Source organism: Photorhabdus hainanensis (genome assembly GCF_018448965.1).
GTDB classification, from domain to species: domain Bacteria; phylum Pseudomonadota; class Gammaproteobacteria; order Enterobacterales; family Enterobacteriaceae; genus Photorhabdus; species Photorhabdus akhurstii.
In genome coordinates this window covers 115,344-171,054 of record NZ_RCWD01000007.1, presented here as the reverse complement: position 1 = coordinate 171,054, position 55,711 = coordinate 115,344, and the positions used below count along the sequence as shown (strand labels likewise).

General features: G+C 42.2%; 51 protein-coding genes and 1 pseudogene (1 of these 52 running past the window's edge). 30 read left to right on the top strand and 22 right to left on the bottom strand.

The genetic code is table 11. The features are described from left to right. The first annotated feature begins 340 nt into the window (after positions 1-340). Entirely contained in the window at positions 341-1,294 is a 954-nt protein-coding gene (locus EAE92_RS06690; protein ID WP_214067512.1) for a methyltransferase, read from the top strand. Positions 1,295-1,951: 657 nt separating this feature from the next. Continuing rightward, a complete protein-coding gene (locus EAE92_RS06685) occupies positions 1,952-2,908 on the top strand; it encodes a methyltransferase (protein ID WP_214067511.1) in 957 nt (318 codons plus the stop codon). 252 nt (positions 2,909-3,160) lie between these two features. Here the strand turns inward: EAE92_RS06685 and fdoI are convergent, their stop codons facing one another. From fdoI to fdnG, 3 genes are read right to left on the bottom strand one after another with little or no spacing between them, the layout of a single operon-like run. Further along, positions 3,161-3,802 carry a formate dehydrogenase cytochrome b556 subunit gene (fdoI, locus tag EAE92_RS06680; RefSeq protein WP_214067510.1) on the bottom strand — a complete coding sequence of 214 codons (642 nt, stop codon included), beginning with the start codon at positions 3,800-3,802 and terminating at the stop codon, positions 3,161-3,163. Next, entirely contained in the window at positions 3,799-4,728 is a 930-nt protein-coding gene (gene fdxH / locus EAE92_RS06675) for a formate dehydrogenase subunit beta (protein WP_214067509.1), read from the bottom strand. Before fdxH ends, fdoI begins: the two co-directional genes overlap by 4 nt. Before the next feature lie 11 nt (positions 4,729-4,739). Further along, a complete protein-coding gene (fdnG, locus tag EAE92_RS06670) occupies positions 4,740-7,787 on the bottom strand; it encodes a formate dehydrogenase-N subunit alpha (RefSeq protein ID WP_214067508.1) in 3,048 nt (1,015 codons plus the stop codon). A gap of 180 nt (positions 7,788-7,967) precedes the next feature. Here fdnG and fdhD point away from each other — a divergent pair, with 180 nt between their 5' ends. Then, on the top strand, positions 7,968-8,798 hold the full coding sequence (gene fdhD, locus EAE92_RS06665) for a formate dehydrogenase accessory sulfurtransferase FdhD (protein ID WP_214067507.1): 831 nt from the start codon (positions 7,968-7,970) through the stop codon (positions 8,796-8,798). 88 nt (positions 8,799-8,886) lie between these two features. On the opposite strand, the gene EAE92_RS06660 is transcribed toward fdhD, so the two are convergent. Further along, positions 8,887-9,666, bottom strand: a complete 780-nt coding sequence (locus EAE92_RS06660; RefSeq protein ID WP_214067506.1) for a transferase — start codon at positions 9,664-9,666, stop codon at positions 8,887-8,889. Positions 9,667-10,473: 807 nt separating this feature from the next. On the opposite strand from EAE92_RS06660, the gene EAE92_RS06655 reads away from it, so the two are divergent. After that, a complete protein-coding gene (locus tag EAE92_RS06655) occupies positions 10,474-11,394 on the top strand; it encodes a carbohydrate kinase family protein (protein WP_214067505.1) in 921 nt (306 codons plus the stop codon). Between the two features lie 47 nt (positions 11,395-11,441). Continuing rightward, on the top strand, positions 11,442-12,659 hold the full coding sequence (locus tag EAE92_RS06650; RefSeq protein WP_214067504.1) for an MFS transporter: 1,218 nt from the start codon (positions 11,442-11,444) through the stop codon (positions 12,657-12,659). Here EAE92_RS06650 and EAE92_RS06645 read toward each other — a convergent pair. Beyond that, the gene (locus EAE92_RS06645; protein WP_214067503.1) at positions 12,656-13,321 is read right to left on the bottom strand and encodes a helix-turn-helix transcriptional regulator; all 666 of its coding nucleotides are present in this window, start codon (positions 13,319-13,321) and stop codon (positions 12,656-12,658) included. The two genes, EAE92_RS06650 and EAE92_RS06645, sit on opposite strands and share 4 nt — an antisense overlap. 94 nt (positions 13,322-13,415) lie before the next feature. Between EAE92_RS06645 and EAE92_RS06640 the strand changes: the two genes are divergently transcribed. After that, on the top strand, positions 13,416-14,831 hold the full coding sequence (locus EAE92_RS06640) for an MFS transporter (protein ID WP_214067502.1): 1,416 nt from the start codon (positions 13,416-13,418) through the stop codon (positions 14,829-14,831). A gap of 218 nt (positions 14,832-15,049) precedes the next feature. Next, entirely contained in the window at positions 15,050-16,159 is a 1,110-nt protein-coding gene (gene fic / locus EAE92_RS06635) for a protein adenylyltransferase Fic (protein WP_214067501.1), read from the top strand. Here fic and EAE92_RS25370 read toward each other — a convergent pair. After that, a pseudogene (locus EAE92_RS25370) lies at positions 16,156-16,310 on the bottom strand (IS982 family transposase); the annotation flags it as partial. The gene fic and the pseudogene EAE92_RS25370 overlap by 4 nt on opposite strands. 701 nt (positions 16,311-17,011) lie before the next feature. On the opposite strand from EAE92_RS25370, the gene mads1 reads away from it, so the two are divergent. From mads1 to EAE92_RS06620, 3 genes are all read left to right on the top strand, one after another. Beyond that, positions 17,012-17,209, top strand: coding sequence for a methylation-associated defense system helix-turn-helix domain-containing protein MAD1 (mads1, locus tag EAE92_RS06630; protein ID WP_214067500.1), 198 nt, complete (start codon positions 17,012-17,014; stop codon positions 17,207-17,209). Between the two features lie 78 nt (positions 17,210-17,287). Next, a complete protein-coding gene (locus EAE92_RS06625) occupies positions 17,288-18,085 on the top strand; it encodes a hypothetical protein (RefSeq protein WP_214067499.1) in 798 nt (265 codons plus the stop codon). Beyond that, on the top strand, positions 18,082-21,324 hold the full coding sequence (locus EAE92_RS06620) for a DEAD/DEAH box helicase (protein WP_214067498.1): 3,243 nt from the start codon (positions 18,082-18,084) through the stop codon (positions 21,322-21,324). The genes EAE92_RS06625 and EAE92_RS06620 overlap by 4 nt, the downstream gene beginning before the upstream one ends. A gap of 297 nt (positions 21,325-21,621) precedes the next feature. Here EAE92_RS06620 and EAE92_RS06615 read toward each other — a convergent pair whose 3' ends face one another. From EAE92_RS06615 to EAE92_RS06605, 3 genes are all read right to left on the bottom strand, one after another. After that, positions 21,622-21,996, bottom strand: coding sequence for a hypothetical protein (locus EAE92_RS06615; protein WP_246545039.1), 375 nt, complete (start codon positions 21,994-21,996; stop codon positions 21,622-21,624). Positions 21,997-22,109: 113 nt separating this feature from the next. After that, positions 22,110-22,343 (bottom strand): helix-turn-helix transcriptional regulator, encoded by a 234-nt coding sequence (locus EAE92_RS06610; protein ID WP_110091041.1) that lies wholly within the window; start codon positions 22,341-22,343, stop codon positions 22,110-22,112. Positions 22,344-22,781: 438 nt separating this feature from the next. Next, positions 22,782-23,645 carry a YicC/YloC family endoribonuclease gene (locus EAE92_RS06605; protein ID WP_214067497.1) on the bottom strand — a complete coding sequence of 288 codons (864 nt, stop codon included), beginning with the start codon at positions 23,643-23,645 and terminating at the stop codon, positions 22,782-22,784. 126 nt (positions 23,646-23,771) lie between these two features. Here EAE92_RS06605 and rph point away from each other — a divergent pair, with 126 nt between their 5' ends. Beyond that, positions 23,772-24,485, top strand: a complete 714-nt coding sequence (gene rph / locus EAE92_RS06600) for a ribonuclease PH (RefSeq protein ID WP_214067496.1) — start codon at positions 23,772-23,774, stop codon at positions 24,483-24,485. A gap of 86 nt (positions 24,486-24,571) precedes the next feature. Continuing rightward, on the top strand, positions 24,572-25,213 hold the full coding sequence (pyrE, locus tag EAE92_RS06595) for an orotate phosphoribosyltransferase (protein WP_214067495.1): 642 nt from the start codon (positions 24,572-24,574) through the stop codon (positions 25,211-25,213). A 59-nt stretch (positions 25,214-25,272) separates the two neighbouring features. On the opposite strand, the gene slmA is transcribed toward pyrE, so the two are convergent. The 3 genes from slmA to coaBC all read right to left on the bottom strand — a co-directional run bounded on the left by slmA (position 25,273) and on the right by coaBC (position 27,643). Then, positions 25,273-25,872 carry a nucleoid occlusion factor SlmA gene (gene slmA / locus EAE92_RS06590; RefSeq protein ID WP_036778585.1) on the bottom strand — a complete coding sequence of 200 codons (600 nt, stop codon included), beginning with the start codon at positions 25,870-25,872 and terminating at the stop codon, positions 25,273-25,275. Positions 25,873-25,989: 117 nt separating this feature from the next. Beyond that, positions 25,990-26,448, bottom strand: coding sequence for a dUTP diphosphatase (gene dut / locus EAE92_RS06585; RefSeq protein ID WP_036811181.1), 459 nt, complete (start codon positions 26,446-26,448; stop codon positions 25,990-25,992). Further along, the gene (gene coaBC / locus EAE92_RS06580; protein WP_214067494.1) at positions 26,426-27,643 is read right to left on the bottom strand and encodes a bifunctional phosphopantothenoylcysteine decarboxylase/phosphopantothenate--cysteine ligase CoaBC; all 1,218 of its coding nucleotides are present in this window, start codon (positions 27,641-27,643) and stop codon (positions 26,426-26,428) included. Before coaBC ends, dut begins: the two co-directional genes overlap by 23 nt. 197 nt (positions 27,644-27,840) lie before the next feature. Between coaBC and radC the strand changes: the two genes are divergently transcribed. The 7 genes from radC (at position 27,841) to EAE92_RS06545 (ending at position 33,833) form a co-directional block, all read left to right on the top strand. Further along, complete coding sequence (radC, locus tag EAE92_RS06575) at positions 27,841-28,533, top strand: RadC family protein (RefSeq protein ID WP_214067493.1); 693 nt, start codon at positions 27,841-27,843, stop codon at positions 28,531-28,533. Between the two features lie 240 nt (positions 28,534-28,773). Continuing rightward, the gene (gene rpmB / locus EAE92_RS06570; protein ID WP_011148921.1) at positions 28,774-29,010 is read left to right on the top strand and encodes a 50S ribosomal protein L28; all 237 of its coding nucleotides are present in this window, start codon (positions 28,774-28,776) and stop codon (positions 29,008-29,010) included. 11 nt (positions 29,011-29,021) lie between these two features. Then, positions 29,022-29,189: a 50S ribosomal protein L33 gene (rpmG, locus tag EAE92_RS06565; protein WP_010847629.1), complete on the top strand. Its 168-nt coding sequence runs from the start codon at positions 29,022-29,024 to the stop codon at positions 29,187-29,189. Positions 29,190-29,363: 174 nt separating this feature from the next. Further along, complete coding sequence (locus tag EAE92_RS06560; protein ID WP_214067492.1) at positions 29,364-30,485, top strand: glycosyltransferase family 4 protein; 1,122 nt, start codon at positions 29,364-29,366, stop codon at positions 30,483-30,485. A gap of 187 nt (positions 30,486-30,672) precedes the next feature. Further along, positions 30,673-31,578 carry a glycosyltransferase family 9 protein gene (locus EAE92_RS06555; RefSeq protein ID WP_214067491.1) on the top strand — a complete coding sequence of 302 codons (906 nt, stop codon included), beginning with the start codon at positions 30,673-30,675 and terminating at the stop codon, positions 31,576-31,578. Next, positions 31,559-32,677, top strand: a complete 1,119-nt coding sequence (locus EAE92_RS06550; protein WP_214067490.1) for a glycosyltransferase family 4 protein — start codon at positions 31,559-31,561, stop codon at positions 32,675-32,677. Before EAE92_RS06555 ends, EAE92_RS06550 begins: the two co-directional genes overlap by 20 nt. Next, positions 32,658-33,833: a glycosyltransferase family 4 protein gene (locus EAE92_RS06545; RefSeq protein WP_214067489.1), complete on the top strand. Its 1,176-nt coding sequence runs from the start codon at positions 32,658-32,660 to the stop codon at positions 33,831-33,833. Before EAE92_RS06550 ends, EAE92_RS06545 begins: the two co-directional genes overlap by 20 nt. A 33-nt stretch (positions 33,834-33,866) precedes the next feature. Here the strand turns inward: EAE92_RS06545 and rfaL are convergent, their stop codons facing one another. Beyond that, positions 33,867-35,084, bottom strand: coding sequence for an O-antigen ligase RfaL (gene rfaL / locus EAE92_RS06540; protein WP_246545038.1), 1,218 nt, complete (start codon positions 35,082-35,084; stop codon positions 33,867-33,869). Positions 35,085-35,203: 119 nt separating this feature from the next. Between rfaL and mutM the strand changes: the two genes are divergently transcribed. Beyond that, entirely contained in the window at positions 35,204-36,013 is an 810-nt protein-coding gene (gene mutM / locus EAE92_RS06535) for a bifunctional DNA-formamidopyrimidine glycosylase/DNA-(apurinic or apyrimidinic site) lyase (RefSeq protein WP_214067487.1), read from the top strand. A gap of 82 nt (positions 36,014-36,095) precedes the next feature. On the opposite strand, the gene coaD is transcribed toward mutM, so the two are convergent. From coaD to waaA, 3 genes are read right to left on the bottom strand one after another with little or no spacing between them, the layout of a single operon-like run. Further along, on the bottom strand, positions 36,096-36,578 hold the full coding sequence (gene coaD / locus EAE92_RS06530) for a pantetheine-phosphate adenylyltransferase (protein WP_065388863.1): 483 nt from the start codon (positions 36,576-36,578) through the stop codon (positions 36,096-36,098). Then, a complete protein-coding gene (locus EAE92_RS06525; protein WP_214067486.1) occupies positions 36,578-37,351 on the bottom strand; it encodes a glycosyltransferase family 2 protein in 774 nt (257 codons plus the stop codon). Before EAE92_RS06525 ends, coaD begins: the two co-directional genes overlap by 1 nt. Next, positions 37,352-38,629, bottom strand: a complete 1,278-nt coding sequence (gene waaA, locus EAE92_RS06520) for a lipid IV(A) 3-deoxy-D-manno-octulosonic acid transferase (RefSeq protein ID WP_036811212.1) — start codon at positions 38,627-38,629, stop codon at positions 37,352-37,354. A 222-nt stretch (positions 38,630-38,851) separates the two neighbouring features. On the opposite strand from waaA, the gene rfaQ reads away from it, so the two are divergent. From rfaQ to EAE92_RS06500, 4 genes are read left to right on the top strand one after another with little or no spacing between them, the layout of a single operon-like run. Then, on the top strand, positions 38,852-39,916 hold the full coding sequence (gene rfaQ, locus EAE92_RS06515; RefSeq protein WP_214067485.1) for a putative lipopolysaccharide heptosyltransferase III: 1,065 nt from the start codon (positions 38,852-38,854) through the stop codon (positions 39,914-39,916). Further along, positions 39,913-41,043 carry a glycosyltransferase family 4 protein gene (locus tag EAE92_RS06510; protein ID WP_214067484.1) on the top strand — a complete coding sequence of 377 codons (1,131 nt, stop codon included), beginning with the start codon at positions 39,913-39,915 and terminating at the stop codon, positions 41,041-41,043. The genes rfaQ and EAE92_RS06510 overlap by 4 nt, the downstream gene beginning before the upstream one ends. After that, complete coding sequence (locus EAE92_RS06505; RefSeq protein ID WP_214067483.1) at positions 41,040-42,143, top strand: glycosyltransferase; 1,104 nt, start codon at positions 41,040-41,042, stop codon at positions 42,141-42,143. Before EAE92_RS06510 ends, EAE92_RS06505 begins: the two co-directional genes overlap by 4 nt. A gap of 45 nt (positions 42,144-42,188) precedes the next feature. Then, positions 42,189-43,274 (top strand): glycosyltransferase family 9 protein, encoded by a 1,086-nt coding sequence (locus tag EAE92_RS06500; protein WP_214067482.1) that lies wholly within the window; start codon positions 42,189-42,191, stop codon positions 43,272-43,274. 111 nt (positions 43,275-43,385) lie between these two features. Here EAE92_RS06500 and EAE92_RS06495 read toward each other — a convergent pair whose 3' ends face one another. Further along, entirely contained in the window at positions 43,386-44,387 is a 1,002-nt protein-coding gene (locus EAE92_RS06495; protein ID WP_214067481.1) for a glycosyltransferase family 8 protein, read from the bottom strand. Between the two features lie 181 nt (positions 44,388-44,568). Between EAE92_RS06495 and EAE92_RS06490 the strand changes: the two genes are divergently transcribed. Continuing rightward, complete coding sequence (locus EAE92_RS06490; RefSeq protein WP_214067480.1) at positions 44,569-45,528, top strand: polysaccharide deacetylase family protein; 960 nt, start codon at positions 44,569-44,571, stop codon at positions 45,526-45,528. 349 nt (positions 45,529-45,877) lie between these two features. On the opposite strand, the gene rfaC is transcribed toward EAE92_RS06490, so the two are convergent. Genes rfaC through rfaD form a run of 3 tightly spaced genes read right to left on the bottom strand, consistent with a single transcriptional unit; the run spans position 45,878 to position 48,841 of the window. Next, entirely contained in the window at positions 45,878-46,843 is a 966-nt protein-coding gene (gene rfaC, locus EAE92_RS06485; protein ID WP_214067479.1) for a lipopolysaccharide heptosyltransferase RfaC, read from the bottom strand. Next, a complete protein-coding gene (rfaF, locus tag EAE92_RS06480; protein ID WP_214067478.1) occupies positions 46,843-47,892 on the bottom strand; it encodes an ADP-heptose--LPS heptosyltransferase RfaF in 1,050 nt (349 codons plus the stop codon). Before rfaF ends, rfaC begins: the two co-directional genes overlap by 1 nt. Before the next feature lie 10 nt (positions 47,893-47,902). Beyond that, positions 47,903-48,841 (bottom strand): ADP-glyceromanno-heptose 6-epimerase, encoded by a 939-nt coding sequence (gene rfaD, locus EAE92_RS06475; RefSeq protein ID WP_214067477.1) that lies wholly within the window; start codon positions 48,839-48,841, stop codon positions 47,903-47,905. 233 nt (positions 48,842-49,074) lie between these two features. Here rfaD and kbl point away from each other — a divergent pair, with 233 nt between their 5' ends. Then, on the top strand, positions 49,075-50,271 hold the full coding sequence (gene kbl, locus EAE92_RS06470) for a glycine C-acetyltransferase (protein WP_214067476.1): 1,197 nt from the start codon (positions 49,075-49,077) through the stop codon (positions 50,269-50,271). A gap of 9 nt (positions 50,272-50,280) precedes the next feature. Continuing rightward, positions 50,281-51,306: an L-threonine 3-dehydrogenase gene (tdh, locus tag EAE92_RS06465; protein WP_036811235.1), complete on the top strand. Its 1,026-nt coding sequence runs from the start codon at positions 50,281-50,283 to the stop codon at positions 51,304-51,306. A 100-nt stretch (positions 51,307-51,406) separates the two neighbouring features. Here the strand turns inward: tdh and EAE92_RS06460 are convergent, their stop codons facing one another. Beyond that, complete coding sequence (locus EAE92_RS06460; RefSeq protein ID WP_214067475.1) at positions 51,407-52,315, bottom strand: divergent polysaccharide deacetylase family protein; 909 nt, start codon at positions 52,313-52,315, stop codon at positions 51,407-51,409. Between the two features lie 5 nt (positions 52,316-52,320). Next, positions 52,321-53,628: a murein hydrolase activator EnvC gene (gene envC / locus EAE92_RS06455; RefSeq protein ID WP_214067474.1), complete on the bottom strand. Its 1,308-nt coding sequence runs from the start codon at positions 53,626-53,628 to the stop codon at positions 52,321-52,323. 372 nt (positions 53,629-54,000) lie between these two features. On the opposite strand from envC, the gene EAE92_RS06450 reads away from it, so the two are divergent. The 3 genes from EAE92_RS06450 to gpsA form a co-directional block, all read left to right on the top strand. Further along, positions 54,001-54,438: a rhodanese-like domain-containing protein gene (locus EAE92_RS06450; RefSeq protein WP_036811242.1), complete on the top strand. Its 438-nt coding sequence runs from the start codon at positions 54,001-54,003 to the stop codon at positions 54,436-54,438. A gap of 69 nt (positions 54,439-54,507) precedes the next feature. Next, positions 54,508-54,984 (top strand): protein-export chaperone SecB, encoded by a 477-nt coding sequence (secB, locus tag EAE92_RS06445; RefSeq protein WP_036811245.1) that lies wholly within the window; start codon positions 54,508-54,510, stop codon positions 54,982-54,984. After that, positions 54,984-55,711 carry the 5' portion of an NAD(P)H-dependent glycerol-3-phosphate dehydrogenase gene (gpsA, locus tag EAE92_RS06440; protein ID WP_214067473.1) on the top strand. It continues 295 nt past the right edge of the window, so only the first 728 of its 1,023 coding nucleotides appear in the window; the start codon lies at positions 54,984-54,986; the stop codon falls past the right edge of the window. Before secB ends, gpsA begins: the two co-directional genes overlap by 1 nt.

The following is a 55,711-nucleotide window of genomic DNA, read 5'->3' as shown; positions in this document are numbered from 1 at the left end:
TGAAATAAACTCATGAATAGAAATGCCTTTTTGGAATTGAATCTGATTTTTAGCCATTTTCATTTACCTCCACACAGACTTATTTTAAGTATACGCCTATGGGAGCTGAATTTAAGTGATAATCAGGTAATAATTTACGCCTAGAAATGGATAATTAAGGTTAGTTAACTTGTTGTAAAATAAGGGGAATGAAAATTTATTATTTCATTGGGAAAAGGTAACAAAACTAATAATCGCAATTTGGTGAAGATATGTTGTTAAAATACTTAATCAATCATCACGGTATTTCTTGGGTTTTATATAAAATACTTCATTTCTTTATGATATAAAGGATAACGCTATGCTAATCGAACTTATTACATCATGTAGAAAATCAACCGCAATTTATGCTTTTGTTGATATGGGCTTGTCTGTTCACTTTAAAGGTGGAGCCTGCGTAAATATTAGCGAAATTTCCCGTCAATATGGTCTTGATCATGCTCGCTTTAGCCGGTTATGTGAATATTTAATCAAAATAGGGGTATTGGTTAACAGCGGTGAAGGAGTTGCACTTTCTGAGGAGTGCAGTGCGCTTGCAGACCCGGAAAGTATGGAATCATTAATGATAAGGTGCGAAGTTAGCCCAGAATTCTGGAACGCTTGGTCAATGTATTCAAAATCCTTATCTGAGAATAATAGTAAAACGGCATTTGAAATAGCGCATGGAAAACCATTTTTTGAATATTTGGACAATCATGAGTTGTTCAGATCAAATTTTGATTCTTTTATGTCAAAAAATTCGGACAAAATAATAGATAAAATACTCGATATTTATGATTTTAGTCAATACAACAGAATATTAGATGTTGGAGGGGGAGAAGGAAAGCTTTTGATAAGAATGAATGAAAAAGTAAAAGGAAAACATTATGCTGTACTGGACAGGTATAATGAAACCCCTGTTTTAGAAGATATTGAATTTATAAATGGAGATTTTTTTAAATTAGTTCCATCTGGTTATGATTTATATATTTTAAAAAATATTATCCATAATTGGTCTGATAATAATGCAGTATTAATTTTGCAGAGCTGTAGAAAAGCTATGGATGATAATGCAACTGTTTTGTTGATAAGCACAGTGAAGAAACCACGATTAGAAATAATTGACTCTACGGATATATTAATGGATGTGTTATTATTAGGAAAAGAGCGTTATTTGAATGAATTAGAAGATTTAGCTCACCAGGCAGGATTTATCGTTAAAGGTATTAAAGAGATAAATGAGAAATATTCAATTATAGAACTAGGGGTAAAATAAATTACAGATAATCATGGAGCTACATAAAGATAGTTATATGGATATTGTGTCACTGAAAATAGGCATAACAAGTATGGCATCAAAATATTTGATGTCATATTTTTATCTTACCTTATAAAAATATATGGATGTTTAATATGTAATTTAGATATTTAGAATGAATGCAATTTTCATAAATATTATATTTTTAATATTGGAATTAATTAGTAATAGGTAGGGTATCACTACCTTTCATTGATGATCTTTAGGGAGGAATTTATTGATGTTTCTTTTCCTATTGTTGAAATAGCACACTTAAGAAATACCTGTAATTTTTCAGGTTTTATAATTATCATTTCTTTTATAAATGAATGTAAATTGAAATATATACATTACGTTATTTTCTGCTATTTAATTTTTAATGGTTATGAGAACAGTTAATTGTGATCTTTGTCATTTCTTTTTATCAAATTTAATATAATCTGATAGTTAACGCTTTACGCTCAAAAATGCGGAAGTAGGATGAATTGAATCTTTGCATAAAAAGATAACAAAGCTAATAATTACATTTTAATTCAAATGGGGTGTCAGGATATCCAATTTATCATCATGGTATTTTTTGGATTTTTGATAAGATATTTAATTTCTTAATAATATATAGATATAAAGGATAGCTCAATGCTAACTGAACTAATTGCATCAAATAGAAGATCAGCTGCAATTCATGCTTTTGTTGATACCGGATTATCTACTCACTTTAAAGATGGAATTTATGTCGATATAAGCGAGCTTTCCCGTAAATCTGGTGTTAATTATGCTCGGTTTAGTCGATTATGTGATTTCTTAGTTGAAATGGGGGTGTTGGTTAGCAAAGATAATAAATTCAGGCTTTCTGATAAGTGCCAAGTGTTTGCCGATCCTGAAAGTTTTGAGACATTCATGATAAAGCTTGAGATTTGCTCATATTACGGTGACGCTTGGTTAATGTATGGAAAATCCTTATTTGAAGATGATGGCAAATCGGCATTTGAAATGGCACATGGAAAGCCATTCTTTGAATATTTGGATGGTAACAAATTTCTTAAATCAAATTTTGATGCTTTAATGACAAGAGTTTCAAATTTAATCGTTGAGGAGTTACTTGGTATTTATGATTTTAATCAGCACAATAGAATATTAGATGTTGGCGGAGGAGAAGGGGAGCTTTTAGCAAGAATCAGTGAAAAGGTAAAAGGAAAACATTACGCTGTATTGGATAGATATAATGAACTTCCCGTTTCTGACAATATAGAGTTTATCAATGGAAATTTTCTAAAGTCAATTCCATCCGGTTATGATTTGTATATTTTAAAAAATGTTCTCCATAATTGGTCCGATAGTGACTCAATACTTATTTTGGAAAATTTCCGCAAAGCAATGGATAAAAATTCATCTCTATTATTGATAAATATGGTGAAAGAGCCAGAATTTTCTAGATCTTTCGATATATTAATGGATATGTTATTTTTAGGGAAAGAACGTAGTTCTGCTGAATTCGAATATCTGGCTAACCAAGCTGGACTTGTCGTTCAAGAGAATAAAATTGTAGATCAATCATATTCACCATATTCATTTATCAAACTACGAATAAAATAAATTGTAGGAACTACAGATTATTCCCAGAGAAGGTTATATAAAATAAAGCATCAAATTTTTTGATGCTTTATTTTATATCAAAGAAATATATGGATTAAAATAGAAAATGAATTGAATTTAAAAATCGATGATAAAAAATAATTTAAATAGAAATGCCATGCTTGATATTTAATCATTTCTTGCATTATTCACACTTAATCAACAATAAGCAGGATATAATTATCCTGCTTTGATGATTATATTCGAAACGCATTAACGTTTCTCTTCTTGTTGTTCCTGTTTCATCACTTCACGATACCAACGTGGGTGATGTTTCTTCGCCCAACCACGGGTTACCCAACCTTCAATCATTGCCCGGAGAGATCCTTTCACCCAGAATGCCGCATAAGCGTGAACCATAATCGTCAAGATTAAACCAATAGCTGACATTGAATGGATTAGAAGCGCAATTCGAATTATTGGAATAGAGAAGAGATCAGCAAAATAGGGGCGCCAAATAACAACACCACTGACAGCGAGTAATATCAGGCAAATACTGATAGACCAGTAGACTCCTTTCTGACCTAAGTTATATTGGCCAATATCGCCCGCTTCCTCATTTTTCATAATCTTATGGATGTTTTTCAGCCATACAATGTCATCTTTGTCGATAAAGTTATGTTTAAAATATCTGAAAAACATAAAGATAAATAAAATAAACATCGCTGAACCGACAAATGGATGCAAAATCCGTGACAATTGCGGCGTACCGAAGATATTCATCAGCCAGTTAAACGAGGGGAAAAAGAATCCTAATCCACTAATGGCGGTAAATAGAAAACAAAAAACTACCGCCCAGTGGTTTACTCGCTCAACCGGTGAGTGACGGATAATAATATCTTTCCTGCCTTTCATCGCGGTTCCTCCCCATTGGCTGATTGCTGTGAAGGCTCGGTATCACGACGCGCATTTTCTTCGTCTTCTTCCGTTACCCGGTTCGGACCAATACCCACATAATGGAAGAGGCTGGCAGCGAATGTGGCTGCAAATCCCACCGCGGCCAGCGGTTTCCAAATACCTTTCCAGAAGGTGACGGTCGGGCTAATAGCGGGATTCTCCGGTAGGCCATGATATAGCTGTGGTTTGTTAGCATGGTGCAGTACATACATCACATGGGTACCCCCAACACCATCAGGATCGTATAAACCCGCATTCTCATAACCGCGGCCTTTCAACTCACTCACCCGTTCAGCCGCTAAATCCTTCATGGCTTTTTTACTGCCAAAATGGATTGCGCCGGTCGGACAGGTTTTCACGCAGGCAGGTTCCTGACCGACATTCACGCGATCAACGCAGAGAGTGCATTTATATACCCGGTTATCTTCTTTGTTGAGTCGTGGCACATTGAATGGACAACCGGCGATACAGTAGCCACAGCCGATGCAGTGTTCCGACTGGAAATCAACAATTCCATTGGCATACTGAATGATCGCCCCTTCTGCTGGACAAGCCTTCAAGCAACCGGGATCAGCACAGTGCATACAACCATCTTTACGAATCAACCATTCCAGTTTGCCGTTCTCTTCAACCTCTGAGAAGCGCATCACGGTCCATGATTTGGCGGTTAAATCAGCCGGGTTATCATAAACACCAACGTTATAACCGATCTCATCACGGATATCGTTCCACTCAGAACAGGCCACCTGACAAGCTTTACAACCGATACAGGTTGTCACATCAATCAGTTTCGCAACGCCCTCCTGGTCATCCCGCACCCGTGGCGCAGGAGTAAAAGAATTTGTGGCAGAGCGGCGAATGATGTCTTGAGTTTGCAATGACATAATTTTTCCCTTTACACTTTTTCCACATTAACCAAGAACGCTTTGAATTCAGGCGTTTGTGTGTTCGCATCACCAACAAATGGTGTCAAGGTATTGGCAATAAAACCTTTCTTCGCAGCCCCTTCAAAGCCCCAATGAATCGGAATACCGATAGTATCCACTTCACGACCATGTACATTCAGGGTACGGATACGTTTGGTGACAACCGCTTTCGCTTTGATATAACCGCGATTAGAGCTAACTTTGACGGTATCACCGTGCTTGATGCCTTTCTTTTCTGCCAGTTTTTCACCGATTTCCACAAACTGTTCAGGTTGGATAATCGAGTTCAACAATGCGTGTTTTGTCCAATAGTGGAAATGTTCTGTCAAACGGTAAGTGGTTCCCACATAAGGGAATTTATCTGCCTTACCCATTGCTTCAAAGTCGCTTTTGAACACTCGGGCAGCCGGGTTGGATACCACATTCGGATGCAATGGATTGGTTCCCAACGGCGTTTCAAAGGGTTCATAGTGTTCAGGGAATGGCCCTTCCGCCATCTTATCAATAGCAAACAGACGCGCCATACCTTCCGGTTGCATGATAAATGGACCAACATCCGTTTCCGGCGCAGCCACACTGTAATCAGCAGTATCGACGCCACCCCACTTAATACCATCCCACGTCAGTAACTGACGTTTCTCATCCCAAGGTTTGCCCTGCGGATCAGCCGATGCGCGATTGTACAAAATACGACGATTTAACGGCCATGCCCATGCCCAACCGAGAGTATTGCCTAATCCTGACGGATCGGCGTTATCACGACGGGCCATCTGGTTACCTTCCGGCGTCCAGCTTCCGGCAAAGATCCAACAACCACTAGCGGTAGTACCATCATCACGTAGCTGCGCAAAAGAGGTTAATTGCTGACCTTGTTTCACTATGACGTTGCCATCAGCATCAATCAGATCAATCAGCGCCCGGCCATTACTCTCTTGGGCCACTTCTTCCGATGTAGGGCTGTCCGGGTTGAAGTAATTCCAGGTCATGCTCAGCAGCGGCTCTGGTGATGCGCCACCTTCCGCACGGTACATATCCCGTATGCGTTTGAAGATACCGGAGAGGATCTCTCCATCGCCAATGGCTTCTCCCGGCGCATCCGCACCTTTCCAGTGCCATTGCAACCAGCGACCAGAGTTAACAATTGAACCGTTTTCCTCTGCGAAGCAGCAGCATGGCAGGCGGAAAACTTCGGTTTGAATTTTGGATGAATCGACATCGTTAAATTCACCGTGGTTCTGCCAGAAAGTTGATGTTTCAGTATTAAGCGGATCGATAGTGATCAGGAATTTCAGTTTCGACAGGGCGTCAACAACTTTGTTTTTATTCGGAAAAGAAGCTACCGGGTTAAAGCCCTGGCAAATATAGCCATTGACTTCACCTTTCGACATCATGTTAAAAAATTGCAGGACGTCATAACTTTTGTCCCACTTCGGCAGCCAATCAAAACCCCAGTCGTTATCTTTGCGGGCATTATCACCGTAGAAACTCTTCATCAGGCTGATAAAGAATTTTGGGTAGTTCCCCCAATAGTTAACTTGACCCGGCCTTAATGGTTTGGGGGTATTTGCCTTGAGATAAGTTTGTAGATCGGCCTGTTTCTCTGAGGGAAGTGTCAGATATCCCGGCAAGCTTTGCGACAACAACCCCAAATCAGTCAATCCCTGAATATTCGAGTGACCACGCAATGCATTAACACCGCCACCTGCCATACCCATGTTGCCCAATAGCAGTTGGATCATCGCCATAGTTCGAATGTTCTGTGCACCCACTGAGTGTTGAGTCCAACCCAGTGCGTACAGGAAAGAAGCGGTCTTATCCTTAACACAAGTCTCTGCAATATATTCGCAGACTTTCAGGAAATCCTCTTTTGGCGTACCGCAAATATCACTGACGACATCGGGCGTATAACGGCTAACGTGCTCTTTTAACAAATTCCATACACAATGTGGGTGCTTAAGCGTGATATCACGTTGAGCAAAGCCGTTTTCATCCAGTGCATAGTTCCAACTGGTTTTGTCGTATTGACGTTTTTCTGCGTCATAACCACTGAACAGACCATCATTGAACGAATAATCTTCACGCACGATCAGACTGGCGTTGGTATACGCCTCAACATATTCATGGTTAATCTTATTGTTGGTTAGCAGGTATAAGATTACACCTGACAAGAAAGCAATATCGGTACCAGAACGGATTGGAGTATAGAAATCCGCTACAGATGCTGTACGGGTAAAACGTGGATCAATCACAATTAACTTAGCGTTATTATGGATTTTGGCTTCCATTGCCCAACGGAATCCCACAGGATGCGCTTCGGCAGCGTTACCACCCATAACGACGATCAGATTCGCGTTCTTAATATCAACCCAGTGGTTGGTCATCGCACCGCGACCAAATGTTGGAGCAAGACTTGCTACCGTTGGTCCGTGTCAGACACGTGCTTGGTTGTCTACGGCGAGCATGCCGAGAGCGCGACTAAATTTTTGCGACAGATAACCTGTTTCGTTACTGGAAGCCGATGCACACAGCATGCCGGTCGTCAGCCAGCGATTGACTGTCACGCCTTCTTGATTGGTTTTAATGAAATTGGCGTCACGGTCTGCTTTCATTAACTTAGCGATGCGATCAAATGCCTCATCCCAAGTAATACGTTGCCATTTGTCAGAACCCGCTGCGCGATATTCCGGGTATTTCAGGCGGCTTTCGCTATGGATAAAATCAACTAGGCCAGCCCCTTTAGGACAAAGCGCGCCGCGGTTTACCGGATGATCAGGATCACCTTCAATATGGAAAATAGTTGCTTTCGCGTTTTTTGCGCCATCGCCAAGGCTGTACATCAACAGCCCACAACCGACAGAGCAGTACGTACAGGTATTTCGGGTTTCACGCGCACGCAACAATTTATAGTTACGTGTTTGTGCAAGGGCTGCGGCTGGCGCAAAGCCCAACGCGGCTACCGTTGTACCCGCCATACCGCCAGCGCAGATCTTAAAGAACTGCCTTCTGCTGACTTGCATGGGAATCTCCTCACTCACATTGTCTTAAACAGTATCCATTCCATCATGGGAAAAATTTTGAATGTGTTCTTTTTTATTAAAACCACTTTCCGTAGTGGGATCAGATTTATTGCCTGACAAATAGTATAGACTCTTTTTTCACACGATTATTATGTCGTAACACTATTAGGAACTCATCTAATGTATAACGTAAAATCAGGGAAATTGTTACCATTTGGTGTGATCAAGGGGGCAACACGAACGAACGTACAACAAAAGCACCATCTTGATACATTAAAAGCTGATTGGATTGCAGAAGAAGTTCCTGTTGCTTTAGTTTACAACGGTATTTCACATGTCGTAATGATGGCAAGCCCTAAAGATCTCGAATATTTTGCTATTGGGTTTTCGCTTTCCGAAGGCATTATTGAATCTCAACACGAGATTCGCGGCATTGATATTATCGCTCATTGTAATGGCGGTATTGAGTTGCAAATCGAACTTTCTAGCCGCCGGTTTGCGAGTTTGAAAGAGCGCAGACGTAATCTGGCTGGACGAACAGGCTGTGGCATCTGTGGAACAGAACAACTTTCTGATGTTTTTCGCCCGATTTCCCCGTTGCCTTTTACTCAAACCTTTTCGTTAAGCCAGCTTGATCACGCCCTCTCTCAACTGACCAACGTTCAGGATGTCGGGGCATTAACAGGTTGCACTCATGCGGCAAGTTGGATTGATCCGGAAGGTAAATTATTGGGGGGATGTGAGGATGTAGGTCGTCACGTTGCACTGGATAAAATGCTAGGCATGAAGGCGAAAACAGGCTGGCAGCAAGGCGCTGTTTTGGTATCCAGCCGTGCCAGTTATGAGATGGTACAAAAATCAGCCGTTTGTGGTGTTGAGATTCTGTTTGCGGTTTCAGCAGCAACTTCATTAGCTGTAGAAATTGCTGACCGATGTCATTTAACCTTGGTTGGTTTTTGTAAACCCGGTAAAGCGACTATTTATACCCATGCTGAGAGATTAATACGTTAAACGAGCATAAAAATAGGCACATCAAGAACACCCGTATTTCCTACTGTGATTAATATGAAAAGTTTATTTTCATATTAATCAACCGAGGTTATCGCAATAATTCTGAATCATGCAAGTTGTGAAACATCCATAGGTTGGGTTCAATGTAATAACCCATTTGTTGTTGTATATCCACCATCAGCGGTACTAAGCCACTCGGAATAATATACTGACCACTTTCGGGGAATTTCATTCCTAGCCATTCCTGCCATTTATCAAGTGTGGCATCTATATGCATTGAGTGCATAGCCGGTCGAATAATCTTCGCTCCCAGACGCCAGTGTACCCGAATCCAAGGATCAAAAGGTTCATTGTTATCATTTTTCCATCCACAGTATCGTACAAAATCTTGCAATGGATAGTGTTTTTTCAACGTCGGCCTTACGGGAACAACTAATGCTTTAAACCCTGCCTCAATAGCCGTTTGCTTTAAGCTGCCAATAAGCAATTCCGGTATATTCTTGCCACGAAATTCAGGTGCTACCGTTACTGATAATGCCGACAATATTTTTGTGACTGTTTTTCCACGAGCAAGCATGCCTCTGCGAAAAACTTCATCCCAACCATTATCCGGCAGTTGCTCCAATGGATCGCCTTCCCAAGGGAAAGGTACCGAATTGGCCGCACCAATTAATTTCTGCTCTTCCCCTTGTTGCAAAATAGCAACTTTCTGAAAATGGCTGAAATCTGGCTCAAATAATTCATCCCATTGCTCCTCTATTGAAGAATGCTGCATGAATAAAGGCCAGTTTTTATGGAAAATTTCATCAGAAGCACTCTTTAAATCAGGTCGTTGTTTTGCTGACTGAATAATAATGTTTGTTTTCAAAATAGAATTTCCTATAAAAGTAATTTTCAGGGTTGATAAATAATTTGTTAATTAATAATCCAGTTATATAGAACAGCAATAAAACTTATGATTATAAATAGATAAATAATGATGACTAATAACCAACTAAATAAACTTTATATTTATGTTCAATGGGTTAGGTTTCTATTTATCATGATACGTTTGATTTGTGTATCAAGAATATAGAGATTATGAAAATCTATCTTATACCGATAGCACAACAATGAAAATACAATATGGTCGATTCATGGTTTATCCCAATAGAGCTATTTTATTTGTCGTTACTTGTCATAAATGCGCTAATATTTTCGCCGAATAAATAATTTTTACTAATATTAGGACATTTTGCCTTTTCATTATTTTGGGTTGTCTTCATGGGGCTAATTTCATGAATTCATCAACTTTTTCCAGCAGTTTCCATATATTTTAACAATAATAATTACGTGTTACTGTTTCATACAGAATTGGTCTGAATGGTAGCAAAGGTGGTTTTCTGGGCACTAAGCAATATCTTTAATCGCTGAAATAAGGGAAACGATAGGAATCATAGACTGTTTAATTAAAGATAGATATTTATGCCTGATAGAGTGAATGCGCAATCACATTGGGATCACATAATTAATACAAGCTGGCTTTTATTGAACCTGATCAATGTTAAACTGTAAGTGTTTCTTATATATTTGAATCCAGAAATAATTGTTGCAAGTTTCCTTCCCTAGGCTATTTACCCGTTTTTTTCAATTTAATGGCGTTATGGTTTTTGGGGCCAATAAAAAGGAGAGCCTGATGAGGGATTTATTACCAATTACTGTAATTGGTGCGGCGGCGGGAGATATTGTTCTTAGTTTACCGAAGCTTCCTCGCAGTGGGGAAGATCAGGAGGCTAAAGAAATTGATCGGCAGATTGGCGGTTCTGGTTTTAATGTTGCTCGGGCCTTAGTCCGCCTGCAAATTCCTGTGATCAATGGCATACCAGTTGGTAACGGATACTGGGGTAGGCAGGTCGCCAAAGAGATGCAAGCCCTTGGGCTTGAGGCTGCATTGACCCATTCCTATCTTGATAATGGTTGGTGTTTGGCGATGGTTGAACCGGATGGTGAAAGAAGTTTTGTCTCCGTAAGTGGTTGTGAAGTTGACTGGAATAGGGCAATGCTCTCTTCTTTGGCTTTGCCAGAAAAGGGATATATCTACTCCAGCGGTTATGTCATGGCAGGTGAATCAACGGCGATTTTATGTGACTGGTTACTGGCGTCACCATCTGGGCAGACGTTATTGCTGGATTTTGGCCCACGTTTACCAGAAATAGATCCTACTTTCCTTGATGCATTACCTGCTGACCGGACCATTCTGACACTGAGTCGTAATGAAGTTGCCATATTGTGTGGGGAAGGCGATCCTGTTGTTCAAGCTAGCCGTTATTCCAGTAAAAGAAAAATCACGATTATTTGTCGGTTAGGTTCACAGGGTACGTGGATATGCCTGCCTGATCATGACCCAGAATATGTCGCTGCTTATAAAGTAAAAGTCGTGGATACCATCGGCGCTGGTGATGCTCATAGTAGTGGCATGCTTGCAGGTTTGTCGCGGGGAATGTCGTTAAGAGATGCTGTTGAGCTTGGCAATCGTGTTGCTGCCATTGTTGTTAACCGTACTGGTGCTGCGGGCGCACCAACAATCAAAGAACTAGAGGAGTTTGTGTTTGAATAATTATTTCCAGACACTACGCCTCCTAGGCTTTAAGGGGCATAGTTAAAATGAGTGCATTACTTCCAGGTTGGAAAAGTAAAACGGCTTTATTTTTATCAGCTCAAACCATTTCTCTACTGGGGTCTTCCATTGTCCAGTTCTCTATCGTCTGGTATATCACCTTAAATACGTCATCGGGAGAAATGCTGGCTATTTCGGTACTCTGTGCATTTCTTCCTCAGGTATTGATCTCCTTATTTGCTGGTGTCTGGGCGGATACTTATAGCCGTAAGTTGCTCAGTATTGCCTCTGATGCAGCAATTGCATTAGTCACTCTTGGTTTAGCTATCTCTTTTATGCTCGGATTTAAGAGCATTGAGTTGTTATTTGTCGCGTTGATTGTCCGCTCATTCGGGACGGGCATCCAGATGCCGGCTGTTAGTGCTATTATTCCTCAACTTGTGCCGAAAGAGAAATTATTGCGGGTCAATGGTATTAATACGTCTCTGACTTCACTGATGATGTTGGCATCTCCTGCTATTGGCGGCTTTTTATATTCTCAAACTTCAATTGAAAATATTTTCTTGGTGGACGTAACGACTGCCATTATCGGCATCAGTATTGTTGCGTTTATTCCTATTCCTAAAATTGCTTCTGATTCCATGCCGGATAATAAATTTCAGGCAATCTTAGCGGGTTTTCGTTATCTGCAAGAGAATAAATTAATCAGAAATCTTTTGATTTTTCTGATTTGTGTCTGCTTTCTGATTAGTCCGGCTGCATTTCTGACACCTTTATTAGTTAATCGGACATTTGGGGAAGAGCCGTGGCGTTTAGCCGTTAATGAAATGACATTTAGTGCCGGCGCGGTTTTAGGTGGATTGCTGATTTCTTTCTGGAGTGAATATAAAAATAAAATGCGTATAACGGCGATAGCTTGCGCCTTTTTTGGCATATTTATGATCGCTCTTGGTAATGCCTATTGGTTCCCACTTTATCTAGTAATCAATGTCTTTTTAGGTGTGGTAACACCTTGTTTTAACGCACCAATAACCGCGGTTTTTCAGGAAAGAGTCGAACCTGAGATGATGGGTAGGGTATTTAGTTTAGTTCAGATTGCTCTGTCCTGCTCTCTGCCATTAGGTATGGTGCTGTTTGGCCCCATTGCTGACTATATTAGTATTCAATCTCTTTTAATGGTATCTGGTGGATTGATATTACTGACTGGCGCGCTGTTTTTTATGTTTAACGGAGAAGGCAGCAGAGAAAGTAGCAGAGCAGTTTAATCAGGCTTGATGTTGCCAGTTATGCGATAAGCGCAGCGCCGTGAATTGGTAAGTATATACTCCACGCGTTCTACCTGAGCCTGGAGTATATCTCGAAATACGTTGAGTTCAGCGCGGCAAAAACCTTGGCAAGCGGTAGCGGCAGCACAAATTGGGCAATGATTTTCTACCAGCAAAATAGCGCCATCTTCGGTAGGTGACCACTGAGCCATGTAACCTTCACGGCATCGTATGGCAACCAGCCGTTCAACTCGCTCTTGTAGACTGGCTGCGCCATTCATTGCTTGTTGATAATTAATACGGGTTTCCTGCTCGCGGGTATCAATTAATAGATCTACTACTTTCTCACCTAACTGTTTGCGGATAGTGTCGAGTAATTGTACTGTCAATTCAGCATGCGCATCTGGGAAATGATTATGACCTGTGGCTGTCAGATGCCAAAGTTGTATTGGACGACCAACGCCTCGTGCTTCCGCGATAGCTTCCACTAGCCCTTCCTTAGCTAACTTCACAAACTGTTGCCGGGCAGCCTCCCCGGTTGTACCTAGTATTTTTCCGGCGTCGGAAGCTTGTTGAGGACCACGGGTTTTCAATAACATCAGTAACCTTTCACCTACTGATTGAGTCATATTTGTGCTATTTTCAAAGCTTTTTCTTGACATAATCCCTTTCCTCACCTTAATTTATTCCAAGATAATTCTTGTTTAATTTAACGTAAGACTCATATTAACTCAATGCTAATGCAGGATAATGACTGTGATAACAAATGATGAAAGCCGCTGGAGCGATTTGTTCTCCGGTAAAAATGCGGCCAGCGCCTTGGTTTTATCGCTAGGCGTTGCGTTACATGCGATTAATATCTTAATTGCCACCACTATCTTACCTTCGGTTGTACAGGATATTGGGGGCTTGAACCTTTATGCTTGGAATACGACGCTGTTCGTCGTTGCTTCTATTATTGGTTCAGTATTATCTGCGTGTCTGCTTAATGCACAAGGGGCACGTAATGCTTATCTGATTGCTGCGCTGTTGTTCTTCTTTGGCAGCTTGTTATGTGCACTTGCTCCAACAATGGGGGTGATGCTTATCGGGCGAACTGTTCAAGGCTTTGGCGGTGGACTGCTGTTCGCACTCTCCTATGCCATGATCAATCTGGTATTTGAACAGGCGCTTTGGCCGCGGGCGATGGCTCTGATATCCGGTATGTGGGGAGTTGCGACGTTAGTTGGCCCTGCTGTAGGTGGTGTTTTTGCTGAGATGCATGCTTGGCGTTACGCCTTTGGCATCATGCTGCCAATAATGTTGCTGTATGCGGTCTTCACTTGTTTAACTTTGCCAAAAGGTAAACTTCAGGAGCGGAATAAAACAGCGTTACCCTTAGTACAGCTAGTTTTATTGGCGGGAGCTGTATTGATGGTTTCTGCTGGCAGTGTATCCGAAAGTGTGAAGCTGAATTTTGCAGGCATTATGCTGGCATTAGTATTAATAATATTGCTAATTTGTCACGAACGACGTTCTGTCATACGTCTATTGCCTCATGGCGCATTGCACTGGGGATCACCTCATGCTGTGTTATTTGCCACAATTTCATTATTGGTGGTAGGCATGACTAGCGAAGTGTTTGTTCCGTATTTCCTGCAAATATTGCATGGTCAGTCACCGCTAATTTCTGGTTATATGGCTGCGGCAATGGCAGCCGGTTGGACAATTGCGGAGATAATCAGCGCCGGTTGGCGTGGAGCGGGTATTCGCCGGGCAATTATCATTGGGCCGATATTGGTATTAATCGGTATGCTGATTTTGTCGTTGATATTATCACAGCCCTCAGTTGGACATTGGCAAGTGATGACACCCATTGTGATTGCACTGACTTTGGTGGGATTTGGTATCGGTTTTGGCTGGCCCCATTTGCTCACTCGCATATTACAGGTCTCGTCAGATAGAGATAAAGATATTGCTGGCGCTTCAATTACAACAGTGCAGCTATTCGCTACTGCTTTTGGAGCCGCGTTGGCGGGAATGGTGGTGAACCTTTCAGGATTTAATGAACCGGGCGGTGTAATGGGGACAGCTTCCGCTGCATACTGGTTATTCCTGCTATTTGCTATTGCACCCTTGCTGGCGCTGTTTACCGCGTGGAGAGCGGCGAAGATTAGGTTGGTGGCTGAGTAGTTCTGTTTTATGGTGTGAGGGATGGATTATGATATCGACGTTTGTTGATAACACGTCGATATTTTTTGTCTTTTCGACGCACGATTTCCATATGTCGATATGATCGACATATCGCCAACACGTGTCGAAATTTTTCGATTTTATCGACATGAGATCTTCACGTGTCGATGCCGTCAACATATACTCGCAACGTGTCGAAAAAAATAGGAAATATAAACATGACATGGCAGCCCGATGCGCCTTTTAATGCTATTCCCTTATTGCCGCCAGCCATAAAGGTGATGGAGTCCATTGCGGTACTAAAAGCCTGTATACCTGCCAGAGCTGCACTGGCTGCGCTTAAGCAAGCTGGTGAATTGTTGCCTAATCAGGGATTACTCATTAACTTGTTGCCATTGCTGGAAGCAAAAGACAGCTCAGAAATCGAAAATATTGTTACTACTTCAGACAAACTGTTCCAATATGCACAAGAAGACAGTCTGGCTGATCCTGCAACGAAAGAAGCACTACGCTACCGCACCGCACTTTATGAAGGGTTTATACAATTAACTCGGCGGCCATTATGCACCAATACAGCTATTGAAGTTTGTAGCCGACTAAAAGCTGTTGATATGAATATTCGCAAAGTTCCCGGTACAACGCTTAGTAATCAGGCAACGGGTGAAATTATTTATACACCGCCAGAAGGGGAATCTCAGATACGTGATTTACTTAGCAATTGGGAACAATTTCTTCATGCAGAAGATGGAATCGATCCATTAATCAAAATGGCCATTGCTCACTACCAGTTTGAAGCTATTCATCCGTTTACTGATGGTAATGGACGTACTGGCCGTATCATTAATATTCTCTATCTTATTGAACAACAGCTTTTGACGCTGCCAATTCTCTATTTAAGTCGCTACATCGTACAACATAAGAGTGATTATTATCGGTTGCTCACTCAGGTCACTGCCGCCGGTAAATGGGAAGAGTGGATTATCTATATGTTAACCGCAGTGGAGCAAACCGCTAAATGGACTACGGATAAAATTGCTGCGGTAAGAGAACTGATTGAACACACCAGCGAGTATATAAAACAAAGCCTGCCTAAAATTTACAGCCATGAGCTGGTGCAGGTGATATTTGAACAACCTTATTGCCGTATTAGTAATTTGGTTGAGTGTGATATTGCTAAGCGTCAAACTGCTTCGGTCTATTTAAAACAGTTGTGTGATATTGGAGTATTACGAGAAATTCAGGCTGGGAAAGAGAAGCTATTTGTTCACCCTAAACTGGTGCAGTTAATGACCAAGGATAGTAATAAATTGAGTTATTACACAGTCTAAGAAGCATGTAAATTCAGGTTCGGCTTTTCAGTTGGAAGGTGTAAGTAATTAATCCCGACACAATCTCCAACAAAAAGCTGAGTAGATTACGATGCTTTAAGTGTTTTATCTGGGAAATATTTTTAAGCTGGTCAACGACCTTTTCTATCAAAAGCAGCTAATAAACATCACCCTGGTTTTTGTAGAGAAACCGCCAAGAATGAAGTACACCCCAAACATATGCAGTAATGAAATTATATGAGACCTTATGGCATTCAAGAGCCCGTCTAAATACGGGCTCTTGAACAGTCTTGGAACGTTTGAGCTGAATCTGAATATTGACTTATGGTCTATATGCTTTGATTTTACTATGTTTTTGTTAATCCATTTTTCGATTAACTACACCCTTAAGTACACCGTAAATAAACGCTATGCTAAATATACTGATTAATTGAACAACGCAGAGCGACGACTGCTCCCAAATTGTATTCCCATTGAGTAGCTCAATATCATGTTCAACGATTATGCCAATGACTGCACGGAGCAAGCGTGAGCATCATATGTCCTGCATGATCCAATGGTACTCGCTATGTCGGATTTGTAAGCCTTTAATTAACAGCACACACTAGGCTTTTTTCAGTATGTGGAGCTTGGAGGGGAGGCGAGGATTCCCGAAGTGAGTGTTGAAAGATGCGATACAGGTAGCGTATGGCGCTTTAGCGCCGAGAGAGTGACGGTGTAGTAGAGAACCTAATCTATTCCTTCTTATTCCTGCTTAATCATGCCAAATCCATTTGATTTTAATTTACATTTTGTGGTTCATATGTAAGCATTCAATACTATCCTCATTCTCCCCAACTTTTGGTGCTGCTAGTGATTACAGACCGTTGGTTATCTGTCGAAGAAATAGCTGAATATCTTGGCGTCAGCAAAGACACAGTGTATGCATGGATCAACAAGAAAGCCATGCCAGCACACAGAATAGGCCGGTTCTGGAAGTTTAAGACAGAAGAGATTGATCTTTGGGTAAGGTCAGGTGGAGCCTCGGACGACAGCAAGGAAGAGAAATAATATGCCGTTAAATGAAGCAGATACTTGTCGTATTTATGTGAAACCCAAGATCAAATCGTTTAAAGGAGAGCTGGTGTAATGGCTATGCCTGTACCGTTGCTTGCCTACGATACTGGCGTGCCGCCTGTCGTTGCTCATGGTTTGTCTTATGACGATGGGCAAGTGAGCGAAATTCTGGCCGGGCCAGTTAAGGATATTTTGCAGGATACGGCGGGCAATGATGAGCTATTGGAGTTGTTGGGGAGTGTTGTAAGCACCGAGTTTGAGCAAGAAGGACTTCGTGCGCTGCTTGCCGATGATATGGTACCCAATAATTGGCGTGTGGGCGAAGCCATTGCGGAAGCCTTTGTGGCTGATAAAGGAAGTTGTGTTTTTCCTTGGCCAACTGGGCGCGATCTTAAGAATCCGAATGCTAGTCCAGCCGGTTGTGATTTAACAGGCTTTCAGCCTGTGGATGACGAGGAATTCCCCTATCGCTTTGCCTTTGGTGAAGTCAAGACCTCTGAGCATAACCAATCGCCACCCAGTGTTATGACTAGTTTGGGTGGCCAGCTTCAAGGATTACGCGATAATCGCCAGGTGAAAGATGCGCTTTGCCGTTATTTGGGGCATCATGCTGCGCGAGCAGATTGGGAACCAATGTTTAAAAGTGCAGCCAAGCGCTATCTAAGCTCTAATACTACTGATGTCGCAGTCTATGGTATTTTGGTGCGCGATATTGCGCCAAATGCTTTGGATATTTCTGGCCGCGCAAGGGTGCTGGCTACTGATTGTCCGGTGCAGACCAATATTGAAATGTACGCCTTATATCTCCCTCTTAACGCAATTAGTACGCTATCTGAGCTTGCTCAAACCTCCATGCAGGAGGCGTCATGACACTTTCGCAAGAGCATTTAATACAGGTCGATCAGCATTGGGCTGTACAATCCATTAGCGACAAATTGCGTGTTCAGGCAATGGAAATGGCTGAGTTGCGTTTGGTTGATGTTGCTTTAGGCAATTTGCTTGATCATCTTCAGGTTGACTTTGATACAGATTTGCTAGAGCGGGTGGCAACAGCATATGAGCTGGCAGCTATCGAAGGTATCGATGCATTGCTGTATCCAGTAGCAAATCAAGACAATAAGAATCTCCGTGAAGTTGCGCAGGCTGGGGCATACCGGGCATTTGGCTTCTACCGCATATTGCCAATACCTCGTGATAATGAGGCGAGGCTATTCCATGTCTTGCATGTTGCTGGGTTGGCTTACTGTGGCGAGCGCTGGACAGATTTACGTCGCTGGTTTGAAGAGCAACATGATGCATTAGTCGTCCCTAGTGTAGCCGGTGTACCGTGGGATAAGCGCCTACTATATAGTATTTTTAATTGCTGGCTTCGTTTGCTACGCAAGAATCGTTGGGACGACCTCGATCAGGTTTCTGAGATTGTACTTGGTCTTCGCAATGACCAGGCCAACTATGAGAAAGTGTTGCTAGAACAAACTCAAGGTGCTGAAGCCCAGTCTATCGCCATGCGTTTGGTGGCACTCTATCACTGGGCTAAAGCGACCGAAAGATTGGCTGTGTATATGCTTCAGGGAGAGCCTGTAGCTATAGATGTTCAGCTGGATCAACACTTCGAGGCGGCACAAAAAGCAGCTCAAGCATCTAAAGATCTACAACTTGAGATGATTTTGCGTTGGTTGCATGTCACCAGTAGGAAAATGGTGGCAGGTTCTTTGTGGTGGGTGGCTCATACAGTAAATTCCCGTGTGACACGTTTTGTTTCTCATGTAACCAAACACAGGAGCTTTTTCGAGTTGTTGCCCCCACAAAGGGCTGCGCTTCAAGAACAAGGCTTATTGGATCAGGCAAGCAGAGCGGTGATTGTGGATCTGCCCACATCGGGTGGAAAGACGGCACTTGCCCAGTTCCGAATGTTACAGGCTCTCAATCAGTTTGATCAGGATGACGGTTGGGTAGCTTATGTTGCGCCAACTCGTGCGCTTGTCTCTCAAATCACTCGACGTCTTCGCGAGGACTTCGGTCCTATTGGTATACATGTAGAACCTTTAACCGGTGCCGTGGAAGTAGATGCTTTTGAAGAGGAGTTGTTAGGTGAGGCTCGTGCATTCCAGGTATTGGTTGCGACGCCTGAAAAACTTCAGCTGGTCATGAGAAACAAAAAGGTTGCTCGACCGATGGCGCTCGTTGTGATGGATGAAGCTCACAATATCGAAGACGAATCACGAGGATTGAGAATAGAGCTGCTATTGGCCACAATTAAGCAAGAATCGTCTCGGGCCAATTTCTTATTGTTGATGCCTTTTGTACCCAACGCTGATGACCTTGCTCAATGGTTGGCCGCTGATCGTGGACGAAGTATTAGTTTAGGGACTTCAGCATGGCAGCCGAACGAACGAATTGTGGGCCTTTTCGACATTCACAAAGGTGAAAAGCGGGGTGATTGGCATTTAAGCTTTGAGACACTCACAACGACTCAACGAACGATTCACCTAAAAGGGACTCATTGTGTTGATGGGAATCGTCCATTGCAAAAGCTGACATACTCAAATGCTAAAGGATTGGCAACGCAAGCTGTAGCAATGGCCAAGGTTTTCTCTAAGCGTGGTACGAGTATCGCTGTCGCTCAAAAAATTTCAGATACCTGGAGTATCGCACGCAAGGTTGCAGCAGAACTCGACCCTTATGTGCAGATTCCCGATGATATTAAGCTTGTACAGCGTTTTCTGGCGACAGAGATCAGTGAGGATTTTGAGTTGATAGAGATGCTCTCTAAGGGCGTCGTAGTTCATCATGCTGGTTTGCCTGCTGAAGCACTTTCTCTAATTGAATGGCTTACAGAGGCGGGGCATATCCGTGTTATGTGCGCTACAACAACGATTGCGCAGGGACTCAATTTCCCCGTTTCTTCGGTGTTTTTAGCAACCCGGAAACTTCCTTATGGCAATGAGATGTCGCACCGCGCATTTTGGAATTTGGCTGGGCGCGCGGGACGCATTGGTCATGACAGCGTTGGTGTTGTTGGTATTGCTGCCGGTGCCAAGCCTAACGAGATCCGTCAGTACGTCAGTGATGCCACAGCATCTCTTGTATCTCGACTTGAAGGGATGCTCGATGAGCTTCAGGCTACAGGCAAGTTGGTAGATTTATCGATAGTCATTCAGGAAGAACAATGGGCAGATTTTCGAAGTTATATTGCCCACCTTTGGAACGAGAAGCGCAATCTCGACGCAGTAATTGGGGAAGCTGAACAACTGTTACGTAATACTTACGGATTTGGTTCTCTTCGTGCAAAAGCTGATCAAGCGTCACAGGAAAAAGCAGATGCTCTGCTAGAAGCAACCAAAGGATATGTGCGTAAGCTCGCGGAGCATCCAGAGAACGCTTCCCTTGCCGATGTAACAGGTTTTTCGCCCGAGGGGGTTCGCTCTACATTGCTGGATTTGAATAATCTTGAGAACAAACTGACTCACGCAGATTGGGAGCCGACTAGCTTGTTTGGCGACAAGGCGCAATCCGTTTTACCTAGCTTGATGGGCATCATGATGCGAGTTCCGCAGCTGCAAGACGGATTAAGAGAGATCAGTAAGGGGGAAGGCAATAGCCATAGGAAACTAGCGGACATCACTCAAGCGTGGGTGACGGGTGGGTCTATTGAATCCATCGCTAAAACCTACTTTGAGGGCGACACTCTTACGGATCAGATCTCGAAAGCTTGTAGGGCTGTGTATAGAGACCTCGCCAACAACGGCGCTTGGGGCCTTTCAGCGCTGAGCAAAATGCCCACGTCAGGGCTCGATTTTGAGAATATGACAGATGAGGAAAAACGCAGATTAAACAATCTACCGGCTATGCTTTATCACGGTGTAAGAACGGAAGAGGCAGTCTTGATGCGTATGAATAGCGTGCCTAGAAGCATTGCCGAACGTGCAGGCGAAGATTTCAAGGTGCATGCGGAAGTCGGCGCTGACATGGTGTTATCACCCCGTAAAGCGGGTGAGTATCTGAAATCTCTCAATACAGAAGACTGGGCTCGCTTGAGACCTGAGAATTCGGCGCTATCTGGTGAGGATTATCTCAAAGTCTGGAAACGACTTTCTGGTGAACCGTAATTTCGTACACGAGTTCGTAGAGAGTCGTGCTGCTGCTTCTATGATCGTGGCTTGTTTCTGACTGGAGTGTCCATCAAGGACACTCCAGTCGTTGGTAAATGGGATGGCTGTCCGGGTAAGTCACTTATAGGTATGGCGAGACCAGATCGGCCGAGAGCGTTAAAAATTCTGTGTCATTCCAGTAATCAGAAAACTGACGCTATACTGAATATGTCACTTAATTGAGAAACACAGCGTGATCATCGAGTCCGGATTGTACGTTTATCGAACAACTCTGTTTCATACTCTGCAATGAGTCTATCGACTTTTCGAGGCAAGCGCGGGCATTGCATATTTTTCCATCATGTAGCGCTTCATTTCAGCGATGCTGGGAGCGTTTGGGAGAGTGTAAAGATACCCCCTTCCCAGTAGCTCATCCCCTAAATCTTTCGAGTAGACATGAAGTCGCTCGAAGGGATTTCTCATCTCTAGTATATATTGAACACGATATTTTTTATATTTACAATGATTCATACTTTCAAGTTTAGTATATGTTTCCTTCATCTCGGTTCTATTATTAAATCGACTTACAACGCTGAGTTTATCAGCCCTCATTTTTAACTGTTGATCTCTGATGTTTTTGCCAACGTCATGTGAATAACAAAAATCTATGTTGCGTTTGTTCAGTAACATTTATATCCCTTACAGAAATAACTATCGGTATGGGATAGTGAGTATTGAATCAGATAATCACTATCCATATAGATGTACATATAACGTGCTATTAGAGCAATGAACTTTGTGGCTCAATTTTTTCTTGTTTCTGATAGCGGTACTTTCTGGCGACTAGCTATCCATCGCAGTATTTCTTCCTCTCTCCATGTGACTGAACGAGAAGAAGCATTTGCATCATCAGAGCCGCCAGTTAGACGGACGGGTTCAGGAAAATGGCCTGCTTTGATTTGGCGATAGAGCGTAGCTCGTGAGAAAGCGCAGTATTCAAGGACTGTTTTCAGTTTGATTAGAAGTAAAGAATTCATCGTAAAAACCTGTTCGATTTACGCATCCAATTGATGCAAAACGCCTTTACAGATTTTCAAAACAGCTAAATTTTTGTGTTAAATGGGAGTTCTGATTATCAGACTTCACTAAAAATCGCCTAAAATGGCCTTTTGAGTTTGAAACAAATGAAATCTGATCGTCAGATTTAGGTACGAGGTATAGTGTTATGGCGAAGGTGGAAAAGCGTTTGGAAGCGGAAGAATTGACTGCTCGAAAACAGAGAAACAAGGATTATCAAAATAGACGCCAAGAAGGGGGTGTACTTAAATGCGTGTACTTGAAACTGAACAAGTACACTTTAAGCACGCGCTGTAGTGATACGATATGAGACTATATAAAACGAAAAAGGCCATGATTTACAATGGCCTTTTTGTCCACATGAGACTTTGTGAGACGAGAAGAGATCGCCTGAAACCTTACTCAATATTCTGAATCTGCTCCCTCATCTGTTCGATTAGCACCTTCAATTCAATAGCGGAGTTAGTGATATCGGCGTTGATAGATTTGGAGGCAAGCGTATTAGATTCGCGGTTGAATTCCTGCATCATAAAATCCAGGCGGCGGCCGACTGCTTCTTTTTTCTTCAGAATATTACGGGTTTCTTTGACATGGGCATTAAGGCGATCTAGCTCTTCTGCCACATCAAGACGTTGGGCCAGTAAAACCAACTCTTGCTCAAGACGGTTATTTTCGAGCTGTACCTGCGCTTCTTCCAGTTTGGTTTGCAGGCGTTCCCGTTGCCATTGCATGATTTCAGGCATTTGTTGGCGAACTTTACTGACTTCTTCGGTCACCGCGTCCAAACGTTGCTCAATCATAATTTTAAGTGCATTGCCTTCGGCTTCACGGCTTTGAATAAAGGCATCCAGTGTTGTATCCAGTTCTTGCAACAATTGGGTGTTGATAGCATCTAAATCTTGCTCTTCTGCTGCCATAACGCCAGGCCAACGCAGAATATCAACAGGGTTGATTTCACCTTCGTTGCTCTGTTGTTTGACCCAGTTCGCCGCATTGACTAGCTGTTTTGCTAAAGTTTCATTCAGGATAAGTTCGCCTTGAGTACGTGAGTCCAGTTCAAAACGCAGGTTGCACTCAACTTTCCCGCGAGTCAGACGGGAACGAATACGTTCACGGATTACCGGTTCCAAGCTTCTGAATTGTTCTGGTAGGCGAATATAAGTTTCTAAATAACGTTGATTAACGGAGCGCAGCTCCCAAGCCGCATTTCCCCATTTACTTTTGATATCTCGCCGTGCAAAAGCTGTCATACTACGGATCATGATTCGTTCCCAATTTAAACAAAAGATTAAGAGATTATAACGCTCGTTGTAGATGCAGGATAGGCATTAGCCCGGTTAGGCCGTATAATGCGCCCCCAATAATGATCTAACAACGGAGATAACACTATGCGCCCAACAGGAAGAGCGGCAGAACAAGTGCGTCCTATTACTATAACCCGTCATTATACTAAGCACGCGGAAGGTTCGGTTCTAGTAGAGTTTGGGGACACCAAAGTGTTATGTAATGCATCCGTTGAAGACGGGGTTCCGCGTTTCTTGAAAGGTCAGGGACAAGGTTGGGTTACCGCTGAGTATGGCATGCTACCGCGTTCTACTCATACCCGAAATGCTCGTGAAGCGGCTAAAGGCAAGCAGGGAGGACGTACGATGGAAATCCAACGTTTAATTGCCCGTTCGTTGCGTGCCGCGGTTGATCTGAAAAAACTGGGCGAACACACCATTACACTGGATTGTGATGTTATTCAGGCTGATGGCGGTACTCGTACAGCTTCTATTACGGGGGCTTGTGTCGCGTTAGCTGATGCGTTGAATAAAATGGTTGAAGCAGGCAAGCTGAAAGAGAGTCCTCTGAAATCAATGGTTGCCGCAGTCTCTGTTGGTATTGTGGATGGCGAAGGCCGTTGTGATCTGGAATATGTGGAAGATTCCGCCGCTGAAACTGATATGAACGTCGTGATGATGGAAGATGGTCGGATGATTGAAGTGCAAGGCACTGCGGAAGGCGAGCCATTTAGTCATGATGAGTTGTTATCCTTATTGGCCCTTGCCAAGGGAGGATTAGAGGATATTTTTGCAGCGCAGAGAAATGCATTAAAATAATAAGTTGATCAAGGCGACGGAATAGTCGCCTTTTTTATGCCTGTTGTATGGCGGATAACCATGACTAAGAGAGAGGAGAGACACCAATGAAAGCCTATCAGCGCGAATTTATTGAGCTTGCGCTAAGAAAACAGGTACTGAAATTTGGGGAGTTTACCCTGAAATCAGGACGTAAAAGCCCGTATTTTTTTAATGCCGGGCTGTTTAATACAGGGCGTGATTTGGCGTTAATCGGGCGTTTTTATGCAGCAGCATTGTTGGATAGCGGTATTCAGTGCGATTTGTTATTCGGTCCTGCTTACAAAGGGATTCCAATTGCAACGACAACGGCAGTTGCACTGGCAGAGCATCATGATATTGATATGCCATATTGTTTTAACCGTAAGGAAGCTAAAGATCATGGCGAAGGCGGTACTTTGGTTGGTAGCTCACTTAAAGGCAATGTTGTTTTGGTTGATGATGTTATTACCGCAGGCACAGCTATCCGTGAATCTATGGAGATTATCAAGCAGCATAATGCGACACTTGCCGGCGTGATGATTTGTCTTGATCGTCAGGAACGTGGGAATGGTGAAATCTCGGCAATTCAGGAAGTGGAAAGAGATTATGGTTGCAAAGTGTTTTCTATCATTACCTTAAATGATTTGATTAATTATTTGAGTGGTCAGCCAGAGATGAAAGATCATCTGGATGCAGTAAAAGCCTATCGTGCGCAGTACGGTATCTGATAGATAAGCTTTAAAAAAAGCCCTCGCCCAATAACGGGCGGGGTGAGTAGTAGAACAACTTATTGTAACTGAGCCAATAATAATGGCCAGCGTGCTTCAAATTCCTGCGTTGGACGATAGTGGAACTCAGAGCGTACAAAACGTGATAGCATCCCTTCACAAAACGCGAGTAACTGGGAAGCTAATAACGACTCATCATAACTGAAACCTTGCCCATCACGTAATTTTTTCTCTTTTAAAACTTGACGGATCTGTACTTCAATTCGTTCAAATAACTGGTTTATGCGCCCTTGCAGCCGGTTTTGTTCAAACATTAGAGCATGACCGGTCATGATGCGGGTCAGACCTGGATTTTTTTCTGAAAAACCTAGAATCAGGATCAATATCAGGCGAATACGAGTCGTGGTATCTTTCTCGTCTTGCAGAATCAGGTTAATCCGTGAAATTAATGAGTCTTCAATGAACTCGATCAAGCTGTCAAACATCCGGGTTTTACTAGGAAAATGCCGGTATAGGGCAGCCTCGGAAACGCCTACGTTGGCGGCCAATTTAGCGGTAGTGATTCGATGGCTGCCATCACTGGATTGCAACATATGCGCCAGCGCTTGTAAGATTTCCTCGCGCCTGTTTCTTTTCTTTGTATTTTCGTTTTCTGCCATGTCTGACAAGACCCTTGTTAAGAACAGCAAAACAAATAGATCAGTAATTCTCCGCTCAACGGTATGTTGAGCAAAGAATATGATAATGGGTTAAATGGTATTAGGTTTTACGGGGACTTATTGGCGACCGGAATGACCAAAACCACCGCTGCCTCTTTCGCTGGCTTCAAAATCTTCTACCAGATTGAATTCAGCCTGGACGACGGGTACAAAAACCATTTGAGCGATACGTTCGCCTGGCTGGATAGTGAAAGTTTTATCACCACGATTCCAGACGGAAACCATTAGTTGACCTTGGTAATCAGAATCGATCAAACCCACCAGATTACCCAGAACGACGCCATGCTTATGTCCAAGGCCGGAGCGGGGCAGAATAACGGCTGCCAATTGTTCATCGCCAATATGAATAGCAAGCCCGGTTGGAAGCAGTTCTGTTTGGCCTGGAGCCAGTTCTACCGCATTATCCAGGCAAGCCCGCAAATCTAAACCAGCGGAGCCTGGCGTGGCGTAAGTCGGCAAAGGAAATTCTTTCCCGATACGTGGGTCAAGAATTTTAACGTCGATTTTTTTCATCATAGCGTCTGACTATCTCGTCTAATAAATGGTGGCTAAGTAATAACTTATTACTATGAGGTAAGCGGATTTCTCCCTCATGCCAGAACAAATGTAATGCATTAGTATCACTGTTAAAGCCGTGGCCGGTAAGGGATACATCATTGGCACAAATCAGATCCAAATGTTTTTGGTTCAGTTTTTTTCGTGCGTATTCTTCCACATTCTGGGTTTCAGCCGCAAATCCAACCACAAAAGGGCGGTTTTCTTGCATTGCGGCTACATTGGCAACAATATCCGGATTTTTGATCAGGGTAAAAGTGATCTCATCACCCTGTTTTTTAATTTTTTCGGCGGCAATCTGTTTAGCGCGATAGTCTGCAACCGCGGCACAACCAATGAAGATATGCTGTGAACCCGCTACTGCCTGTACTTGTTCATTCATTTCCAGAGCGCTGGTAACGTCGATTCGTTTGACTCCTGGTGGTGTCGGTAAATTAACGGGGCCTGTGATAAGGGTGACTTCTGCGCCACGTGTTGCCGCAGCCTGAGCGATAGCAAACCCCATTTTGCCGGAGCTGTGATTGCTGATAAAGCGAACCGGGTCCAATGCTTCCCGGGTTGGTCCGGCGGTAATAGCAAGTTTTAGATGAGCTAAGTCTTGGCTGGATTGAAAATGTTGTTCAGCGAGTTCAACAATCGCCATAGGAGTTAGCATCCTGCCGGGACCAACGTCGCCACAAGCTTGGCTGCCGTTATCCGGTCCCCACAGAAGAACCCCCCGTTCTTCAAGAAGCTTGAGATTATGTTGTGTTGCCTGAGCTCGAAACATCTGTTGATTCATTGCGGGCACTGCGGCAATTGGGGCTGAGGAGGCTAGGCAGACAGTGGTTATGAGATCATTTGCCATACCGACTACCAGGCGCGCCAGTAAATCAGCGGTAGCAGGGGCGAGAATAATTAGATCGGCCCATTTGCCAAGTTCAATATGTCCCATAGCCGCTTCTGCTGCTGGATCTAACAAGTCATTAGAAACAGGATGACCAGAAACCGCCTGCAACGTCATTGGTGTAATAAACGCTTCTGCTGCTGGTGTCATCACTACACGTACTTGTGCGCCGCGATCACGCAGGCGACGTACCAGCTCGGGAGTTTTGTAAGCGGCTATCCCTCCGCTGATACCGAGCACAATCTGTTTGCCGGAAAGTCCTGCCATCATGAGTGTCCGAATATTAAGTTGCAAGGGGCCAAGATTTTATCACAAGAGATTACAGAGTTGAGCAGAGTCTGAACTTTGATTGTAAAAAAGGATAAATTTGCGAGCGGCTACGCAGCTCCTAAATATGATATTCGCCCTGATGTTTAAGGCGTGGAATACTGTTTGTATCAGGTAAAACCGGGCAGGGAGATGAATATATGGAATTTAATGTTGCTGAAAATACAGGAGAAATATATTCAAATTTAGCTCCCAGAGAAAAATTGTTGGCTTATGGTTCGGTTTCTCTGACAGATGCTGAGTTACTGGCTATTTTTTTACGTACCGGGACCAGAGGACTTCCTGTTTTACGAATGGCTGAATTTCTATTGAAAGAATTTGGGTCCTTGTACCATTTACTCTCTGCTGATTATGACACTTTTTGTTCTCATAAAGGAATGGGATTAGCCAAGTATGCACAATTACAGGCTATTGCAGAACTGGCAAAGCGTTTTTTCTCCAGCCAGTTCATGCATGAGGATATTATGAGTAGCCCAAGTGTGACTCAAGAGTATTTGCAAAATCTATTATCCGGGCGTGATAGGGAAATATTTGTTGTGTTGTTTCTCAACAATCAAAATAGAGTCATCTGTCATGAGGAGATGTTTAAAGGCACCATTAATAAAGTTGAAGTTCATCCTCGTGAAATTGTCCGATCGGCGATAAAGGTGAATGCTTCATCCGTTATTTTGGCTCATAATCATCCATCAGGACATGCAGAGCCGAGTTTGGCAGATAAGATTGTTACAGATAAAGTGATTGATGCCTGTAATTTGGTTGGTGTAAAAGTGCTGGATCATCTGGTTATTGGCCGGCAATGTTGTGTCTCATTTGCTGAGCGAGGATGGATTTAAGCTAACTTTTTCAAGATCCTTGTGGATCTTTGGTTGTGCGGGACTTGAGCGTCAGCGATTGAGGGCGTATACTACGCCACCTTTGAGGATCTTTGGTTTGGCGAGAAGAGCCTATCTCAGCACATTTTCTGAGTAAATGTGAGTCTTTTCAGTAGAATTTGCTGAGATGGGCTCCTAAGCCTGACGAGGCGGCCATACCCAATACAAAGCTCGAGCTGATTTGATTTTTGGAGAATAGACATGTCCCGAGTCTGCCAAGTTACTGGCAAACGCCCGATGAGTGGTAATAACCGCTCTCATGCATTGAATGCGACTAAGCGTCGTTTTCTGCCTAACCTGCATTCCCACCGTTTCTGGGTTGAGTCCGAGAAGCGCTTTGTGACTCTGCGTGTATCTGTTAAAGGTATGCGTGTGATTGATAAGAAGGGTATTGACGCAGTTTTGGCTGAACTTCGTACCCGCGGTGAGAAGTACTAAGGAGCTGAAAAATGGCTAAAGGTATTCGCGATAAAATTAAGCTAGTTTCTTCGGCTGGTACTGGTCACTTCTATACCACTACGAAGAACAAGCGTACTATGCCTGAGAAACTGGAAATGAAAAAATTTGATCCAGTTGTTCGTCAGCATGTTATGTATAAAGAAGCCAAGATTAAATAAAATTTTGGTTGATTTGATAAAAACCCGGCCTAGGTCGGGTTTTTTGTTGCCTAGAGGGTTTTAACAGATATTCACTGATTCTTCTCTGCATTTCATATATATCCTGTTATTCGTAGACGTAAAATGTCGTTTCGCTATACTAACGCCTTCCGGTAGGCTGAATATGAAACCGAAATGGCTAAAGAAAAACTAAATATTTTACATACGGAATCTTCTTGTGGTTGGGGTGGTCAGGAAATCCGTATTCTGACGGAATCCCAAGGAATGATAAGACGTGGACACAAAGTGGTTATTGTCTGTTGTCCCGGTTCTAATATCTACCGTGAAGCAAAATCTTATGGTGTGCCGGTAGTAGCCCTGCCTATTGAGAAAAAGCGGTTGTCCTGCTTTCTTGCTATGCGTCGTTGGTTGCAAAAAGAAGGTCGTCAATTTGACGTTATTAATACACATAGCTCGACAGATGCATGGTTGGTTGCTGCGGCTTGCACGACGTTAAGGCATATGCCGCCAATGGTCAGAACCAGGCATGTTTCTACCCATGTTTCTAATTCAATATCAACTCGTTGGTTGTATTTGAGAGCGTGCCGACATATTGCGACTACAGGTGAAAAATTACGTCAACATCTGCATGCTAATAATCGTTATCCATTACAGCATATGACATCAGTGCCTACCGGCATCGATTTAGAGCGTTTTCGACCGGAAGATAAGAAAGTTTGCCGTCAGCGGATTGGGATTCAAGATAAACCGACATTAGGTGTCGTTGCGACCATGAGAACTTGGAAAGGGCATCGCTATCTGTTAGAAAGTTGGAAAGTTCTGCGCCAGAAATATCCTGATTGGCAACTTTTGTTTGTGGGTGATGGTCCACAACGTAAGTCATTGGAACCATTAGTAAAGCGAGAAGGCTTGTCAAACAGTGTCATTTTTTTAGGCAACCGTCAGGATGTTCCTGATTGTTTGAATGCGATGGATTTATTTGCATTACCTTCTTTTGGTAATGAAGGCGTGCCACAAGGCATTATGCAAGCAATGGCGTGTGGAATACCTGTGGTATCAACCTCTGTTGGTGCAATTGCCGAAGCGGTCGTTGATGGTGAAACGGGTTATATCGTGGAACCTAGAAATACAGAGTTATTGACGAAAAGTTTAGATTTGTTGATTCATAATAATGAACTGCGCTTGCAATTCAGTCATTCTTCATTAAAGCGGGCAACTGCTTTATTTGGCATAGATAATATGTTGGATAAAATGGAAAATATCTTTTTTCACAGCATTAAAGGTAAGAAACGTTAACATTTTTTAAGATTTATTCTGGTTCTTTTTCTTTGATTTATGGTTTTGGGCAATATCAACTTATTGATATTAAACTACTTTAAGGTTGATTATTAGTTAAATCACTCTGTTGCGATCAATTGTATACAAGATGGTTTTTTTGTATATTTTGTTGAATTTTATAGCGGATTAATCAGATAATTGTTTTATGCAGATTGAGAATATTCTGGTCATTATTATAGCTCGTTTCGGTGATACCTTACTGGTAACGCCGGTAATCTGTGCTTTAAAGCAGAAATGGCCTAGTGTGAATATTGACGTTATGGCTCATAAAAGGACTAAACAGATCCTTGAAAATATAAATGATATCAATAAATTGACTGCTTTTTCGAAAGGTAAGGCAAAATGGTGTGGTTGGTTTACCCGTAAACATTATGACTTAGCTTTAGTCTATAGTGACGATAAACCTTTATTACAGTATGCAAAACGTAAATCGCGCTTAACAGTTTCGTTTTCAGATAAGTCCACGTTGCAATCTGATTGGCTAACTGTGGAAAAGCCAAAGGTGCTGATGCCAGCTCAACAGGAACGGGCCATGCTTGCTGGTGCGGTAGATGTTGAGGTAAGTGACTGGCGGTTGAATTATTGTGTTAGTGAAAAGGAGTTACATTTTGCTGATGGTTTTGTGCGGCAGAATCATTTAGAGAACAAGCTCCTGATTGGTTTTCAGTTACAAAGTTTCCCGGCAAAAGCTTATCGTGATTGGCCGGTTGAACATTTTTACCAATTATCGCAACACATTTATAGCCGTTATCCCCAGTCGCATATTATGTTATTAGGCAGTACTGACGGTAAAATTGCTGCACAGTCACTGGCAAAAAGATTAGGCGCTGAAAAGTGTACTTCATTGGTTGGTAGGCTAACAATGCGACAGAATGCAGCAATAATGAGTAGACTTGATTTGTATGTTGGTGTTGATACAGGGCCGACACACTTAGCCGGTGCATTGGGTATCCCGATGTCTGCAATATCTGTTGAACAAGTCTGGCAGGCAGCGCAAAAGTTACTAGAAACTATGTCGTCAGGAAGAAAAGATGAAAATAGGTTTGGTTGATGTCACTGTAACTATGTCTTACGGTGGTATTCAGACGGCAGTCTGGGAACTTGCGAAAGCGTTGACTGATGCCGGGCATGAGGTCCATATTTTTGGTGGAATAGGGGATGTTCAGCCAGAGCTCAATGGAAGAGCAATCCAGGTTCATACTTTTCCATTTATTCCCAGAGAGAAAGTAATTAATATTGGTCGACGTTTCCAACGTATTATTGAACGTTACTCGTTTGCTCGCCATGCTCGCGGTACAGTTGTTACTGAAGATTTTGACTGGATTATTTTGACGAAGCCATTTGATTTTTTCTGGCCTCGAATGATGCCAAAAGAGAGTCGCACCAAATTTTGTTATATGAGCGGCGGCACCAGTTTTTTCAAGGGCGACAGAAAGCTGAGTAAGCGAATTTCAGCTTGGGTAGCATGCAGCCATTTTAATGCCTGGCAGATTCAGCACCATTTTAAACAATTTCCGAAGGTGATTTACAATGGTGTTGATATTAATAAATTCAGGCCGATAGACTCTTCTGTCAGAACTCGTCTTGGGATCAGTGATAAAACATTTTTGCTGACCTTCGCCGGGCGGTTGGTTGGCTGGAAAGGCATACATGTGGCTATTGATGCAATGGCTCAGCTACAGGATAAAGATGTTAAATTGCTGATTATCGGGTCAGGTGAAGATCTGAAACGCTTGGAAAAGCGGGTTGCAGCACTGCGGCTGGAAAAACAGGTCATCTTCCATCCACCTGTAGGACATGATCAGTTGCCTGAATATTATACTGCTGGTGACGCGGGGATTTTCCCCAGTATTGGTGACGAAGCGTTTGGGATTACGATTGCGGAAGCGATGGCGTGTGGTAGACCAGTCATTGCCAGTTATATTGGAGGTATACCTGAGGTTGTCGGTAACGAAAATAATTCGGGTATTTTGGTCACGCCAGGGGATGTTTCAGCAATTGCCGATGCGGTTAATTTTTTATTGTCTCAACCAGACAGGAGGCAAAAAATGGGAAAAGCGGCTCGTCAACGGATTGAAACAATGTATACCTGGGAGCATTCAGCAAATCGTTTACTAAAAGCGATAAATAATGAAAATTGCCTATATTGATCCCTATCCGGTTCCTGATTATCGGGTAGCATCACTGCAAATTTTGCAGAATGTTGATGCATTTGCTCGCCAGGGAGCTAGTGTATATCTGGTTACGCCTGAAGGTAAAAATACCGCAGAGGAGATCTTGGGGCGTTCATTATCACTATCCGCTAAACTGATCTCTTTACGCAATATTCGGCGTAAATGGTATTTTCCATTCAATACCCAAAAAATGTTCTATTTCCAGGTTTCCCATTGGTTGAAGAGAAATGAGGTAGATGCCGTTTTTACCCGTAATCTGAAAATGGCAAAGTATTTATTATGTGAACATCCAGAAATTCCGCTGTTTTTTGAGAGTCATGAGATTTTTGCCCAATCCTTTAAAGAATCGCATGATTTAAGTAAAAATAAAAATCAGCGTAAGTATCAGAAGCTGAGAGAAATCGAGTACTTTGTTTATCGTCAATCTAGGATTATTTTCGTTCTGACGTCGTTACTCCGTGATGATATTATTAATGAATATAATGTCAGTACGCCAATAGTTGTTGCGCCGGATGGTGTGGATATGCTGGCAGTCGGGTCGATGTCGTTAGATAAACGTGTGTCAGACGGCGGTGAATTACCAACCCAGGTCCTTTACTTGGGGAGTTTACATCGTTGGAAAGGTGTTCCTACGGCTATCAAGGCGATGGTTTATCTTGAAAATACAGTATTGAATATTGCTGGTGGTGAACCAGAACAAATTCAGCAATTGCGACAGATTGCTAAACAAATGGGGGTTGGCGATAAAATCAATTTTCTTGGGTTTATTCAACCTAAATTACGTTTTCAGATAATTGCAGATAATGATATTTGTCTGTTGCCATTAACTAAAACCAGTATTGGTAGTCGCTATACTTCACCATTGAAATTATTTGAATATATGGCGATGGATAAGCCGGTGGTTATCTCCGATTTTCCTTCGATTCGTGATGTAGCTGATGAAAATGCGGTTAGTTTTGCTGACAGTGAAAATGCGGAGAGTTTTGCTCAACAGATTCAGTTTTTAAGAGATAATCCAGAAAAAGCTAAGTCACAAGTCAGTTATGCGAAAATGTTGGTGACAGAGCGTTTTAATTGGGAACAGCGAGCGAAGCTTATTATGCAGACAATATCAAAGGATATTTCTGCATAATAATCGGTTTGATAGTATAGCCGTGAGATCTGGTTAATCGTTTTTCTGCTGATATAGAGCAATCATCAGGCCGAATAGAATACCTATTTCATTGATATAGGTATTTTCAAAGGCTCCTCGGACGATAAATAATCCGATAAATCCCGTTAGTAGAATAATACTGGCTTGCCTTATTACGCCATTGTTACGGCTAATAGTATGGCTACCCGTGTACAACGCTGAGAAGGTCATCAGCAAAGTTGTGATCAGGCCGATTATCCCAGCGGCAAACCAGAGTGCCAGAAAGATATTATGAGGGCCGATGGATGTGCGGTATATCCAGTCTGGATAGTCAGCAGCTCGTTCGTTGTAAACCTTATGATAGACTTTATTGCCATAACCGTAGCCTTTAATCGGGTTTTCTAGAATCAACTCCAAAGCAGCTCCTTGGGTGCCATTTTTATAACGATGGCTGCTATCAGTTTGAGTCAGCTTCCAAAATAATAATTGAGTATTTTCATTGGCTATTATCGACGTGTGAGAAAGTACAAGTGAAACACTAAGGATTAAACTCGCTATTAAGGTCAGCTTCCATTCCCGATTAATAATAATGATAAAAGCAGTGATGATAGCGACGGCGACCCAAGCGCCACGGGCTAAGGTACCTAATAACAAAAACAGACTGATAGCAGAAGCGACAGCCAGTATTAGCCAACTCACTAAGGTATGTTTCTTCCACAATGCCCAAGTACACAGTAAGATGGGGAAATAGAAAATAAAGCCGTAAGAAAATTCTCGATGGTTGAAGTTGGTAAAAGGCATTTCACCTTTATTGTAGTTAATAATGTATTTACCAATATCAGTGAGGCATATTGCCAGCATACCAATGGCAAATGAGTACAAAATCATCTTGGCAATACTTTCTTTGTTTTCTTTGTACAGGACAACAGGAAAAGTAAAACTGAACAATAACAGCCCATTCAGGATGGGTTTATTCATATCCTTAAAACTCAATGCCGGATCGACGGAAATCGCCACTGAATAGAACATGGCTAAAACGAATAACAAAATGGACAGAAATAATGAGTTACGCATGGAGCGCATCACTTGACGAAAATCTGTCACCAGATAGGTTAGTGCTGTAATGCCAATAAGCACGATAACCAGGTTTTTATATCTCGTTATATCGGGCAGATAAACAAGGGCTATATAAATCCCAATGATGGATAGATTCCATAATGATCTTTTATCACGACTTTTAATATTAAACATATTCATCAATCTGCTTTCGTTTCTGTTGAGTTTGGTTGGAAATAATACATGAAAAGATTATCTTAATCTGCTCAGATGCAATAGAGTTGAAACAATATACATAGTTAGGAGTTATTACCATGCCAGAACTACCAGAAGTAGAAACCAGCCGGAGGGGAATAGAGCCACATCTGGTAGGGAATGTAATCCAGTATGCGGTAGTCAGGAATGGTCGGTTACGTTGGCCGGTGGCGGAAGAAATTATGAAATTGAGTGACCGGCTTGTGCTTAGCGTTCAACGCCGGGCCAAATATTTGCTGATTGAATTGGCAAATGGTTGGATTATTGTCCATTTGGGAATGTCGGGCAGCTTGCGTATCTTGCCAGAGGAGCGCCCTGCGGAGAAACACGATCATGTGGATTTAGTGATGGCGGATGGTAAGGTTTTGCGTTATACCGATCCCAGACGATTTGGGGCGTGGTTATGGAGCGATGATCTTGAACGGTGCTCGGTATTGGCTCATTTGGGGCCGGAGCCGCTTTCTAATGATTTTAACGGCTCTTATCTTTACACCCGATCAAATAAGAAAAAAACCTTGATTAAGCCCTGGCTAATGGATAACAAACTGGTTGTTGGAGTCGGTAATATCTATGCAAATGAGGCGTTGTTTACTGCCCATATTCAGCCTGATCGTCCCGCGCATACTTTAACTGAGCGTGAAGCCAATTTACTGGCGGAAACGATTAAGAAGGTCCTACAACGATCTATTGAGCAGGGTGGTACGACACTCAGAGATTTCCTGCAATCTGATGGTAAACCGGGCTATTTTGCTCAAGAGTTGTTTGTTTATGGCAGAGCAGGAGAGCCATGCCGAATTTGTGGTGAAAAAATAGAGAGTATTAAGCTTGGGCAGCGCAGTACTTTCTTTTGCCGTCACTGTCAGTATTAGTTGATATCGGATAGTTAGGGGAGGCGTTGCATAGGAAATATCCCGCTTTGTGACGCCTCCAGTGAACAGTGAATAGAGTAAATTACTTGCCCAGTTTTTTTAGCATGGCTTGGGCGATAGGTTCTGGCAGGAATGATGAGATATCGCCATCGTGGAGAGCGACATCTTTAATCAAGGATGAAGAGACAAACGAGAGATTTTGTGATGGCAGCAGAAAAACGCTCTCTAATTCGGGCATAAAGTGGCGGTTCATATTAGCAAGCTGCCATTCATACTCAAAATCAGATACTGAACGAAGGCCACGGATAAGGATATTGGCTTGCTGTTTTTTGGCGAAATTAGCCATCAATTCACAAAAACCCACCACTTCCACATTATCCAGATGTGAGGTCACCTCTTTTGCCAGAGTAATGCGCTCATCCAGAGTAAACATAGGATTCTTTCTGGCACTATTGGCGATAGCAAATAGAACGTGGTCAAACATATCTGCGGCGCGGGTGACGATATCGATATGACCGTAGGTGACAGGATCAAATGTTCCGGGATAAATGGCTTTGGTTTTCATCAATTTTTACCCTTCTGTTGTCTCTTTTCCCACAACGCGACGTACTTATTAAACGTATATTGAGCATTGACAATAGCTAGTACTAACCCTTGTTTACCATCAAGAAAGCCCGCTCGCAACAGCCAGGTTTTAAAAAAAGCCCCAAAAGCGTGACTGAAAATTGAGAAATAACCGCACTGTTTACCTTGTTCATAGCGCTGTTCTGCCCAGGCTTTAGCATAATTTAGTTGTTTTCTCTGAAATTCCATCAGATCACGGCAAGTAAGATGAAGTAAATCCCCTTGCAGAGTGACAACCGGCGAGCCATTGGTTTCAAGGGATTCATGAACCTGATTGTTATTGTATTGATAACGGTCACGGGCATAGAGGCGGATGACGCGATCCGGGTACCAGCCACTGTGTTTCATGAAACGGTCAAGAAATAGATTCCGGCGGGCGCAACTGTAGACTTTACTGTTATCAGCATGTGTTAGAGCTTGTTCTATGGATGCTCTGAGTTCTGGTGTTACACGCTCATCAGTATCGATCATAAAAATATAATCGCCAGAGGCATATTGCTGAGCTAGCTGACGCTGACGACCAAATCCGGGCCATTCTGTGTTGGAAAATACTTTTGCGCCCATTGCCTGTGCTATCTGGCAAGTATCGTCTGAACTACCAGAATCGAGCACGATGATTTCATCAGCCCAATGGACTGAGGTAAGACAATCTGCTATCAGATCCGCTGAATTCTTGGCGATCATGACAACGGAAAGACGTTTTTTGTCACTCATTCAGTGGCTCCGAGGTGGGAGATAGGGTTCCAGCAGTTTAAGCAGGCGTTGAAGAGCGCCTTGATTTTCATGCAGCACTTCTGCTGCGTGGCGACCATAATACAGGCGATAATCTTCGTCAGTCAGTAAGCTGTTGATCTCGGTGAACAAAGAGTGGCTGTCCGAAACGGTAATCAGACCATTAGCTTGATTCAGCTTGGCGCAGATATCTTTAAAGTTAAAGGTATGTGGACCCATTAGCACCGGAATAGCATGGGCTGCCGCTTCTAGCGGGTTGTGACCGCCACGTTCAACCAGACTGCCGCCAACAAAGGCCAGATCGGCAATACCATAAAGCAGCATCAGTTCACCCATCGTATCGCCGATAACAACCTGAATATTGGCGTCAGGGATTTTATCAGAACTGCGAAGAATATAGCTGAGTCCAGCTTTCTTGGTTAACTCTTCCGCTTTAATAAAACGTTCAGGATGACGAGGAACTAGGATCAATAACAGGCTTGGACACTGTTTCAGTAACTTGCAATGAGCATCTAGAATAATACTCTCTTCCCCATCATGGGTGCTGGTGGCTATCCAGACAGGCCGACGAGCAGCCCATTGGCGCCGTAATGTCACGGCTTTAGCGGCCAATTCAGGCGTTACTGAGATATCGAATTTCAAACTGCCGGTAATAGTCAGTTGAGAGCGTTTTAAACCCAGTTCAATAAAGCGTTCACCATCTTCTGGATTCTGAGCGGCAATCAAGGTAATGCTACGCAAAATTGTTTTTACGAAATTCCCTACTTTTTGGTATCCCGCAGCGGAACGTGCGGACAAACGGGCATTAGCAATGACCAGAGGAATGTTGCGTTGGTGAAGTTGGAAAATCAGATTAGGCCAAAGTTCTGTTTCCATGATAATGACTAACTTTGGATTAACTTGATTGAGGAAGCGCTCCATAGAACCGGGAAGATCGTATGGCAAATAGACATGATTAACATCATTTCCCAGAGCAGAAAGCACCCTTTCTGAGCCTGTTGGCGTCATCGTTGTCACGGTAATGGGTAAAAAAGGGTAGTGATGGCGCAAGGCTCTGACTAAAGGGATTGCGGCCAGCGTCTCACCCACGGAAACGGAATGGAGCAGGATGCCTCCAGCGGCAACTTTACCAGCACAGAAACCATAGCGTTCACCCCAGCGTTGACGGTAAGCCGGGGCTTGGCGACTGCGGAGCAATAAACGCAACCAAATCAGAGGTTGGATAAGGTAGAGAAGTACCTGATATAAACGCAGTAACATTCTATCAAATTCATTTACATAAATTAGCGCCAATAGTATCACATTGCTTCAAAGAAAGTATGAAAATGCGTATGGCTTCTAGAATCTGAACAGAATTAGAAAGGTAAATTAGGATTTTTAGGCAAGATCGTGCTTCTATTAATATGAAAGTAGCACGGATTTTTTGCAGCTTCTGCATATGGTCGCGGCAGCTTTTTCGTTTATCTTTATACTGGGAATGCAATGAGTAAATTACACGCTCAATTTGACCGTATTCTGATAATAAAGTTACGACATCATGGTGATGTATTATTAATTACACCAGTTATTAATACCCTTAAGGATAATTATCCTGAGGTGGAAATTGATGTTTTACTCTACAAAGAAACCGAACCAATATTGGCTGATTTTTCTTCTGTGGATAATCTATTTTCTATAGATAGACAATGGAAAAAACAAGGAACCAAAGCACATCTTGGTCATGAATGGAGATTGCTTAGACGATTAAGATATCGTCAATACGACTTGGTTATTAATCTAGCTGATCAATGGTATAGTGCATTTGTGGCACGATTTACTGGCGCAAAAGTGCGTATTGGGTTCGATTTAGTAAAACGACGCAGCCTGTTTTGGAAAAAATGTTTCACAAATCTTGTTCCGACAGAGCATAGCCAGTTTTTGCATATTGTTGAGCAGAATTTGTCAGCTCTTTCGTTGTTAAATCTTCCGTTGATCAACACCACAGTGACGATGAGTTACCGTCAGGAGGATAAAGAGATTGTTTTGGCGCTTCTTGATAAACATGGTGTGAATCAAAAATATATTGTTGTGCAACCAACATCCCGCTGGCTTTTTAAATGTTGGGATGAAAAAAAGATGAGTGAAACGATTAGTGCATTGCAGTCTGATGGTTGGAAAATTGTTGTTACCTCCGGGCCAGATCGTAAGGAGGAGGAGATGGTAGAGAAGATTTTAGCAAACTGTCCAAAAGAAAGAGTAGTTTCTTTTGCTGGCCAGTTAACTTTACCGCAACTTGCAGTGCTGATTGAGGGGGCTAATTTATTCATAGGGATGGATTCCGTTGCTATGCATATGGCCGCTGCGTTGAAAACACCGGTTATCGCTTTATTTGGGCCATCAAAGTTAGTATTCTGGCGTCCGTGGGAAGCGAAAGGTGAAGTTATTTGGGCTGGTGATTATGGTGATTTACCTGATCCTGATGATGTTGATACTAAAACGGATATACGTTATCTGAATGTCATTCCCAGTGATATGGTTATTGCCGCCGCCCGGAGAAATTTATTATGAAATTAGTACGTCTTGCGATTGTTCGGCAGAAATATCGTCCGGATGGTGGTGCAGAACGTTTTGTCTCCCGCGCCTTAGAAGCTTTAGGGAATGAAAACCTGGAGCTTAACGTTATTACACGTTCCTGGCAGGGAGATGTTAATCCTGATTGGCATGTGCATTTAGCAAATCCTCATAAATGGGGACGCATCAGCCGTGAGAGAGGATTTGCTAAAGCAGCCAAAGTAATATGGGAAAAAGAGCAGTTTGATCTTGTTCAAAGTCATGAACGTATTGCTGGTTGCAATATTTATCGTGCGGGTGATGGCGTTCATCAGCGCTGGCTACAGCAGCGTGCGCGTGTTTTATCTCCTTGGCGAAGCAAATGGCTTTTTACGAGTCGTTACCATCGTTATGTAATGGACGCTGAACAAAAGATGTATTCGGCGCCAGAGTTAAAAATGGTTATTTGTAACTCGGAAATGGTAAAAAGGGAGGTCATGACAGATTTTGGGCTTTCTGAGGAAAAAATATCGGTTATTTATAATTCGATAGACAATAAACAATTTTTTCCGGCAACGGAATCTCAGAGGATACAATTAAGGAAAGAACATAACCTTCCCGTACAGGCTAAATGTTTAGTTTATGTTGGTTCGGGGTTTGAGCGAAAAGGATTAAAAGCAGCGATTCAGGCAGTGAGTGCGACTGATGCCTATTTGATAGTTGTAGGGCAAGATAAGGAAGAGAAGAAATATAAGCAGTTAGTTAACTCGCTGGGATGCAATGGGCGAATTAGATTTATGGGTATTCAAAAAAAGACGTTGCCCTTTTATCAGCTTGCAGATGGCTTGTTGTTGCCGACCTTATATGATCCGTTTCCAAATGTGATACTGGAGGCGATGGCTTGCGGGCTTCCGGTAATAACCAGTACGACATGTGGCGGCGCTGAATTTATTAACTCTGGGAGTAACGGGTTTGTATGTGATGCCTTGGCTATTTCAGATATTACGGAAGCGATTCAGAATACGCCTTCAAATCATTTGAATAATAAAATGTCAGAATTAGCGAGAACGGGAATACTCTGTTATACACCGGAACATTTATCACAACAGCTCATTGGATTATACGAAAAGGTGCTTTCATCATGAAAGGACATATATTATTTATCATTGATGGATTACCTGGTGGCGGTGCAGAAAATGTCACTATCCGGCTTTGTGATGGTCTGCAACAGAGGGGATATGACGTTACGCTGCTCTCTTTGGCGGAGAAGTGTGAATATTCGGTACCTGATGGTATTGAACTGATCATTGATGCTGATAGGTACAAAGGGCTTTTTAGAAGACAGACTGAGATTTGCCGTAGGGCTAAATCTATGGATAAGGTTTTAGAAAAAGTTTTTCTTCGCAAGGGCATCCCTGCATTGATTGTTTCAAACTTGCATAAAACTGATCGTATTGTCGTGCAATCAAAAGTGTTAGCGGGGTTAAATGTATGGTTTTGTATTCACGGGGTATTTTCAAACTCATATCTTGGTAATAAAGCGGGATTATCTCGTTGGATCAAGAAACAAAAAATAAAGTGGACATATAATAACCGGAATTTAATTTGTGTATCTGATGCTGTAGGGAAAGATTTAAAAAATAATTTGTCACTTATGCCTAATGAAATGGTGACAATTTATAATCCTTTTAATATCCCAGATATTAAACAAAAATCACTGCAAAATAACCCTTATGCGGATGAAACCTATTTATTGCATGTTGGTAGATTTCACCGGGTTAAGCGGCATGATCGTTTATTAGAAGCGTTTGCGCAAGCAGATATTCCGTGTAAGTTATTGATTGTTGGTCACGGAGATGAGGCTATTACTCAACAGATAAAGCAGAAGATTGTGGATTTAAACTTACAGTCTAAAGTGATTTTAACGGGATTCCTGGAAAATCCATTACCTGTTATCCGTGGAGCTAAAGCAGTTGTCTTGAGTTCTGATAGCGAGGGGTTGGGTAACGTACTGATTGAATCATTGATTTGTGATACGCCAATTGTTAGCACGATGTGTCCCGGTGGAATCAATGAAATTATGGTTGGTGAGCTGGAGAAATATAAATCAGAGCTGACAGTTGATTCGCTTGCAGAGAAAATGAAGTTTGTCTGCTATGAACCTCCTGTAATTACAGAGGATATGTATAAGAAGTTTGATTTAGATATTATTTTGGCAAAATATTTAACTTTGCTAAAGAAATAAACATTGTTGTATCAGCTTTTTAAGCTTGGTTGTTGAGATAAGAGAATGAATAAAAAAAAGTTCCAGAAATTAAGAGAACTGAATAGAAAAAGAAATTACTTTTTGAAATCTCTAAAATTTAATTTTTTAAAATTATTTGTCGATAAAATCAGAAGAGATAACTTTATATCATCAGACATCAAAAAAGTTTTATTTTTGCGAGATGATGATAAGATTGGTGATATGATTGTATCCACGCCTGTTTTTAGAGAATTGGATAAAAAAGGGATAAAGCTCCATGTATTATCAGGGAAAGCGAACTACTGTGTGATTGAGAGTAATCCATATATTGGCAGAGTATATTTTTATCCCCAAAAAACTTTTGCTATTATAAAATTAGCATTTTCCTTAAGAAAGGAAAACTTTGATCTGATCATTGATATGGGTGAACAGATACCCATTATCTATCTTTTATTCATAAGAATAATTAATGCTAAATATGTTATTGGATTTAATAAAGAAAATATTAACACTTATAGTAAGAGCATTAAATATTTGGAATATAACTCTCATATTACAGAAAGATATAAACTTCTTTTGCACGCTATGGATATTAATCAATATAATATGAGATATGATATTCATATTCCAGCGGATACAATTGAAAAAGTAAATAACTTTTTATTAGGGTTATTAGATGGTATTACCGTAGTTATTAATCCGTTTGCCGCGGAAAGGAGAAGAGATATATCTAGAGAGCAATTAGTTGGTATTGTTGATTATTTCAAAGGTCTAGATAGTAAAGTTAATATTATTCTTATTGGTAAATTTGATAAGTTAAAATCGCTTTCTTATTTGAATGGGTGTATCTGTAACCCCTTTGGTGATTTTTTGAGCGCTGTGGAAATAATAAAGAATGCTGATTTAGTAATCTCTCCGGACACATCAATAGTCCATGTGGCAGCCGCTTATGAGAAAAATACAATCGCATTATATGGTAATGATCTTCATGGCAAATTTGTAAATAATGATGTTTGGGGGCCTGGAAATAAAAATGCAACCCAACTCATTAGTAAAAATGGAAAAATAGGTGATATCCCATTGTCTGATATCTACATGGCGATAACGGATAAGATACTCTCAATCCATTAGATATTATAATATTGCGTACATATTGGATTTCCATTTATTGGGATTATTTAATAAAGATATAGTAATAAAAGCACTGATGATTTTATCAGCGCTTTTATAGAGACAAGATATCTATAATTTTATTTTATAGTATCGGTACTTTGCATAATATTTTAGAAAATGGATAATCATTTTATTTTTGGCGTAAAATTTATAAGCTGCTCTTAATTGTGTTATATTTTTTGTTTCTAAAATATAAGGTGAATTTTTCCAGGGAGAATAGGCTGTGGCTTTTATGTAGAGTTTTGAACACGGTAATTCTGAATACCATGGGAACCAGGGCTTCTTATCACCAGCAAAATGTAAGAATACAATTTTATCTGTATTTAATATGTTTGAATTTACTTCTTGCGAGTTTACTAAACAATTGTATTTGTCATCTAAACATTCTATCTCGTTGGACAAGCAACCATTTATAGCATCTTGATCGGGGAAATCAAATTCTCTAGTATCATTTAAAACAAAATTAATGATTTTTTTAGTTAATTGCTTTTCTATCCAGGGTTTATTATTAAAAACAAGAACTCCTGAATTGAAATAATTCTTATCTTTTAGACCTAAAAATTCAATTCTTGATTTTGCCGAAGAATAGCAATCTCTGACAGCTTTTAATGTACTGTTGCTTGATTTTATGAATAGGTCTTCTATATTATTTATACATATGACATCACTGTCAACGTATAGAGAGTAGTCATTATTAGAAAAGTAAGGACATAATATTCTGAAAAAGGCAGCGATTGAGTATTTACTATCGAATTCCTTATTGTTAAGTATAGTATCCTTTAATTCATGAATGATTATTTTTATTTTTTTATCTTTAACCCATTCTTCAATGGAGTATTGGTAATTTAATAAATCATCAGAAGAAATAAAGTGATATACAAAACTAATGTTTCTGTTATTCTCAATTATTGAGGCAGTAGTCGTTATTGCATGCCTTAAATAATCATTGGTTACGCCAAAGAAGACATCAAAATGTTCCACAGAGGGATCAAATTTATCGCCTGGGAAAGCAAAATTTGTTACTTTACAGTCACCGAAACCGAAATTAATAATATTCTCTGATATTTCCATATGTTGCTTAATAGTAAGTGTATTATGAGCTGAAATAACATCTATATTGTTGATTTAACAATGCGAAGCATGAAATTTAATTAAGATATAGAGCTACTATACGTATGATAAGATAATTGCACTATTTTATAGATCTGCGTACTATAAAGCCATCATATTATTCTATTGTGGGCATATTCTGATGACTCGACCTGCATTTATTATCACTATAGACACTGAGGGTGATGACCTGTGGCAAAATCACGGTCAGATCTCGACAAAAAATACCCATTATTTACCAAGATTTCAGCATTTATGTGAGCATTTTGGTTTTAAGCCAGTTTGGTTGACGAACTATGAAATGGCAATGAATGATTTATACATTGAATTTGCCAAAGATATTATTGCCAGAGGGCAGGGGGAAATTGGTATGCATTTACATGCCTGGAATAACCCGCCACTTGTTCCTCTTACAGACGATGACATGCGTTATAAACCTTATCTGATTGAATTTCCAAAAGAACAAGTTAGAGCCAAAGTTGATCTCATGACTAAGTTATTGGAAGACAAACTACAGGTCAAAATGTTAAGTCATCGGGCAGGTCGTTGGGCATTTAATGAATATTATGCTGAATTGCTGGTGGAATATGGTTATCAAGTCGATTGTTCAGTAACACCACGGGTTAATTGGCGTTTCACCAAAGGCGATCCTAATGGTAATGGTGGAACTGATTATCGTTACTTTCCATCTTATGCCTATTTTATGGATTTGCAGGATGTTGCTAAAGAAGGTGATTCTTCTTTGCTGGAAGTCCCTATGAGTATTCAATATAAACACTCTCCGTTGATGAATTTCCTTAAACAGAAATATGACAGCTTACGTGGGAAACAGCGTTCTCCATCTGTTAACTGGCTAAGGCCAAAGGGGGGAAATTTGGAACAAATGAAAAAAGTGGTTCAGCAGACATTAGCAGAAGGCTGTGATTATGTTGAATTTATGCTGCATTCATCTGAATTTATGCCTGGTGGCAGTCCGACATTTAAAAATGAACAACAGATTGAATTACTTTATCGGGATCTAGAAGCACTATTTAACTACTTACAACCACAGGTTCAAGGAATGACATTGGCTGAATATTATCAATTTAAGAAGTCATCATGATTAATAAAATAGAATTAATATAGATTCACTTAAATTTGGGCAGATAATACTGCCTAAATTAGGTTAAGTGTTGAATATTTTGTTTAAATTAGTGTTCATTTTGTTAATAAGATTAAATTGAAAGCAGTTTTGTATAATATAATTCATGATAAAAATAGTTAAATAATACATTTGCTATTATTAGATTAATGGAAGAATATGGCTTAAATTTATTATTATAAAGCGATTATTTTAACGTTTGGATAGGAAAATAGATAATATGGGATAGGGTTTATAGCAAATTATCTGTTTTCAGTTAACAAATAAAAAATCAGGCGTCTACCAGAAACGCCTCAGATTTAAGCATTAATCAGCCAATATTTTTTTGAAGATGAGCTAATACTTTCGATGGCATAATACTTTTGATATTCCCATCCTCCGCTTTTAACGATATTTGTTCTTTGCCATAGCCACCAATTAGTCCTGGATCTGTCGGACCAAACAACGTGATATTAGGGCGATCCAATGCCGCAGTGAGGTGGCTCAGGCCAGTATCAACAGAAACAACCGCTTTTGCACCAGCCAACTCTTGGGCTACTTGTGCCAAAGTCAGCTTTGGTAGTACTTCCACATGAGGAAAGTTTTCTGCCAGTCTCAGCGCACGTTGGTATTCATGTTCTGCGCCCCAAGGGAGCTTAATTCGTACACCTGTCGGCTGAATTTCAGTAATAAGTTGTCGCCAATGGCTTTCCGGCCAATGTTTTTCATCGCGGGTTGTAGCATGGAGAAAAACCAGATAATTGCTCTGGTTTTCTGGGTGCTGATTCAGAAAATGACGGGCAATCCCATAATCGCCCTGTGCTGCCGGTTTGGTATAACCCAGGCTGACAGCAAACAGCTCCCGGATACGTTCTACGGCGTGCTGTTGCTTGCTGATTGCATGACAACAATCATAAAAAAAACTTGCTAATGGCTCACGGATACTTTTGCGGTCGTAACCATGTTTAGGGCCATAAGCTAATCGAGTGACTAAAAATGCGCTTTTCAATAACCCTTGGGCATCGATGATGGCATCATATTGATGTAATTTTAATTTTTCTCTGAATAAGTGGCGTTCTGTACGAATTTCTGGACTAAACCAGTTTTTACGCCAGCGGCGAATAGCAACAGGAATAATTTGCTCAACAACGCTGTGCCAGCCAGGGATTTGGGCAAAACCTTCCTCTACTACCCAATCAAAACGGACATCAGGTAAGTTTTTTTCTGCGTCAGTCAGTGCAGGGAGCGAGTGGAGGACGTCGCCCATAGAAGAAGTTTTAACCAGTAAAACCCGCATCAACTCTGGTTCTCCGCTTGTAATAATTTTTCCAGGGAAGTGATAACTTGTTCTGGCTGGATGTCAATCAGACTCTGATGATAGCCATGTGCGCTGTCGCCTTTTCTGACTTTATGATAGCCAGTAATAAGACGGATAACTTCCGCTTTATCGGATAATGGTGGAGTAAAATCTGGGCTACTTGGGCCGTAAAGTGCAACCAGAGGGCGATTAAGCGCTGCGGCGACATGCATCAAGCCAGAGTCGTTGGTCACAATGGCATCACAGGCCGCGATGATATTGACTGCCTGTTCAAGAGAGGTTTGCCCGGCAAGATTAATACAGTGTTCACGAGCTTCTTCCGTCAGTGACTTGCGGATATCCTCTCCACCTTCGTGATCTTTGGCTGAGCCAAATAGCAGAATTTGATAGCCCTTTTGAGTAATAAGCTGTTGAGATAACGCGGCATAGTGATAATGCGGCCAGCGTTTCGCCGGGCCAAATTCTGCGCCGGGGCAGAAACCGATGATGGGCCGATAATCAGAAATATTGAATGCCGCGGTGGATTCAGCAATATCCTCGTCACTGACATCTAGTTGAGGCCAAAGTAATGGTTGAGGCAGGTCTGTCGCGCTACTGGGTTTTGCATCGTAAGCTAATGCGGCATAGCGTTGAACCATTAATGGGAAGGCTTCTTTATTCAATGTGCGGATATCATTGAGCAATCCATATCTCATTTCACCACGCCAGCCGGTGCGCAGAGGAATATTGGCGAAAAAAGGCGCCAAGGCAGATTTGAAAGAATTTGGTAGCACATAAGCGCGATTATATTTACGTTCACGCAGTGCGACCCCCAAACGACGGCGTTCGCCTAGTGCTAATGCGCCATGACCTAACGGCATAGCCAATGCTTGATTGACCTCCGGCATTTTGTCCAGCAGTGGGCGGCACCAGGCTGGGGCCATCACATCAATTTCTGCATTAGGATGCAAAGCCTTTAATGTCCGGTAAAGGCTCTGCGACATCATCATGTCACCTACCCACGAAGGGCCGATCACCAATATTTTCATAGCGAGTAGATTATTTATCCTGATTAAGCCAATGCATATATTCCGTTACTCCTTCGGCAACGGTTTTGAATGGCTTATCATAACCTGCCGCCCGAAGTTTAGTCAGATCTGCTTGCGTGAAACGCTGATAACGGCCTTTCAAATGTTCAGGGAAATCAATACGCTCAACAGGCAGTGATTTATCTTGGTGGAATTCAACAACCGCATCTGCAACCGCCTGAAAAGACTCAGCACGACCCGTTCCACAGTTATAAATCCCGGAAACGCCGTTTTTCCAGAACCAAAGATTAACCGCTGCGGCATCACCGACATAAATAAAATCACGTTGAAAGCCTTCACTGCCAGCGAAGAGTTTTGGGTTTTGTCCCTGATTGATTTGATTATTCAAATGAAAGGCGACACTCGCCATACTCCCTTTGTGCCCTTCACGTGGTCCATATACATTGAAATAACGGAAACCACAAATTTGTGAATCAGCTTGAGGCAGGATTTCCCGGACGTATTGGTCGAATAGAAATTTAGAGTAACCATAAACGTTGAGTGGTTTCTCATATTGGCGCTCTTCGATAAAATTATCAGTGCGGCCGCCATAGGTTGCTGCTGAGGAGGCATACAGGAAAGGGGTGCCGCGTTCAAGGCAATAGTGCAGTAATTCTTTAGAATATTGATAGTTATTATCCATCATATATTTGCCATCCCACTCGGTTGTGGATGAACAAGCGCCTTCATGGAAAATAGCGTTAATATCACCGAAATCATCACCGGCCAGAATACTGGCAATAAACTCTTCCTTGTCCATGTAATCAGCAATATCCAAGTCAACCAGATTGGTGAACTTAGTACCATCTTTTAGATTATCTACGACCAGAATATCTTTATATCCTTCGTCATTTAGTGCTTTGACAATATTGCTGCCAATAAATCCAGCACCGCCAGTGACAATAATCATCCGACTCACCTCTACAATCGGGTTAATGAAGCAAATTGCGTCTATAATAACATCTAACATCCATGACGACAGCAGCTTAAGCAGGGGAATATACTGAAATATTATGGTAATCCAGGTCGCATGACGTGACGGATACAGCAAAGTTAATATTATCTGCCTGATAGTGTCGTCAGTAGCCTGATCAATGAGTAAAATGTCTAACGACCCTTCATTTATAAATCAGGAGAAAATAAATGTCAGCATCATTTTATCAGCAAATTAACGAACAATTAGAACAAGCCCATTCGGAAGGGTTGTTCAAAAATGAACGTATCATCACTTCTGCACAAAATGCTGACATTGCTGTAGCCGATGGCAGCCACGTTATTAACTTCTGCGCAAATAACTATTTAGGTTTGGCTAATCACCCTGAGCTGATTGCCGCTGCTAAAGCTGGGATGGATAGCCACGGTTTTGGTATGGCATCTGTTCGTTTTATTTGTGGAACTCAGGATACTCATAAAGAGCTGGAGAAAAAGCTGGCGGAATTTTTGGGTATGGAAGATGCCATTCTTTATTCTTCTTGTTTTGATGCTAATGGTGGTTTATTTGAAACGTTGTTTGGGCCGGAAGATGCCATTATCTCTGATGCGTTGAACCACGCTTCTATTATTGATGGTGTCCGTTTATGCAAAGCGAAACGTTATCGTTATGCTAATAATGATATGCAGGAACTGAGAGCACAGTTAGAACAAGCCAAAGCAGATAATGCACGCCATATTGTGATTGCAACCGATGGTGTGTTCTCAATGGATGGTGTGATTGCTGATTTAAAATCTATCTGTGATCTGGCTGATGAATTTGATGCCCTGGTCATGGTGGATGACTCCCATGCGGTGGGTTTTGTTGGCGCGCATGGCCGTGGTACTCATGAATATTGTGACGTTATGGATCGTATTGACATCATTACCGGCACACTAGGTAAAGCGTTGGGTGGTGCTTCCGGTGGCTATACCGCAGCACGTAAAGAAGTTGTTGAGTGGCTGCGCCAACGTTCACGCCCATATCTGTTCTCTAACTCATTGGCTCCGGCGATTGTAGCGGCATCCATTAAAGTGCTGGATATGCTGAAAGAGGGCGATGCATTGCGTGATCGTCTGTGGAAGAACGCTAATCTATTCCGTGAAAAAATGACCGCAGCAGGTTTCACGTTAGCAGGGGCTGACCATGCGATAATTCCGGTTATGTTGGGTGATGCAAAACTGGCACAGGAATTTGCCGCAGAATTATTGAAAGAAAGCATTTATGTTACCGGCTTCTTCTATCCGGTAGTCCCTAAAAATCAGGCCCGTATCCGCACGCAAATGTCAGCCGCGCATACGGAAGAGCAAATTGAACGTGCAGTTGCGGCGTTCACGCGAATTGGTAAGCAATTGAGCGTAATTGCATAAGGCATCTCTATGAAAGCATTGTCAAAGTTAAAAGCGGAAGAAGGCATCTGGATGACCGATGTGCCCGAGCCGGAGTTGGGGCACAATGATGTGATGATCAAAATCCGTAAAACGGCGATTTGTGGTACGGATGTGCACATCTATAACTGGGATGATTGGTCGCAAAAAACAATTCCTGTGCCAATGGTTGTTGGTCATGAATATGTCGGTGAAGTTGTCGCTATTGGTCAGGAGGTAAAGGGTTTTAAAATTGGTGATCGGGTGTCTGGCGAAGGACATATTACTTGTGGTTACTGCCGTAACTGTCGTGGCGGCCGTACTCACTTATGCCGTAATACCATTGGCGTAGGGGTAAACCGCCCTGGTTGTTTTGCTCAATACTTGGTTATTCCTGCATTTAATGCGTTCAAAATCCCAGATAACATCTCTGATGAGCTGGCTTCTATTTTTGACCCATTTGGCAATGCTGTTCATACCGCGCTTTCGTTTGATCTGGTTGGCGAAGATGTGCTGGTTTCTGGTGCAGGCCCAATTGGTATTATGGCTGCGGCAGTGTGTAAACATGTTGGCGCGCGTCATGTTGTTATCACAGACGTTAACGAGTATCGCCTTGAGCTGGCACGTAAAATGGGTGTCACCCGTGCGGTGAATGTCAGTCAGGAAAATCTGACCGATGTCATGGCGGAATTGGGCATGACGGAAGGTTTTGATGTTGGTTTGGAAATGTCCGGCGCTCCGGCAGCATTTCGTACCTTATTAAATACCATGAATCACGGCGGCCGTGTTGCACTGTTGGGCATTCCGCCATCAGATATGGCAATTGATTGGAATCAGGTAATTTTCAAGGGCTTGTTTATCAAAGGTATTTATGGCCGTGAAATGTTTGAGACCTGGTATAAAATGGCTACATTGATTCAGTCTGGTTTGGATCTGACGCCCATTATCACTCACCGGTTCTCTATTGATGATTTCCAGAAAGGCTTTGACATCATGCGTTCAGGGCAGTCTGGTAAAGTTATTCTGAATTGGGATTAACCGATCGAATCAGTTATCACTAAAATTAATAGGCGCTTTTAGTTCTTGAGCGCCTATTTGAAGTATTAGAAGATAATTGGCTATTTCTTAAAATGAATTTCTATTCTGTTTTATCCTGAGACTTATCTCCGGTCAGTTTCTGGATATATCGGCTCACCGTGTTCACAATAGGATTATCAACCAGAGTATCGCCAATAACTGCCAGATAATCTTGACTGGTAACTGTAATGGGTGCCTCTTTTATTTCACACAACTTGCCCCATTTACGTTGGTTATCACCAACAGGTTTACCACTTAACAACCTGCTTGGGCTGACTAACTCAATATCGGCTGGAAGCGTTGGCAGCATCTGTTGCAGTGCGCGAATGGTTGTTGAATGAGGATGACCGATAGCAATAGCGGAACCATTTTTACGAGCAATGGAAATAGCACGATTTAGCTGATGGCGAGTTTCCGCTTCTGATTGCACATCATCAAGGAAAACATTACGGCGGATAACGCGAACAGGCGTGCCTTGCGCTGCCTTTGTTGCCTGAGAATTGCCAATCGTCACGCTGTCGAGAAAATAGAGATTATAACGAGACAATGAGCGCATCACTTTCTGCATGCCCGGCAAGCTCGAAGTCATAGCGCTACCCATATGGTTATTGATTCCTACAGCATAAGGGACTTTTTGTATTGCACGCTGGATGATGCGGTCAATTTCTTCACTGCTCATGGTTGGCTGGAGAGTATCCGGTTCTAGCAGTTGTTTACTTAAAGGCGCCATTGGCAGATGGATTAAGATCTCCCGCCCTTGTTTATAGGCTTTTTCAGCCATTTCCCTGCCATGCGGTGAATCCGGCAGAATGGCGATAGAAACCGCAACAGGCATCTGCAATATTTTGTTTTCGTTATGAGGACGGTAACCAAAATCATCAATAACAATTGCCAGACGGGCTGCACTGGCTTGTAGGCTCAAGAGAAGCAGGGCGGTAATACCAATTTTTGTGAACCTGTGTTGTCTCAACTAATTCATCTCCCAAGCCACGGTTGTGGGTTTACCGCTCTTCCTTGGCGGCGGATTTCAAAATAGAGTGCGGATTGTTGCTGGCCGCCACTGTTACCGACCAACGCAATAGGTTGTCCGGCCCGAACTTGCTGGCCGACCTTGACCAGAGCGCTCTGATTATAGCCATAGAGACTCATATCACCTTTACCGTGCTCTATCACGACAACCAGCCCATAGCCTTGTAACCAGTCAGCCAGCAGTACCCGGCCATCGGATATCGCTTTAACTTCAGTACCTTCTTGCGCAGAAATCACCATGCCTTTCCAGCGCAATTCGCCTTGCAACGCTTCACCAAACTCATGTATCACTTTACCGTGGACAGGCCAGATTGCCTGACCCGCTGGACGGCCAAGACCACCTGTACGCGCCATCAATGCGCGTTCATCTTCAGTGGGTTTGTAGCTGGAACCTTTTTGCTGCGCTTGCTTCTGTTTCGCTGCAATCTGGGCACGAACACGGGCAGCTTCTCTGGCTTCTCGTTCAGCACGTGCTTTCGCTTCCCGTTCTGCTTTAGCAATTTTATCTCGCAGACGGGTTTCATTTTGTTTTAGTTCAGCGAGATTTTTTTGGTCTTGCTTTAAGGAAGATTCCAGCTCAGTTAGGGTTTTCTGCCGAGCGTTGCGGGCGACTTCCATTTGCTGCTTTTGCTGTTGTTGTTCAGTTAGAACTTGTTTTTGCTCTTCCTGTTTCTGTTGCTCAAGTTTTTTTTGTTCAGTTAAATCAACGGTTGTTTGTTCAAGTTTAACAATGGTGTCCTGACGGGCTTGATTAAGGTAGCTATAGTAAGCGAGTATGCGCTCACCTCTCTTTCCCTCTTCTCCTCTGAACATGAGTTCAAGCCCTTGATGTTGCCCTTGACGAAATGCAGCATCCAATTGGCGCGCCAGCATATCTCGTTGCGCGTTTTGTTGTTTTTCCAGTTTTTTGATGTTGGAGACGAGAGCGGCAATCTCTTTATTCAGCTTACTGAGTTGAGTTTGAGTGTTGTGTAGGGATTGACCAATTGTGGAAATGGTATTTTCCTGATCTTTTAATTGATTTAGCAAAGAACTACGTTTTTGCTGCTGTTGTTGTACACTTTTCTCTTTCTCCGCGATGTCTTGTTGGAGATCTTTCAGCTGATTTTTATTGGCGATAATTTGATTTGCAAAGGTATTGAAGCTGAAAATAACAAATAGGAAAGCATAGAACAACGAGGCACAGATATTATTCCGCCGTGAGTTCTGATTGCGCCGATAATTACGGCTATGTATTTCCTTGTTGTCAGCCATTTCTGTAAATATACCTTGCTACTGTATGCGCTAGATTATTTCATGATGAACAAAGAGTTACCAGATACTACGCTGATTTTTTACACTTTCAGATAATGCTGTCTTAACATCGAAATCGAATAGTAATAAACATACTAGCCTATTTATTGCTGAAATTCCTGCATGCATTGAGTGTGACAGGGCAGATGCAGGTAATGTACTTATTGGGATAGGGATTTAAAATGCTTCATTTTCAGGATATTTTTATTTTTTCTCGAAACTCTCCGCAAAATTTGCATTGAGCTTATGCTATTTGGCTGTAATTGACGCAACACAAAGGTATACTCTGGAACCTTAGAAATTTGTTATTAACCAACGGGAGTTTTTGTCCCCATGCTGCAAGAAATCATGCAATTTATTAACCAGCATATGACCTTAAGCCTCATCTGGATTGCGCTGCTGGTTGCCGTTATTGTGACTACATCGAGAGGTTTCTTCTCTAAAACCAAAGAGATAACTCGTGCTCAAGCTATTAATCTGATCAACAAAGAAGAAGCCATCGTCGTGGATTTACGTTCCCGTGAAGATTTCCGCAAAGGGCATATTATTGGTTCAGTAAACCTGACTCCCTCTGAAATTAAAGACAACAATTTTGCTGAGTTGGAAAAACATAAAAAGCAGCCTGTAATTGTTGTTTCTGCGAATGGCATTGAATCTCGTACTCCGGCAGAGAATCTTATTCGTGCCGGTTTTGAGCGCGTATGTTCCTTGAAAGAAGGTTTGGCGGGTTGGACAGGCGAAAACTTGCCATTGGCGCGTGGTAAAAAGTAATCATTTTGGGCGTGAATGGAGACATTCACATAAAAAATTTAATAAGGACATCTAAAGGTAACAATTATTATGTCAGAACAAAGCAATACAGAAATGGCTTTCCAGATCCAACGCATCTACACCAAAGATATCTCTTTTGAAGCACCAAACGCACCGCAAGTGTTTCAACAGGAATGGCAGCCGGAAGTAAAACTGGATCTGGATACCGCTTCCAGTGAGTTGGCTCAAGGGGTTTATGAAGTTGTTCTGCGTGTAACTGTAACGGCCACTTTGGGAGAAGAGACAGCATTCCTATGTGAAGTACAGCAAGGGGGTATTTTCTCTATTGAAGGTATCGAAGGAACTCAGCTAGCTCACTGCTTGGGTGCATATTGCCCGAATATCTTGTTCCCATATGCTCGTGAATGCATCACTAACTTGGTTAGTCGTGGTACTTTCCCACAACTGAATCTGGCTCCAGTAAACTTTGATGCCCTGTTCATGAACTACCTGCAACAGCAGGCCGAACAGTCTCAGGGCGGTGAACAAACTGAACAGGAAGCTTAATGAATAGTACTGTTTCTATGACAGTGATCGGTGCCGGTTCATACGGCACCTCATTAGCCATTACGCTGGCTCGTAATGGCCATAATGTTGTACTTTGGGGGCACAACCCAGAACATATCCGGGCATTGCAACAGGCGCGTTGTAATCAGGCATTTCTGCCGGATGTTTCCTTTCCTGATAGTTTATTGCTTGAAACAGACCTGATAAAAGCATTAACAGCAAGCCGTAACATCCTTATTGTGATACCGAGCCATGTGTTTGGTGAGGTATTAAAACAGGTGAAACCTCATCTACGGTCTGACTCACGTATCGTCTGGGCAACTAAAGGTCTGGAAGCGCATACCGGTCGGTTATTACAGGATGTGGCCCGTGAGATATTAGGCAATGAAATACCGCTAGCGGTGCTCTCTGGCCCAACATTTGCTAAAGAATTAGCGGCTGGTTTACCCACTGCGATTGCTATTTCCGCGACGGAATCTGCTTTTAGCGACGAACTCCAACAATTATTCCACTGTGGCAAAAGTTTTCGGGTTTACAAAAATACTGATTTTATTGGCGTTCAACTTGGCGGCGCCGTAAAAAACGTGATTGCCATTGGCGCGGGGATATCTGATGGTATGGGTTTTGGCGCTAATGCTCGTACTGCCTTGATTACGCGTGGATTGGCGGAAATGAGTCGCCTTGGTATAGCGCTTGGCGCTGATCCTGCTACCTTTATGGGCATGGC

What these genes read in the sequence shown, in the direction of transcription:
- fdxH (WP_214067509.1), bottom strand. Translation starts at nt 4,728, where the DNA reads ATGTCATTGCAAACTCAAGACATCATTCGCCGCTCTGCCACAAATTCT.
- dut (WP_036811181.1), bottom strand. Translation starts at nt 26,448, where the DNA reads ATGATGAAAAAAATCGACGTTAAAATTCTTGACCCACGTATCGGGAAA.
- EAE92_RS06685 (WP_214067511.1), top strand. Translation starts at nt 1,952, where the DNA reads ATGCTAACTGAACTAATTGCATCAAATAGAAGATCAGCTGCAATTCAT.
- fdhD (WP_214067507.1), top strand. Translation starts at nt 7,968, where the DNA reads ATGTATAACGTAAAATCAGGGAAATTGTTACCATTTGGTGTGATCAAG.
- EAE92_RS06610 (WP_110091041.1), bottom strand. Translation starts at nt 22,343, where the DNA reads ATGAATTCTTTACTTCTAATCAAACTGAAAACAGTCCTTGAATACTGC.
- EAE92_RS06645 (WP_214067503.1), bottom strand. Translation starts at nt 13,321, where the DNA reads ATGTCAAGAAAAAGCTTTGAAAATAGCACAAATATGACTCAATCAGTA.
- rfaD (WP_214067477.1), bottom strand. Translation starts at nt 48,841, where the DNA reads ATGATTATTGTCACTGGCGGTGCTGGATTTATTGGCAGCAATATTGTC.
- rfaL (WP_246545038.1), bottom strand. Translation starts at nt 35,084, where the DNA reads ATGTTTAATATTAAAAGTCGTGATAAAAGATCATTATGGAATCTATCC.
- coaBC (WP_214067494.1), bottom strand. Translation starts at nt 27,643, where the DNA reads ATGATGGCAGGACTTTCCGGCAAACAGATTGTGCTCGGTATCAGCGGA.
- EAE92_RS06505 (WP_214067483.1), top strand. Translation starts at nt 41,040, where the DNA reads ATGAAAGGACATATATTATTTATCATTGATGGATTACCTGGTGGCGGT.
- EAE92_RS06510 (WP_214067484.1), top strand. Translation starts at nt 39,913, where the DNA reads ATGAAATTAGTACGTCTTGCGATTGTTCGGCAGAAATATCGTCCGGAT.
- tdh (WP_036811235.1), top strand. Translation starts at nt 50,281, where the DNA reads ATGAAAGCATTGTCAAAGTTAAAAGCGGAAGAAGGCATCTGGATGACC.
- EAE92_RS06490 (WP_214067480.1), top strand. Translation starts at nt 44,569, where the DNA reads ATGACTCGACCTGCATTTATTATCACTATAGACACTGAGGGTGATGAC.
- EAE92_RS06525 (WP_214067486.1), bottom strand. Translation starts at nt 37,351, where the DNA reads ATGAGTGACAAAAAACGTCTTTCCGTTGTCATGATCGCCAAGAATTCA.
- EAE92_RS06615 (WP_246545039.1), bottom strand. Translation starts at nt 21,996, where the DNA reads ATGTTACTGAACAAACGCAACATAGATTTTTGTTATTCACATGACGTT.
- EAE92_RS06560 (WP_214067492.1), top strand. Translation starts at nt 29,364, where the DNA reads ATGGCTAAAGAAAAACTAAATATTTTACATACGGAATCTTCTTGTGGT.
- pyrE (WP_214067495.1), top strand. Translation starts at nt 24,572, where the DNA reads ATGAAAGCCTATCAGCGCGAATTTATTGAGCTTGCGCTAAGAAAACAG.
- EAE92_RS06655 (WP_214067505.1), top strand. Translation starts at nt 10,474, where the DNA reads ATGAGGGATTTATTACCAATTACTGTAATTGGTGCGGCGGCGGGAGAT.
- rfaF (WP_214067478.1), bottom strand. Translation starts at nt 47,892, where the DNA reads ATGAAAATATTGGTGATCGGCCCTTCGTGGGTAGGTGACATGATGATG.
- EAE92_RS06650 (WP_214067504.1), top strand. Translation starts at nt 11,442, where the DNA reads ATGAGTGCATTACTTCCAGGTTGGAAAAGTAAAACGGCTTTATTTTTA.
- EAE92_RS06500 (WP_214067482.1), top strand. Translation starts at nt 42,189, where the DNA reads ATGAATAAAAAAAAGTTCCAGAAATTAAGAGAACTGAATAGAAAAAGA.
- waaA (WP_036811212.1), bottom strand. Translation starts at nt 38,629, where the DNA reads ATGTTACTGCGTTTATATCAGGTACTTCTCTACCTTATCCAACCTCTG.
- fic (WP_214067501.1), top strand. Translation starts at nt 15,050, where the DNA reads ATGACATGGCAGCCCGATGCGCCTTTTAATGCTATTCCCTTATTGCCG.
- rfaQ (WP_214067485.1), top strand. Translation starts at nt 38,852, where the DNA reads ATGAGTAAATTACACGCTCAATTTGACCGTATTCTGATAATAAAGTTA.
- coaD (WP_065388863.1), bottom strand. Translation starts at nt 36,578, where the DNA reads ATGAAAACCAAAGCCATTTATCCCGGAACATTTGATCCTGTCACCTAC.
- rpmG (WP_010847629.1), top strand. Translation starts at nt 29,022, where the DNA reads ATGGCTAAAGGTATTCGCGATAAAATTAAGCTAGTTTCTTCGGCTGGT.
- EAE92_RS06620 (WP_214067498.1), top strand. Translation starts at nt 18,082, where the DNA reads ATGACACTTTCGCAAGAGCATTTAATACAGGTCGATCAGCATTGGGCT.
- rpmB (WP_011148921.1), top strand. Translation starts at nt 28,774, where the DNA reads ATGTCCCGAGTCTGCCAAGTTACTGGCAAACGCCCGATGAGTGGTAAT.
- EAE92_RS06550 (WP_214067490.1), top strand. Translation starts at nt 31,559, where the DNA reads ATGAAAATAGGTTTGGTTGATGTCACTGTAACTATGTCTTACGGTGGT.
- EAE92_RS06555 (WP_214067491.1), top strand. Translation starts at nt 30,673, where the DNA reads ATGCAGATTGAGAATATTCTGGTCATTATTATAGCTCGTTTCGGTGAT.
- kbl (WP_214067476.1), top strand. Translation starts at nt 49,075, where the DNA reads ATGTCAGCATCATTTTATCAGCAAATTAACGAACAATTAGAACAAGCC.
- rfaC (WP_214067479.1), bottom strand. Translation starts at nt 46,843, where the DNA reads ATGCGGGTTTTACTGGTTAAAACTTCTTCTATGGGCGACGTCCTCCAC.
- slmA (WP_036778585.1), bottom strand. Translation starts at nt 25,872, where the DNA reads ATGGCAGAAAACGAAAATACAAAGAAAAGAAACAGGCGCGAGGAAATC.
- secB (WP_036811245.1), top strand. Translation starts at nt 54,508, where the DNA reads ATGTCAGAACAAAGCAATACAGAAATGGCTTTCCAGATCCAACGCATC.
- EAE92_RS06495 (WP_214067481.1), bottom strand. Translation starts at nt 44,387, where the DNA reads ATGGAAATATCAGAGAATATTATTAATTTCGGTTTCGGTGACTGTAAA.
- EAE92_RS06450 (WP_036811242.1), top strand. Translation starts at nt 54,001, where the DNA reads ATGCTGCAAGAAATCATGCAATTTATTAACCAGCATATGACCTTAAGC.
- rph (WP_214067496.1), top strand. Translation starts at nt 23,772, where the DNA reads ATGCGCCCAACAGGAAGAGCGGCAGAACAAGTGCGTCCTATTACTATA.
- EAE92_RS06545 (WP_214067489.1), top strand. Translation starts at nt 32,658, where the DNA reads ATGAAAATTGCCTATATTGATCCCTATCCGGTTCCTGATTATCGGGTA.
- envC (WP_214067474.1), bottom strand. Translation starts at nt 53,628, where the DNA reads ATGGCTGACAACAAGGAAATACATAGCCGTAATTATCGGCGCAATCAG.
- EAE92_RS06690 (WP_214067512.1), top strand. Translation starts at nt 341, where the DNA reads ATGCTAATCGAACTTATTACATCATGTAGAAAATCAACCGCAATTTAT.
- mutM (WP_214067487.1), top strand. Translation starts at nt 35,204, where the DNA reads ATGCCAGAACTACCAGAAGTAGAAACCAGCCGGAGGGGAATAGAGCCA.
- EAE92_RS06625 (WP_214067499.1), top strand. Translation starts at nt 17,288, where the DNA reads ATGGCTATGCCTGTACCGTTGCTTGCCTACGATACTGGCGTGCCGCCT.
- radC (WP_214067493.1), top strand. Translation starts at nt 27,841, where the DNA reads ATGGAATTTAATGTTGCTGAAAATACAGGAGAAATATATTCAAATTTA.
- EAE92_RS06605 (WP_214067497.1), bottom strand. Translation starts at nt 23,645, where the DNA reads ATGATCCGTAGTATGACAGCTTTTGCACGGCGAGATATCAAAAGTAAA.
- fdoI (WP_214067510.1), bottom strand. Translation starts at nt 3,802, where the DNA reads ATGAAAGGCAGGAAAGATATTATTATCCGTCACTCACCGGTTGAGCGA.